The following is a 57,671-nucleotide window of genomic DNA, read 5'->3' on the forward strand; positions in this document are numbered from 1 at the left end:
GGAGTTTGTTCAAAAGGAAGAACCATACCTTGACCCAAGTCTTACCTTGAGATCTCTGGCTGATCAGATACAAATACATCCCAATCAACTTTCCTGGCTGTTAAACGATAATATTGGAAAGAGCTTTAACGAGTTTATAAATGCTTATCGCATTGAGGCCTTTAAAATTAGGGTTCAAGACCCGAAAAATGCCAATTTCACACTCTTGGGAATGGCTTATGATTGTGGGTTTAATTCTAAAACCGTTTTTAACACTTACTTCAAAAAAGAAACAGGTCTTACACCGAAACAGTTTGTAAAGCAACTGTAACAAGGTTCTCATCTAAACATCAAGCTTTAATTTTATTTCATTGTTCAGTGTAATTTGTTCGGATTTATAAATCAGTACACCTACCTGAAAAACCGAACTTTTCTTGGAAGACTTAGCAATACATTTGTCCTGTAAATGAGCTGTAACAGTAGTATTTCTTTGAAAGGGTGCAGCCAAATTAAAAACAAAAAACATGGAAAAGTTAATGGTCATTGCTGGAGTGGTATTTACCACTATCAGTTTAGGAGCGGAGAACCCGAAACTAAAAAATGAAATTACAGACAAGTTAATTCTTGATTTAAGCAAAGTAGAATTGGAGGAAGAGTTCAAAGATTTTGTGGTGGTAAGTTTCCACATCTGTGAGGGTGAAATTGAAATTACGGAAATTACAGGAACTCAAAAGCAATTGGTTGATAAGGTAAAAACCAAGTTATCTCAATTAAGCATTGAGCAAGCCTACGATGAAGAAACACTTTATCGTTACAAATTCACCTTTGAAAAGCAATAGGTATTAATCCAAAAAGAAAATTATGAAAGCAATTAAATGTTTAAAATATGGAGGCCCAGAAAACTTAGTATTAACAGAAGTTGAAAAGCCAACTCCAAAGGAAAATGAAGTTCTTATTAGGATTCACGCTACTTCTGTTACAACCAGTGATGTACTTATTCGAAGAATGCAGGAGTCTCCTATTTCAAAGTTTATTCTTCAATGTGTTTTCGGTTTTGGAAAACCAAGAAAACCGATTTTAGGTATGGTATCATCAGGTATTATTGAGAGCAAGGGAAAACGCGTGTCTTCATTTAACATTGGTGATGAGGTTTTTGCTTATGGTTCGGTTTCACCAACAAAACGTCATTTCGGTTCGTATGCAGAATATATATGTTTACCTGAAGACTGGCACATCGCTCATAAGCCTATAAACATAAGTCATAATGAGGCAGCAGCAATTCCGTATGGTGGATTACTTGCCTCACATTTGTTGAGTAAGACCGACATAAAAAAGGGCGATAAAGTTTTAGTATATGGAGCTTCAGGGAGCATAGGTAGCATGGCAATACAATTAGCAAAGAATGCCGGAGCGATTGTTACCAGTGTTTGCAGCGGAAGGAACTTTGATTTAGTAAAGTCTTTGGGAAGTGATTTAGAGATTGATTATACGGCAAAAGATGCTGATTTAAAATTAGAAAATTATAATTATGTTCTTGATGCAGTTGGAAATTCAAAATCTTCCACACTTAAAGAAAAAAGTAAAAAAGCGCTTTGTCCAAATGGGAAATACATTTCAATTGATCATGGAATTCCGTTAACTCCTAAAGACGCTTTTCTAAATTTGAAAATACTGGTTGAACAAGAGAAAATTAAACCTGTAATAGACAGGATTTACCCTTTAGCCAAAATGGCCGAAGCTCACTCATATGTTGAGAAAGGACATAAAAGAGGAAATGTAATTGTGAGTATGGATCATGCAGGCTAAGAATCAAATCGAAATAAACAATAAAAAAGAGTAATATGGCGAATTACGAGTTTCGCTTCCGTTTGAGTATTATGAGTGCATTAGTCACATAATTGATTCAGATTTTTACCGATTTTTATCTAAACATCAAGCTTTAATCTCATTATTCAATGTAATGGGTTCGGATTTATAATTTAGGACTTCTTTCTGTAAATCAGAACTTTTCTTGGAAGCTCATGCTGTACATTTGTTTTGAAAACGAGCTGCAACAGCAATTTTGATGCTAGGTGTGTTATTTACCACTATCAGTTTAGGTACTGAGAACCCCAAACTAAAAAATGACATATCAGATAATCAAACGCTTGATTTAAATAGGTTGAGCAATGATTAATCTTTTTGTTTGAATTTATCATTTGTTCTTAGAAAGGACTGAGTCTCATTCTAAATTTGTCACGTAATTAATAAACACAATAAAAATACAAAACTATGAAAACAACAATCACTTTTTTATTCTTGAACGCCGCTCTATTTACAATGAGTCAGGTGGGTTTAGTTAATTTGGAACATAACAATGTTCGAACGATGCTGATGTCAAATGGTGCTCTCGGTTATGACCCTTTTACTGGGCAAGCTGCGTATGAAGTGCCTAAAGGTTCAGGAAAAAACGCTCTTTACATGGTGAGTCCGATTTTCACTGCTGAATTAGCATCAGGACAGTTGATAGGGAATCACTCTAATTTCTCCTTAAATTCTGGAGGGTTTAATGGTCCTGTAGTAAATGATTACTCAGATCCGTGGCATACTCAACATAGTGTGTTCTTTCATATGCACGATAGTGTTGTTAATAATCACATTAGCAACTGGGCAAGTAGCGGATATATTCCTTCTCAAAAGGTAGCGAATTGGCCTGCATATGGAAATAGCTCGTTGAATTCTTCTCCATACATGGTTCCTTTTTATGATGTCAATGCTGACAACGTTTATTCACCTATGGACGGCGATTACCCACTTCATTTTGGGGAAGAAAGTTACTCAAGTGTTTATAATTATGATAGTATCGTGACTCCAAACATTCTGAATCCTGAAACACAAGCGATTGAAGTTAATTACTCAGCTTATCAGGTAAATAGTGATGAACTTGAGAACGTTACGTTTATCATGTATCGTGTAACAAATAAATCAAATGAAACACTAATTAATTTCCAATGGGGCTTGTTCTCAGATTTTGACTTAGGGAATCCAAACGATGATTTTATTGGGACGAACGTCAGTAAAAACCTCTATTACGCTTATAATAGCACAAATACCGATCAATCTAGTGGAGGGGCAATTGGTTATGGAGTGAATCCTCCAGCTGTGGGAATAGTATCTTTAAGTGAAGAACTTTACGCAACAAATAAAATTACGGATGGAGGTAGCCATGATGTTGATTTCTTATCGCAACTTAGATTCAATATGACTGGGAGAGGAAGTAACGGTTCAATAAATTTGGACAGTCAAGGTAATCCTACTTTTTTCATGTACTCAGGGGATCCAAATGCTTTAGGTTCTGAATCACAGCATCAACTAGGCGAAACTGGAACAGACCAACAAGGGACGATGAGTGTTCAGCCTATTGATCTTGCTCCAGGAGAGACAAAGTGCTATCATTTTGCAATTGTTTTCGCCGATAGTCAAACGAGTCATTTAGAAAGTGTAACAGAGTTGTTTCAAGTGGCAGACGCTGCTCAAGCCTATTACAACGATTCAATTAGTTATGATTGCAGCATGGTGATGACATCTGGTGTGGCTTCTATAGAAGATCAAGAACCAGCTGACTTGATTCTATTTCCCAATCCAACGAATGGAGATTTCTACATAAGTGCTAATAAAAGAATTAATTCGGTAGCTATATACGCGATGGATGGAAGGAATTATACTCCAGTTCTTAATGAGAAACAAAACAACGAGTACGCGATAGACATGAGTGGCTTATCTAAAGGAGTTTATTCCGTGCAAGTATTGTTTGGTAATGGGGAGATACTGAATAGGAAGCTTGTAAAGCAATAGTAAGAAGATTAATTTTTATCAATTAAATCCCGGCAATTGCTGGGATTTAATTGATAAATAAAGAAGTGAGATTTTGAAAAATAGACAAATCAAAAGCTATGTCAACACCATTTTAGGAGTCATTCTTATATTCACTTTATTAATTGGTTGTTCAAAGGATCTTTTACACAGGTCTCGATCCATTCAGGAGGAAATGGAAGAGGCTGTTGACAGTGGATTTGACGGAATGATTGTATATGTGAATCAATCTGGAAAATCTTCCTTTTACAGTGCTGGATTCAATAATCGAGAGCAGCAAATAGAGGCCGATCCATATGATCTGTTCAAAATTGCCAGTATAAGTAAACTCTATATTGCTGCAGCTATGTCAAAACTTGTTGCTTTGGGAGAATTTGATCTTGAAGAAACATTGGTTGAGCATATTCCAGAAGTGAAAAATCGTATAGCATATGCAGACCAAATAACGCTTAGAATGATGCTGCAACATCGTAGTGGAATAAGAGACTGGTCTCATGAACCTGAAATTGACGGTGAAAATTATGATGAATACATGTCCTTTATGGCTAGGGTTTTTGATAAGGAAGCAGATTTTAAACCCAATAAAAAATACAGTTATTCTAATTCTAACTATCTATTGTTAGCAGAGCTAATGGATAGATCCTTGGGTTATTCACATCATGATTATATCCAAGCAGAAATACTTGATCCATTAAATTTAGTGAACACGTTTAATGACTACCATGATTCCGACACAAGCAAGGTAATGAGTGGTTATTTAATCGGCTGGGATCCCGACTTAAAGTCCTGGGATCACCCTCTGCCTGGTGGAAGCATGGTTGCGACTGCTGAAGATGTTGGAATCTTTTTGCGAGCACTAATCGATGGAACATTATTCAATGAGGAAGAACAAACAATTTATTCCTCTGTATATGCTTATGAACACACAGGTTGGTTACCAGGATACACCAGTATTGCTCGATACCACAGTGACATTGATGCGATAGTTGTTCAATTTGTGAATACAAGCGGTAAGGAAATCTTTTGGCTCAAATTAGAAAAAATATATAGTAGAATTGTTGGCGCTGTAGAAAATGCTCAGTAAAACACCAGTGACTATGAAACAATATATCATCATAACATTACTTGGATTGTTTACTTTTAGTACTCCCGTCCAGTCACAAGATACTCCAAATGGTTTTGGATTTGCAATAAACTCCAGCTTGAATGGAGAACTTGATCCAATTCGAATTGTGCCCAGTATTATTTATTTTAATGGGAAAAGTCAGTTCGAACTCGGAATGGGATTTAATCCATTTGGCAGACAAATCGATAAGCTTCTAAGTGGTGAAATTAACTACAAATATTTTCCCAATGGGCGTGATGAAAAGTTTAATATGTTCTTTATTTCTCGAATTACGTATGTGAATAACGTCAAAAAAACATATTATCCCACTGCTTACAATTACCTCTTTGTTCATGGAGGGTATGGTTTTGAAATTATCCCTTTTAAAAATGCTTCTATTGGAACAAATGTCAGTCTTGGAGCTTTCACTTTTGATAAAAAAAGTGAAGTTCCTTATGACGCCTTTAAAAGTCAAATATTTTTCGATGAAATAGGGGGGAGCCTAGCATTTCAAGTTAGTATTGGTTATAGATTTTGTGAAAATCGATAGTAAAAAACATCACAGAAACAATTACTTCCTAATTATTAAGGCTCCTTTTAAATATTCTTCAAGTATTCTTTCTTTCCTTCAGTTGTAAGATAAGGATATAGCATAGCTAACATGGTATTTCGCTGACTGTCTATAAATTCCTTTGTGTTTTTTAATCGATATATTTCAGAGGAATATATCCAAGTATCGCCAAAGTTCACCATTCTCTGGGCAAGCATTTCATATTCTCTGGGAAATTCTGCTTTTCGCATCAGTCCCATATTAGTTAAGTGATTAAAGAGATACAAGTTTCCTTCAATTCTCTTTTTATTGACTGTAGCGAAATGCTCAAAAATTTTATCATTGAGCATGAGTAAATTATACATGTCGGTCCATATAAACTTGTATTGAACCATCCGCTCCATGCTTGAACCAATATCCGTTTTAATTTGTTGAAAAGAAATATCAGTTTCCGCTAAATCTTTCACCCTTTGATCAAATTCTGTGACCATTTGAAAGTATAATGCCTCTAGTATATCTTCCCTTTTTTTGAAATGATAGTTAAGATTTCCTGAACTCATTTTAAGTTCTAGCGCAATCATTCTTATTGTTACTTGCTGGTAGCCAATCTCATTAAAGAGTTTTAGTGCTGTGTCTAATATTCTTTTTTTTTGTTTTATTCATTAGTAAACTCGTCCTAAATTAAATATTATTAGTAAATTTGTCCTAAATATATGAATAACATGAAAAAAGCAATAATATTATTGTTAATTATTAGCTGTTCGACATCCGGCATAACTCAAAAAAACACAGAAATGAAGTCCTTATTTAAATCAGAAGCAGGTAAAAAGAAAATTATCGATTTGTACGATGAAAAATTAGAAAGTTTAACCATTGACTATCATTATGAAACTGTTGATACAAAATATGGGAAAACTAATGTTATAGTAACTGGGGATGCAACTAAACCTCCTATGATTTTGGTACATGGATCAAATGGATCAGCTCCAATAGCACTTGAAACGTGTCAAAACCTTCATAAAAAGTATAGGTTATATGCAGTTGATGTTCTGGCTCAACCGAATAAGAGTGAGGGCACACGATTAAATATGAAAGATGATTCCTATGGAGAATGGATGACTGAAGTCATTAATCACTTTAGCTTTGACTCTGTTGAAATGGCTGGATTTTCGTTTGGTGGTTTGGTGATTTTGAAAACACTTGAATATGACGAAAGTAAAGTAAAAGAGGTGTATTTGAGTGCGCCTGCATATATTGCTAATGGAAGTCAATTAAAGGCATTGTTTAAGTTCTTTATTCCTATGAAGCGATATATGAAGACAAAAAAGCAAAAATACGTTGAAAAGTTTTTGGATGAAGTTTTTACAAAGAAAGACGAATTTGCCATAAATCAACTCTCTCTTGTATTTTTAGAGTTTGAAATGGACTTCACTCCAGTACCAGTTATTGACGCTAAGAAGGCGAAGGAAATAAAAACCCCAATCACTATTTTTGCCGCAAAAGATGACATTATTTTTCCTGGTAAGAAAATGCTCAAACGCGCGTCGAAAATATTTCCATCATTAAAGCATACTGTGCTAATTGAAGACTCAAAACATGTTCAAAACAGCGCCCAAAATGAGATGATTGAAGAAGTTATTTTGAAATAATTTATTCAAACAGCCATTTCCCACTTTCAATTTTTCTACTTTTCCAAATGAAGTAAATAGAATAGTCGTTTAAAGACATTGAAAAATAAAACAGTTATTACATTTGATTAAGTATATTGTAAGTCAAAGTGAGTGCGTGTAGTTCGTTACCGCGCTTATTCTATCGGTTACCTAGTAAAAACAATGACGCAAAGTATAACATATTACATAACGCTATTAGTCATCAGGCTAAAAGGAATTAAAAGAATTTTTAGTGAGAATCCTATAAACTTTGCAAAATTAAGAAGGGAAGTTATTCATCTACCAGGTGGTCGATTTTTCAAAAAATATTTATTGCGGAGGTTTGAAATTTCCGATTCCACAATTTCAGAAATAGGATTTGACGAAAATTCCGAAAACCTTTTAACATTCATACACGTAGGAGCGTTCGTTTATGGACCTACTAAACCACATTGGGAAACCGCAAAAGAGATTGCAAAAATCTGTTGAATTAAATGATAATGAATACTATAAGAGTAAAATGCTAGAGTTGAAAAAAGGCTAATAGTAGCTAAAAAATGAATGAGACAAATCTTTTGAGGTATGGCTCAAATGATGGACGGTGAATCAAACTTACAAAATCAAAAATGTAAATTGACATGATACATTTAATAGTTGGAAATACAGGATCTGGAAAAACAACCTATTCGGCCAAATTAAAAAATGAAACGAACGGAGTTGTTTTTTCAATTGATAAATGGAATAAGACGCTTTTTCTTGCAGATAAAAAAGAAAGTGATGGTTTAGAATGGTTTTTAGAACGGATAGAAAGAGCAGAAGAAATAATAATAGATTTAATCCATCAATTGGAGTCTGCAAATACTGATACTATTCTCGATTTGGGTTTCTCAAAATTCAAACATCGTGAAAAATTCAGAGCAATAGCTAACTCACATGGATATGATTTAAAACTCCATTATTTGAACATATCTAAAGAAACACGTTTGAAGCGAGTTATGAAAAGGAATAACGAAAAAGGGGCTACTTTCGAATTTGAAGTGACTCAAGAAAATTTTGATTTTATGGAAAGTTGGTTTGAGGAACCGAGTTTAATAGAAATTGAAAAAGGAATAATTATTACCGAGTAATAGCTAAGTTTAATTAAAATAAAAATCGGCCAGCTTAAAGCTGACTGATTCCTAACAAAAGCGAATATTGTCTATTCACAATTTGAGTCTATAGAAAACTCAAAACTTTTGCCTTTTCTTGAATCTAACCTGTCCTCATCGCAGTTAATATCCATGCTCTCTAGCATGCTTACACATGAGGTCATTCCTAGTAATACTGTACCAATAATCATTAATCTTACCTTTTTCATTGTACTTATTTTAAATTAAATAATTGATTTATTTTAGGCGGCCAACCCTAAATAATTAAGCCATCTTTTTTATTTTTTTCTGCCTTAAAAAGCAACCAGAATGTCAGTGATAATTCACCAATAATTCCAGGCAACACAACAACAAGCGCTGAAATATCCGCAATACTTGTATAATCTGAGTACCCAAACTGAAGTGCTGTATCTACAATATAACCAATACCTGCTATCATTAATAGCGCTGGAATAATTTTACCCACTCTACCTGATTTGCATAATAAAACCGACAATAAGATTAAATGAATGCCAAAAAACACCAATCCAATTAACCAAACATCATTAAATCCCTCCAAGGCTAATGTCATTTCTCGTGTTGCTCCAGATTTTGAAACAGGATTTGAAATCAAGTTTAATATTGTAGTAAAGTGTAACAATGCGACTCCAAATGCCAATGCATTTATGAACCTGAACCAAGCCGTAATCTTTGACAGTTTTGGTTCTTGTTTCTTGAATAAGACAAACAATACCCATGTCAATATTACATCAAACACAACCATTCCTATCAAGGCAATAAAAGCCATTACAACGAGTGACTGATTATTTACAAAGTTTAGAAATGTCATTTTTTCATCTCCTACTACTTTTAATTCTTCTAGGACGAAGAAGTTGGCAAAAATACCAGTGACAAAGATCACCAAGTACCCCATCCCTCCTAATAGTGCCATTTTTCTCATTTCTCTGATTTTTCAAAGGTTAAACAATATGTATTAGGCTATTTTTACAATAACATTTCCGCGCTTATGTCCTGTATCAACGTATTTATGTGCCTCTTGAATTTGATCCAAAGCGTATACTTTATCGATCACCGTTTTTAATTTATTGGTGGCGATAAGATTTTTTATTTTCTCAAAATCTCGCATCCTTTGCTCTTGTTTACGCAGTCCTGTAGCAGCGAACTTTAATTTCTTCTTTGAAAATGGGTTCACAAATAACATGTGAAAAAGGGCCGAAAGCGCTAACACCGGCGTGAGAAATACTCCTTGAGTAGAGAGCTTATTTTTCGTTTTTCTATATGATAGTTTTCCAACAGTATCAAAGATTACGTCAAACTGAGTATCACACCTAGCAAGTTCATCTTTCGTGTAATCTAGTACATGATCTGCACCGAGCCCTTTAACCAGTTCGGCATTTTTTCCACTACATAAAGCAGTAACGTTCGCACCAGCAGTTTTTGCCAGTTGAATCGCTGCCGTACCAATACTTCCTGACGCACCATTTATCAATACTTTACTACCCTTATGAATATTCACTTGATCCGTCAAGAAAGCCAAAGCGGTGCTGCCACCATCAATAATCCCCGTAGCTTCTTCTGCTGAAACATTTTCTGGTTGGTGTAAGATCATATCGTCCTCAGACAAGCAAATGTATTCTGCATAAGCACCACATTTTAAATCTGTAGCCGCCATTACTTTATCACCAACTTTAAATTTTTTTGCTTCTTTACCAACAGCGTCGACAATTCCAGCAAGATCAGTACCTGGTGTCTTTATTTTAGGTTTTGAAATACCCGTAAATACACGACCAAAATAGGGGGTCCCAGTCCTCATCATCACACTCGCTCTTGTTACAGCAGTTGCTTTGATCTTAACTAATACTTCATTTGTTTTTGGAGTTGGTTTTTCAATGTTTTTTAATTTGAGTACCTCTGGTCCTCCATACGCATTTACAATGATTGATTTCATCATACTATTCGTGTTTGTTATTCGACTACAAATCTAGCGCAAGCCAAATGATAAAACGTTCGGATATAGAAGTATGCGTTCTGAATTATAAATCGGAACCTGTTTGAGTAAGCAATCAATTAAGTAACACTTGATAATAACTACTTTATGAATAACTATAAAACACTGCTGTCGAGCCGTTTCGAATGATAAATAATCCTAGCCTAATCCTCTCTATTTTAAATTATTGCTTAACTTTGTATTAACGGGCTTTAGGCTGATTAACGTGGTATCCGATTTGTAGGAAAATATCAATTCCAATGTCAGCAAACATAAGTCCAGTTATAGCATCGAAAAAGTGAGCAAACATCAATTCATATCAACGTCTAACAAGTCAATTGTGGTTCTCCCTTTTGTGAATATGAGTACCGATGAAGAGAACGAATACTTCAGCGATGGTATTACAGAAGAAATCATCAATGCACTAACCACTGTTAAGGGGTTGAAAGTTATTGCCCGAACCTCCTCTTTTGCCTTTAAAAATAAAAATATAGATGTACGAACCATAGGGGATCAACTAGGGGTAAGTACAGTTTTGGAAGGGAGTGTTAGGAAAGCGAATAACAAGGTGCGTATTACAGCGCAGTTGATCAGTACTGATGACGGTACTCATTTCTGGTCACAAAATTTCGATCGGGATTTAGAGGACATATTTGCAGTACAAGATGAAATAAGCATACTCATTGCAGACCAAATCCGAGAAAATTTTGGTCATCTCGAAATTCAAGAACATTTAATTGAAGCATCAACTCAAAATATGGAAGCCTACGACCTTTATCTTAAAGGTCGCCATCAGCAATTAAGGTGGGATGGACCAGGAATAGCAAACTCAGTAAAGCTCTATGAACAAAGTGTTACTATAGACCCCTCATTTGCTTGGCCCTACTTTGGTTTGGCGTTTAGTTATGCCTTGTACGGATCCTGGGGAAATGATAAGAGCTTATTGCAATTGTCAGAAGAGAACCTTCGCAAAGGTTTTAAGCTAGACAAGCAATCCTATATGGGGTATTTTAGTAAAGGGGAATTGGCTTTTTGGGGGCATTGGGATTTTATTAATGCACATCAATCTTTTCAAAAAGCAATAGAACTGAATCCATCTTATACAGAATCAGAAGAATGTTTATGCGAATTATACACAGCAGAAGGTTCTTTCGAAAAAGCATTATGGCATGCAAACAATATTTTAAAAATAAACCCGCTGTCTCCAAATCATTATTTCACCAAAGCGAATATTTTTTATTTAAAAGAGGATTATACAAAAGCCTTGGAATGTATTGAGACCTCCTTGAGTATCAATCCCGATTTTACTCATGCTATTGCACTAAAACAGTTGTGCTTAATTCTTACAAAAGAGTACGAAAAACTAAATGACTTTTTAGATAAAACCCCTTTGGCAGAGCGACCAGAAGAGTGCCGTGTATTATACAAGTTAGTGAACCCGGAAGATAAGATAGATGTTGATATCAGCAAGGCAGGCGCACTGATTAAACTAGAGTTTGGTCAAGCACTTTTTCCCTGGCAACTTTTTTTGTTGACTCATTTGGAGAAACACTCAATGGCATTGGATTTTCTGGAAGAAAACATCAAAATGCATAGCGGTCAAGTCATTAACTTTATGAATATTCCGTTGCTTAAACCTTTGCGCCAATATCAGCGATTCCAAGATTTGGTGCAAGCTACTTTCGGAGCAGAGCTATTACCTTCTGAACAAGAAGTACAAATACAAATCCCCGCTAGTAAAGCCTTAATGTCAGCTGATGAAATAGATATGGTTTTAAATAATTTGGAAAAAGGAATGAAGGAAGAAAATTGGTTCCAAAACCCATCTTTATCTTTACGCGAGGTAGCCGAAAACGTGGATATTAGTAGCAATAAGCTTTCCTGGTTGGTAAATGAACAAATTGGGCAAAACTTTAATGAATACATCAACAGCTTACGCTTGAAACACTTCAAAGAGAATGCCTTAAATCCTGCCAATAACCACCTTTCCCTTTTAGGTCTAGCGTATGAAAGCGGCTTCAATTCTAAATCAGTTTTCAATGTCTTCTTTAAAAAATCCGAAGGGATGACACCAAAAGATTGGTTGAAATTGAATAAAAAATAGACAGTTAATACCTAAGAGTAGCATCAAGTTTACCCCTTGTCAATTTCTTTTGTGGGCATTATGTCTTATTAATTACGAAATCTTTAATTCAGTGCCACGTTGAAGGTGACACTGAATAAGGTCTGAATAAATATTAGATATTATTTTAAAAGCTGATCATAGCTGCCAATCTCACCTGATTTTCTAGTTGTCTGATTTCAGCTCCTAGATTGTTGTTAGTCGCTTTAAAGTTGTAGTTCAGACTCAATTCCAAGAAATTGGTAACATTATAACCTACCGATAACGCTATTTCTGGAACTTGATACTTATTGATTGATGTCCATTCTCCATTTGTAAACAATTTAGAGAGGTTTCCACCTGTAATTGTTGTGCTAGGATCATTTGATCGGTAAACGTGTGATACTAATGGCATGTTCAATCCCAATGAAGTTCGCCATTTATTCTTCGTATATTCTAAATGTACAGCTGCATTAAGGTTATGCGAGGTGATCGAGCTGAAATTACCGCTAAATTGACTACTATTTACCCAATTGGCAAATCGCGTACTGAAACCATAGTTACTACCCAGGTGCATTTTGAAACCTCCTTCAGTATTAACTACCGGTGCTAAGAAACCAATACGCGATTCAAATGCTACGTAAGGAACACCTCTTTTTTCACTTTCTGGTTTCAGTAAAGTAGATTCGTTGTTAAGATGAAGCTGAAAACGGAAGTCGTTTTTCAAGTGATACTCATATCCCAATCGTAAACTCAGTGAGTTGTAAGTGATCTCAGCATTGGTAAGTTGACTGTCTTCCAGTTTTCCAATTCCAGTACCTGCTTCTATCGTTATGTGGTTACTTCTGTTCTTGATTTTCGATTCATTACCTCCTCCTATTTGCGCCATTGACGAACTTGCCAACATAAGGAAGGAAAACACTGTTAATACTCCAGTTTTCTTTACGCTACGATTAAACTCTTTTTTGATTTTTAACTTGTTACTTTTTTCAATTGATTTCATTTTTTTGTTTTTATTGATTTATAATTGAATTTTATTTCCGGCACAAAATTATGGAGGTCAAAGTGATCATTAGTTCCGAATCTCATGTTCTTGGTTCGGATATGTAAATTGGTACTCATTGTAGAGCTTTGAAGGCATAAAGCAGAGATTTGCACTCCGTTTCATCAACGAAATATGAAACTACGATTAGAAGAAAAATAGTAAGGGAAAATAAAAAGTTTCAAATCTCACTATTAAGTTCTCAATTATAATTTAGAACGACTCACCTTTTATTACTCTTCATCTTTGCAATGTCAAAACGATAAAGCAGAGTAAATGATCAAAAGTTGATTCACTTCTCCACTAAATAGAAATGGGAGATACTTTGTAAAATAGAAATTTTAAAAACAGAAATTATGAAAAGGATTTTATTAACATTGACTTTATGCGGATTAACTTTATTTGCTAAGTCTCAAAATGCAAGTGTAGAAAAGTCAACATTCGGTATTCAAACTGGAGTGTTAGGATTATGGGTGTATAATGAAGCAAAACTATCAGATGCCTTTGCCTTGAGAACGGAGCTTGGTTTTGATTTTGGTATTTGGGAAACAACTTATTATGATGATTTTGATTCTCCATTTATACAAACCCCAGTTATAGTGCTTGAGCCAAGGTTTTATTACAACCTCAAAAAACGTTCTGAAAATTCAAAAAGAATTGATGGAAATAGTGGTAATTTTATTGCCTTAAAGACAAGTTATCATCCAGAATTTGCCCTTTTCAATACTGACAATGCTCCGGTGGTAAGTGATTTCGCAATCATACCTACTTGGGGAATTAGAAGAAATATTGGGGATCATTTTAATTATGAAGCAGGTATAGGTGTTGGATACAGTTACACATTTGCTGAACGCGCAGGTTATTCTGAAGACGAAAGCGGATTAGAGTTAAATATGCATTTGCGAATAGGGTATAGGTTTTAACAGAAACTGTTCTTGTTTTACAGGCCGCTAGGTTTGAATCAAGAGACAACCGTGTGAATAAAGAACATTTGTTTTTTATTCACACGTTGTAGTGCATTTAAAAATAGAGCAATAAGAATGAGTGAAATACATATAGTTTTTGGTCCACAAGGTGCTGGAAAATCCACCTATTCCAATAAAATATCGAAAGAAACAAATGGTGTTCATTTATCCATTGATGATTGGATGTGGAAATTGTATGGTGATGACTTACCTAAGTCCATGAATTTGAGTTGGATTATGGAAAGAGTTGAAAGGTGCGAAAAACAAATTTGGTCTACTTCAGAAAAAATATCCAAGTCAGGTTCTATAGTAATTCTTGACCTTGGTTTTATGAAATTAGCAAAAAGAGAACTTTTTAAATCTTTAGCTAAAAAACAAAATATCTCAACAAAATTACATTACGTTAAAGCTCATCATTCGATAAGAAGGAAACGTGTTTTAAACAGAAATAAAGAAAAGGGAGATACTTTTTCTTTCGAAGTCACACCAGGAATGTTTGATTTTATGGAAACTGAATTTCAAATTCCAACTGAAAAAGAACTTGTTAATGCTGTTGTAATTGATACGAATCCGGATTTAAGTAAAATTAATAGTTAATGATTTAGGATATTAATATGTGCGACAAAAATCAATCAGAACGAAAAAAAACTGCTTAAATAACTAAGCCTTCCTGTAAGTCAAAGTAAGCTCGCCAAACGCATGAATAAAACGATTGAATACCTTGTTTTTGAAAAATTATTTTGGTGTTTTACGCTTTGATATTGAGCGTGTGTTTTTAAATGTTTGTAGGTTTTTTTATGCCTTTTCTGTTTATTCCTCTTCAATTTTCAATTGACAAAATTCATGCGTAATTATTGCGGAGCCAAATCCCCTGCAAAAAACCTTAGCCGTAGAATTATTCGAATAATATACGCTTACGCGAATAATCTATTTTCATCTTCTTGCGATAAGCTATAGAAAATAGACGGAGTGACATGCCTTTGCATTGAGAATAATGCTATATTTGATGGAGAAGATACAGGCGATATATGCGCAATGCGCATAGCTAATTGTTGAACTAAACCGATTTTCAAATCGGTTTAGTTCAACAATAACTAAATTCAATTTGCATTTACAATTAAGTGGTTTACATATCTGAAAGTGACACCAAAACATGGTTTAGAACAATAAAAATGATTAATTTGGCTAAACAATGCTTTGGCGGTTATCTATTTACATTGTGCAAAGTAATGCAAACAGTAATTTAGTCAAGCGTTGTACTCAATTGCAAAAATGAATAAAAGAATATTCAATATTATCTATATCCTTCTGTTTTCCTTTAGTGTTTGCGGTCAACAAAAACTTACAGGAACAGTAATTGATCAGTCTAACTCTGAAGAAATTCCCTTCGCTAATGTTAGTATTGAATACAATGATACTATACAACAAACTCAAACAGATTTAAACGGGAAATTTCATTTTAAAAATATTCAGTCTGAAAGAATAAAATTAATTATTAAATCGGCCGAATATTACAATTATGATTCAATTCTAATACTTAAACCTAGTACTCCAAATCTAACAATTGAATTAAGTAGTAATGAGGCGATTCTATATGAATTATTAAAATCCAATTTTAACAAAAAAGGTGCTTTAAAGGATATTAAGAATAATGAAATCAAACTACTATTGCCTGGTGGTTTAATAGGTTCATCAGTAACACCAAGTGATACCATATTTGAGAATAAATATAAATTAACATTCATAAGCCAAGGTTGCGTAAGATTAAAGGGTGACAACGAAACCGAATACAACAAAGAAGTTTTCATGTATTTAGACAACAAATTTGGAACTTCTTGGAGGTTTGAAATACGAAAAGATGTAATTGGAATAAATAACTGAGTACAACAGTTTGTATATTTCATAGGGCGTGCAGAGGTTTGTAAAGAGTCTGGGTTTCCTACTAGCACCGCCAAATTTACAATTTGGCTTTACAACAATTAAAATGTAAAAACAAAATTGTAAATTTGGCTTAGAGCAAACCTGAAGCAAAGCGCTTTTCAATGCCCTACAAAACATACAAGAATCGTTGTGTGCAACTAGAGAAGAACCTACTAAGTAATGATATCTAACTTTTTAACATATTTTTGTTTTAGACACTTAGTAATATTCGTTTTTCTCGTGAATGGTTTTTTCTGCATAGCACAAACACCATTTAATAAGGACAATATTGATCCCACAATTCTTAATAATTTTATTCAGAAAGAATTAAATTCATTTAGAAAAAGAGCAAAGGTTGATCCAGTAAAGACAGAGTTTGCTTTGTCTTTTGCCGCGGATGACCATTCTGCTTATATGTTAAAAAAGAAAAAACTGACTCATAATCAGCGGCTCAAAGTAAAGAAGACACCTAAGAACAGAGTTGATTTCTATGGTGCTCAATTTAATAGTGTTGGAGAAAACGTTCAAGTGAATAATTTGAATCTACATTCTTCCGTGGATGACAAAAACTCTCCTCTAATCAATACCTACGAAAAACTAGCCGAAAAACTCGTTCAAGCTTGGAAAAACTCACCACCGCACTATGCGAATATGATTAACCCCAATTTCAAAACAAGTTTCACATCCGTTGCAATCGGTGGAAAGGGTGATATTTACGCTTGTCAGTTGTTCGGAGGTTCAAAATACAAGGATAAGTATGCTAAAGAACGTGATACAATTGAATTTAAGCCAGACCGGTCTTGGAGATGCTGGAGATGTAAAGTACGTGCTCCACAAGGCCAGATTATTATCTTAGAAGATAGCACTATTATTTACAAATTTATTTCTCCAAGAATGCTTTGGGGCTTACTTCCTCGACCATCAATAAACAGAACACGTATGCGTTTCTTCAATCCTTGGAGAGATGGATTAGCCGCTGATATAATCGTAAAGTCACAATATAAATGTGATAGTAATTCTTATCACAACGGATTAAGTAATGTACGAGGACTACTTTTAGAACCTGTATATAAAAAAGATTATATGGGTATTCCGTTTAGTCATACAAAAATCGTTTTGGGTAAGGTGCCTAGTTTCATCAATGAAGATTTTGAAGTAAACTTAGTTGTTATCCAAAATAAACGTCCTTGTTCAAATACAATGTATAATGTTATGCCTTCTGATTTTGAGGTCAAAATTCCTATAAACTTTGCATTTCAACCTTCTGATGCAATTATAAAAGAATATCAAATAGACACGCTTTCCAAACAGTTATATTTTGACAAATCTGATGTTACTCCAAACGACAGCATACTACCAGAAATCATAGGATTGGTAAATAAAAATAAAGAGATATTGACAAAAGTTAAAATAATTGGATTGGCAAGTATTGAGGGGACTGCTGAAAACAACGCCTCACTTTATGAAAAGAGAGCTGAGTATCTTCTTAAAGCAATAATGAATATCGGGATTGATTCTTCTCTCGTAGATGTTATTGCTACAGAAAACTTTAAGGACTTTAGGAAAGATATCATAGGCACCGATTATGAAAACCTTGGCGAATTCAACGACTCTTTATTGAAAGAAAAATTAGCAAAAAAAGAACTGAGTAATGAATTAGAATTCATTTTAAAAAATCATCGTTATGTAAATATTCAGCTTATCACACGACGTGAATACGATTTAAAATATACAGCAGAAAATGTAAACGAAAAATTGAAGCGTTCTATTGCAAGAAAAAACATCAATGAAAGTATTAAACTACAGCGTATACAATATGGATTAGCGTTGGCAGATAAAATGTCTTATGAAGAGATTGAATCTGTAGAAATCGTTTATGATAAAAAGAATTATAAACTTCTTCATAATCGTGCTTTGATGAAGTATTTAACCGATACGATAACCATTGAATCATTGAAAGAATTTCGCACCCATCTTTCAGCATTAGACACCCTGAAAGAAAAGGATCGAGTAATAAACACATCTCTCGCAATTATAGATTATTACCTATATACTTTAGGTGAGTATAAAAATAAAAAAGTAGCCTTTTACGATAAAATACGAAAATGGAAATACATAGACAGGGTTCAACAAGCCAGAATATTATTAAATACAGCTACAAAAAGTGATTGGGGTCATTGGCTGGCTACAGGTTCACGTTCAGAAAGTAGTTATTATTTCAATAAAGTGAAACGTTACATTCGACCAGCTAGACTAGATGTAGATAAAACATTCGAAATTGCTTCCTATTACACCTTCTTTTGGCAATATAAGTATGCATTAAATCTAACAAAAGGAAAAATAAACCAAACTACGAATCCAGAAGATTTAATTAACTTTTTGAAACTTATCCATCTTACAGATTTAAAACTCCCCCGGAATCAATATTTGAACTACTTTGAAAAAATAAGACGCTATTCAGGTAATGAGTTTTGTAATTATTTTAATAATCCAGCTTTAAATTTTCAGATTTTAGATGACGAAGAAATAAAAAAAATATATTGTAAAGAGTGTGGAGATAATTAATTCATCCAGACAAACAAGATACACACAACACAGCCTTTGACGGTCAGCCTGTAAAACTCTTCGATTTTTACATTCATGTAAAACTAAAAGTTTGTATCTTCGATAAAACATTTAGCTAACAGGCCGCCGCAAAGCCTCATCCGTTGTGCATAATTTAAGAAAACTCACGAATTGAATAAAATAATAGGAATAATATTGACAATTACCCTTCTGATTTCTTGTGAAAATTTGGGAAAAACAGAAACGGAAAATAGTTCTGATTCTGAAATTAAATTCACTCAAACGGAATTAATAAAATCGGAATCAAATCAAACCGAATTGATTGCTCAAAAAATACTCGACCTTCCTAAACTTCAATGGATTTATCATCCAGAAGTAAAAGAAAGATTACCCGTAAAAATTTTGGAATCTGAACTGGTTGACAAAAGTTTGAACTTAAATAAATTCGGACAAAAAGTTAGAATATTATCAATATCGGAATTGGAAAACGAAGGAATTAAAGACTATGTAATATTTGATAAAATAAAAATCGGAAAAGATACAACTGATTTTGAACTTCACTATAAAATAGAAGGTGCAGGTTGTAGTGGAAAGTTCTTAAACGAAAATGGGAAATGGAAAATTATCGATTATTCTGTTTGGGAAAATTAAAAAACTATGCACAATAACTAAGTCTTCGGCGTGCCGATAGGCTAACGCTGAAGACCATGTTGACGGATCCGGATTTCCTTATGGGGAAAGCGATTTGATACCTTGTTTATGAAAAATTATTTTGCTGATTTACGCTTTGATATTGAGCGTGTGTTTTTAAATGTTTGTAGGTTTTTTTATGCCTTTTCTGTTTATTCCTCTTCAATTTTCAATTGACAAAATTCATGCGTAATTATTGCGGAGCCAAATCCCCTGCAAAAAACCTTAGACGTAGAATTATACGGATAATATACGCTTACGCGAATAATCTATTTAGATCTTCTTGCGATAAGCTATAGAAAATAGACGGAGTGACATGCCTTTGCATTGAGAATAATGCTATATTTGATGGAGAAGATACAGGCGATATATGCGCAATGCGCATAGCCAATTGTTAAGTGTAACTAGTTGAATCCTGCGTAAAGAAACATGAACATCAATAGAAACATAATTACAGTAATCATTTCGATCATCTTTGTAAGGTGTGTTTTTGGGCAAACTGAACTCCAAAACAAAAATATAGAGATGTATACGACCTTGCTAGAAGATAGTCAAGGATATCCAAATTGTGATTTGAAAGAGAAGGGTTCAAGTTTTATATTTAAAGTAATTAGTTCAACTGACACTACAATTAGCCCCGGAAGCACAATTGCCATAGCAATAATCTGTACGCAAAATTTAATAGACGAACTATCTGTTGGTACATCCTATAATCTCAATTTGTCAAATAATCTTATTTATAACGGCTCTAAAGTAACCGATTTACTCCAAGATGGTGGGGAACTTATTCAACAACATAATGAGTCTAATAAAATATATTGGGTATTAGATTTAGATAAAATAAGACCCGATTTTATCAGAAGAGCAGAGTTAAAACTAGGAATTGAGGATTTTCCAATGAAAAAGCTAAATACAAAAAAGCCTTTAAGCTCAAATTACATTGCTTCTTCTGATAACAGTGATAGAGAAGGTGAAAAAAGTGCTCTTATTAATGTTGCAAACTATCCATTCCCAATAAAAAATGAAACCTATTTACCCGATGGTGAGATAGGCCTTTTCGTAGATACAACAATTCAAGATTATTATGATAGTAAATATCAAGGTTATCGTATGTTTTTATTCAATAATAGCAACAAGACAGCTATCTTCTCTTCCAACGATAATAGAATACACTTAATTGCACAAGCTCAGGATCAGAATGGAGTTTGGCGCGACATCGAAGTTTATGACTTTAGCGATTGCGCCCATAGTTACTATGATGTGATTCTTATACCTAAAAATCAATGGAGTTTTGTCGCCCCTTTACCAAGTGGTAAAAACCTGACCAAAATTCGAATGTCACTTCATTATACCGAAGGAGACTATAAAAAAATGATATATAGCAACGAATACGAAGGATATATTAATTGGGAACAAATAATTATTGAAGAATAATACACATAACACAGCCTTTGACGGTCAGCCTGTAAAACTCTTCGATTTATACATTCATGTATATCTAAATGTTTGTATCTTCGATAAAACATTTAACAAACAGGCCGCCGCAAAGCCCCAAACGTTATACTCAATTAAATAAATGATACTCGATTGCTATAAAATATTGAAACAGATGGAACGCAGACCCGCAATGTGGGTTGGGGAAAATACGTTGAAAGCAATTCACTTGTATATATCAGGATATTACCATGCTCTTTTAGATGAGGGAGTTGTAACTGCTGCTCATACAGACGAACCTTTCTTCGACTGGGTAGCGGACAAATTAGGGTATTTTGAATCAACAGCTGGATGGGTAAATATGATAGTTGCAGAATCAATGGGGTTTGAATCAAAAAACATTAGTTGGGAGGAAGTATTTGAAACTCCAACAACAAAAGAGCAACACTCTATTTCAATTAATCGATTTTATGAGTTACTCGAAGAATTTAAAAAAGAAATGGAAGAACAGAGTATAACAAAACCTAAACTGCATTGAAACGCAGTTTAGCCAAACGTTAAGTGTAATTGTATAGTACCAAATTCGTGAATAAACATGAATAAATTATATATCTAGTTATGAAGATCATTTTTTTAATCACTTTATTTTTATTTTCTTTTTTAGATTTTAGTGTTTGTCAAACAACAGATTTATTCAATATCAATATCAAATTTGTTGACGAATCTAACAGTCCTATACATGGCTTACCAGTTAGTATAAGTTATACAGGTGCGCCTAGTTCTATGTATCATGTTACTAATGAGAAAGGTTTAATAAACGTAAATATCTCAATACTCAACCCTTTTTCACCAGACACACTTTTCGGATGTTATGTTGGGGTAGTCTATAATGATTACGAATTTTTATCTGAGACACTCACAATAGCTAAGGATACTTTGAAAGAAGACTTTACTAAAATTTACAAAATGCAAAAAATGCAGCCAGTGGAATTGGATGAAGAACAATTTAATAATTTAACTGGAATAATTTCGTTAGAAGACTTTGTCAAAAAGGATACACTTTTTTTATATCAATCTTTTATGATGCCTGCACCCATACCTATGGCATTAGGTTTTAACTCTATAGAGTTAATTAAACTATCAAAGAATACATTTAAGTTAGATCTCTATAGCTCAGAATCTTCCTACGCAAAACATCGAGTGGAAAAACTTATCCAAGTAAATCTAAAAAAAAGTAAAGTTATAATAGAGATAGACGGTGTTAAATTCAAGTTTTTATTACAAACACTACAAAGTCAAACACAATATGGTTATACATACAGATATATGCTCATTCGAATGTAATACACTTAACACAGCCTTTGCCGTCAGTATGTAAAACTCTTCGATTTTTACATTCATGCAAATCTAAAAGTTTGTATCTTCGATAAAACATATAGCAAACAGGCCGCCGCAAAGCCTCAACCGTTATGCCCAAGCAAAATAAAGACCTACGATTATGAACAGTAATGCAAAAGAATATTTAAAAGAATTTGCCACCTCTCAACCTGATTGGTTAAAAGCTCTTATTTATGATTCTATTGAATCAAATGGGAATATAACAAATGAGAGAAAAAACGAAATATTCAGCCATTTAACAAATGGTACTAACTTAAATATTACAGAACCAAATCTAAGTAACGAAACTACTGATTCTGAGATTCGACTTACAAAACTAATTCATAAAAGTGGAGTAAATGCTTTAAAAGAAAACCAGACGATAAAGTTCTCTAACGATGTAACAATTTTATACGGTATGAATGGTGCTGGAAAAAGTAGTTATTTCAAAGTATTGAACGAAATAGTTGGAGGAAATCAAAAGAAAGAAATATTACCAAATATTTATACTGAAACCTCAAAGCCAATTGAAATAGAACTAAGCTTTGAATCTCAAAATGGACAAAACCAAACAATAAATTGGAATGGAAGCAACCGCTCCCTCAATTTGCTTAATAAATGTAAAGTTTTTGACACTTCGTATTTAGAAGGTCTTTTGGCAACAAGGAAAGCTGACAGTACGCTTATCCAACCTTTAGGTTTAAATCTGTTTACTTATTTAGTTGGAGTAATTGATGATTTTAAGGACAAGGTAAATAACAAAGCCGATAAAAAAAGGCTTGAAAAACCAACATTAGAATTAAAACATTTAAGTGATGATATAAAAACATCTTTTGAAAGTCATCAGGTTTCCAGTAGTATTAAATCACAAGTTGAAAAACTAGATACTTTTTCTGACGAAGATTCAGTGAAACTTAAAACCAAAAAAGGTGAGCTAAAAAACTTAAAGCAGATTAATATTCAAGATAAAATTCGTCTTAAAAAGAATGATAAAGACGAATTAGAGAGCGTTAAAAGTCATATTGACAATGCTGTTAAAAAGATTTCTGGAGCATTAACAAGAACACAAAATTCCATTAAAACATATACAGAAAGTAAAGAGGCTAATAAGTTAGCGAAAAAGCAATTTGATATTTTATCAAATATCCCTGCCAACAATACGGAAGAATGGAAAGAGTTTATTAAAGCAGGAGAAAAATACACTTCAAAATTAGACTCCGCAGAAAAAGTTTGTGCTTATTGTCGTCAACCTTTGGCAGATGATAATTCCATTAATTTGGTTCAATCATATGGGAATTTCCTTAAAGACGAATCGGAACAAAAATTGAATGGAGCGATTCAAAATTTGGAATCACTTAAACAGGAACTTAATGGAATTTCGGTTAAGCTGAAAATAAAAGAAAACATAGAAGCGATTTTAAAAGAAACTAAAATAGCGGATTCGGACGAAACACTTAATAAACTCATAGGTAATATCATTTCTAATCTTGAAAAAGGAAAAGAAGAATTAATTACTGCTATAGATAGCAAAAGTTCTAAAGATTTTGAAATTGAATTTAAGAACAAGGATATTGTTAATTTAAAACTTTCTGCAATAATTGATAGCTTACAAGCTGAAATCGTAAAATTTGAGAATGATAATAAGGACAAGAAAACTCAAATAGACAAACTTGAAAAAGAAATAAAAGGCTTTTTAGAAAATGAATCAATTAGCCAACAGAAAGAAAATATTGAGAAATGGTTTAGTGTTGATTCTGTTGAGAAAGAGTTAAGACAAAAATCAAAAAAAATAAATACAAAAAAAGTCAGTGATCTTTCAAAAACAGCTCATAATGATTTATTGACAGAAACGTTAAAAACCGGTTTTACCGATGAATTGACAGGTTTAGGTTTTAATAAACTTGAAGTAAAGCTCGAAAATGCAAGAGGACAGAAAGGAACTTCGAATACAAAATTAACTCTTACCAAAAATAAGGATATAAAAGCTGTTTTAAGTGAAGGAGAACAAAAAGCTGTCGCTTTAGCTCTCTTTGTTGCAGAAGCTAAAATTCAAAAAAGTATCAATCCAATAATTTTAGATGACCCAGTTAATAGTCTTGACCATAAAATTGCTGGAAATTTTACCAATAGACTATTACAGTTAGAGAATCAAATTATTCTCTTTAATCACAATAAGTTATTCCTTGAAGCTTTTGAAACATCAAAAGAAAATCATATTTGTAAAACTATTGATTCTGCTTGTAATAATTCGAGAGGTAAACACATTAGAGTTTATCTTGTCAACAACGAAGGTAAAAATTCAAAAGGAGTATTGACAAATTACAAATTGAACAAAGCTTCAAATCATATTCGTGATGCGAAAAGATTACTAAACGGTTCTCCATTTGAAGACGGCTTAAAAGTCGCAAATTTGCTTAGGAAGGCAGTTGAATGTACAATTGATGAAAAGATATTCAATAACCAAGTACCAACTAAGAATAGTACAAAAAACAATCGTATTAATTGGGACGAATTGAAAAAACTAAATAATGATGAACTTACAATAAACTCATTAAAAAACATTCACAGTAGAGTCTCTGGTGGAGAAATGCATAATGGGACTGAAAACGAAGAAAATCCTATTGAGATAGATGAATTCAATACGATGATTTCTGATATTGAACAGTTATTAAATTGAACAATGCCAGGGCATAATAACTAAGTCTTCGGCGTGCCGATAGGCTAACGCTGAAGACCATGTTGACGGATCCGGATTTCCTTATGGGGAAAGCGATTTGATACCTTGTTTTTGAAAAAATATTTTAGTGTGTTACGCTTTGATTATGAGCGTGCATTTCGAATTTAAGTTGGTTGATTACAATTCTTTGTTCTTAAAAAGGAGTATTTACCAGATGTTTCATTGTTTTTATGTTTATTTCACTACTTATAAGCCATAACTTCTCCATTACGTTAATATCGTTGCATTTATTCTGTTGATTTATTGATACTTAAAGTTTTTCTCCAGTTTTCTGGTGGACCTCTTCCATCAAAAAGCAGAACAGTGATTAATTTTCCTTTTTTACACGTTGGACATCTCCTGTTGTGCGTTGGGTTTTCCTTAATAATTTCGGACGTATTTTGTTTATTCAATAACTTTTGAAGTTCGGGAAGCTTTACCTTTTTCCAACTGCTGCTTAATATTCCAAAATGCCTTATTCGAGTAAAAGCTTGTTGGTTTTATAAATGAGATTATTGTTATATTTGGTAGAAATACTACAGTTTGGTAGTAGACTATTGTCGAAAGCCGATTGTTAAGTGCAACAACAACAAAATGAAAATACCTAAGATTAAAGGAATAATTGACCGTAGAATCCTTATCAATTACCAAGTTGACAAGGAAGTTTTGGATAATTATTTACCTGAGCCGTTTAAACCAAAACTAGTTAACGGAAAAGGTATTGCCGGAATTTGTCTGATAAGGCTAAAACAAATAAGACCTAAAGGTTTTCCCAAGCAAATCGGAATATCATCTGAAAATGGAGCCCATAGAATTGCTGTTGAATGGACTGAGAATGGTCAATTAAAGGAAGGTGTTTACATTCCAAGAAGAGATACTTCTTCCAAATTGAACGCTTTGGCAGGTGGAACTATTTTTCCAGGAGTTCATCACTTTGCTAAGTTCACTGTAAAGGAATCTAATGGTAATTATAACGTTGCATTTATTAGCGAGGACGAAACATCCCTTTCAATTATCGCTAAAGAAACTGATGTTTGGAATGACCAAAGTATATTTGATAATTTGGAATGTGTATCCCAGTTTTTTGAAGCTGGATCTGTTGGATATTCACCGCATAAAACCGAATTTGATGGACTTGAACTTAAAGCATATAATTGGAAAGTTTCTATGCTTAAAGTGACAAAAGTTAATTCTAGCTTTTTCGAAGATTTGACAATATTTCCTAAAGGTTCAGTGGTTTTTGATAATGCTTTATTAATGAAAGATATTGAACATGAGTGGATTGGGTTACCTAGGATAAAAGGCATTTAACATTACTTATGTTTCTTTGGAGAAGTTGCGTAGAACTAGAAAATTTGAATTGTATTTGACAGAGCACCAAATAACCGATTTGGCTTTCAAGAAAATAAAAACAAAATGCGGTGAGTTGGCTTGTGGAAATTTGGAAAATCCGTAACTTTCTAATTCGCCTACGAAAACAAACATTTACCGTTAGCATTAGTTATGGAATTATTTTGAAGGTTGAATCTTATGAATATGAAAACAATACACATCTTGATAATCAGTAGCATTTTTGTTTCACTTACAGCTTGTATGAAAAGAAATATTGCAGGAGATTATTCTGCAAAAGTATTTCATTACCCCAAGGGAATGAATCATGAAATACTGGAAGAAAAAAAATCAAGGGTATCTGTTGATCCAAATGGTGTCGCAAGCATAAAAACTGAGACGATTTCTTTTCATTTGATACCTGAAAGAAATGAGAGTATCACAAAATTTTTCATGTACATTGATAAAAATCTGAATATTTATGCCACATATTGTGCAGGAGGTCTAATCCCAAGCACAGAATACCAAGGAAAAGGTAAATTAGATCATGGCATGCTCTATGTCGATTTTTTCAGAAAAGATATTTTCGGTTTTAATCGACAAAAAATGGATTCAATTCTATTCGATAAACCTTTCCAATTGAAATTTTCGGTTGAGAAGGATGAATCATGGAAAAATATGGGTATTGAATATTTTCCAACAAGACAAAAATTGAATATTAAAGACAGTATTTGGAGTGTCCATTATTTATTTAATATACAAGATAATACTCACACCATGTAAAAAGCATTAAAACGACATTTTACACTAAACGTTATTAAAAAACGATGAAAATGAAATTTTGGTTTCCACTTGTACTTACACTATTATGGAACGCTTGCCTTTCTCAGTCAATAGATATTGATTACTTTGGGAGGTTTAATAAATCGAACAATTTTGCATCAGAGGATAGTTTAATTCTTTCTCTTAAAAGTGACTTCTCCTTTACATTGGAGTTCAATGACCCTTATGTTTGTGCTGCTTATACTGACTCTAAACGATTTTGCACTGGAACATATTCAAAGAGAGGTGACACTTTAAGCTTAAAAAGCAAATCGTCTGAAAGTAACTTTTACATAATGCAAGAATCGAACGTTGAGAACGTACATTCAGACTCTATTTTCATTATACTTTCACCATCAAAAAGCGTGCATTTAAAGGGCCCACGACTATACGTCTCTGTTAATTCAGTTCCAATCGGAGAATATCAAATTGGAGATACAATTACCATTGACAAAGCGACCTCAGATATTAGGATATTCAGCAAATGCCTGTACGATATGTATTGGAAAATCACCCTGAATGGAAGCTACAAACCTAGAGTTTACCACCTTCAATTAAATCTCAAAGCCGCAGAGGAAAACCTAAGTTTGGAAAATATCAAATTTCTTTTAAAAGACGGTGAATTGCTTATGATGGAAGACTTCTATTTCATTGATATCTTAGAAAACCGATTAAAGGAAAAACAACCGCCAATAATCAAGCCCTAATAAACACAAATAAACCTTGATTTCATTGTGCTTGGTGTTGAACTCCGCCTTTGGTAGCGGGTTCGAAGCCTAAAAAACCATAGAGATTCAATACCAAAAGGTGTGATTGAATTTCTAAAAATTGGACTTTCTATTTTTAAAAATGGAGTGTCTATATTTTTGTGACTAAGTCCGAAGAGTAAGGGTTTTAAATTTAAAGATTTTTTAGAAATATAATATCAAATATCATAGTCGTAATTATAGTGTTGTTTATTAGATTGTTAAGAGTTTATTTTCTGTGTATAAAACTCAAGTTAAAACTTAATTTTATTTATATTTTACACCCAATTCTCAAATTAAATTAGGATTTTCAACAAAACAATTTTATACTTGTACCCGAAATAGAATAATAACCCATTAAAAACCAAAGCAATGTTTGTACTAACATCATATAAAAAATCTGGAACTTGTGATCAAGTTTTCAATATGCTTTGGAATAAAAAGATTTCATAATCTTACTCAATATTTTTATGAAAGTCCGAAGCACCAAGTGTTTCGGACTTTTTTTTTGTATCAGATCCACAGAACAATTCCCGTTCGCAACACTCCAAGATAATTAACTCTTCAAAAAGAGACATTACAATTTCCTAAGGTTCTTTTTTTCATCTGTCAGCATAAGAAAACTGGCAAACGTGAATAATTCAGCCTGATGAAATTTAATTTAAAACAAAAGCAATGAAACAGATTTACACCACAAGGAAAATCTAGTTAATTCAAATTTTTAGCTAGTAAAATCAAAAATTAGAATACTAAACGCTAAAAAAACAATACAATGAAACCTGTTTCTATAAAAGAAATAAGAGAGAAAGAGGTTCGCAGATTGTACAAGGAATGGAGCGAAATTAATCGTAAAAAACGGAATTTAGGTTACATAAAATTAGAAAAACCTATCCGTCATGGCTGGTTTAAAGAACTAGTTCTTCTCAATAAATTGGAACGATATAAGTGCAAACCCGAAATAGAGGAAATTGCACAAGAATTAAATCATTCGGTTTGGGGAAGAACCAAGGAGGAAGCTCAAAAAAAATGGGATAACGAACAATCAAATTATTTGATTTACAGAGATATTCCAACATTGAGTCCTAAATCTTACAATAAGTTAAGCGATAAAGCGAAGAAACACTGTACTATTTTCGAGTTTAAATACTATAAAAAAATTCGAAAACGATACTATGTTAGAATTCCTAAACACACTTATAAAATAAAATTTATACGTGCTTACAATACTCATTCTAAAATAATTGACCCAGAACTTGAATCTAAAACAGATTTGATTCGACAACAGTTTCATAAAAAAGGATGGTACGGAATTGCGAACCATGGATACTCATGGAAAGACGATTGGGGGATTAATCCTACTAAGATTGATAGGATTCAAACCAAACGAAAATTAAATAAATACAAAAATTACTCCTTAGAGGAGATAGAAAACAACCTATAATGGGAAAGAAACTAAGCGGGAAAGACCTAATAAAATTGGGTTTCCCACAGAATAACAGCATCAATATTACATTAGGAATACTAAGTAATCAGCTGAAAAAGAAAGGAAAACAGAAAATACTAAAAGAAGCGTCTGAAGTCGTTAAAAACCCAGAATATTATTTGGGAGACGGAACTTGGGGCAAAATAGCCGAAAGTTTGGTAGAACCTGTTGATATAAGCAAACAAAAATTGAAAACACAAAGAGTGCCTTTTACCATTTTTGGTGAGAACGAAATTAATGAAGAAGCAAAATTCCAATTGTTTGGAGCTTTAAAACTTCCTGTTTCGGTCGCGGGTGCATTGATGCCTGACGCACACTCAGGTTATGGATTACCGATTGGTGGAGTTTTAGCGACTAAAAACGCAATTATTCCTTACGCAGTTGGAGTTGACATTGGCTGCCGAATGTGTTTGAGTATTTACCCAATAAAATCTTCATACCTCAATGGTAAGAAAGACCAATTGGTGAATATACTAAACGAACATACAAAGTTTGGAATGAAAGAAACTCATCGTAAAAAACACGATAGCGAAGTATTCTACAGAAGTGAATTTAAGGACATTCCGCTTGTAAAAAGTCTTTTAGACAAAGCGTACAAGCAGTTAGGAACTTCCGGAGGAGGAAATCATTTTGTGGAATTTGGTGAAGTGAGAATTACAGATGTTGACAATGAGTTTGGTTTAGGTATCGGAACTTATTTGGGTCTGTTATCACACAGTGGTTCCAGAGGATTAGGGGCGAATATTGCCATGCATTACTCTCGATTAGCCGAAAAACAATGTCCTTTACCTAAACAAGTTCAACATTTGGCTTGGCTAGACACGAATACACATGACGGAATGGAATATTGGTTGGCGATGAATTTAGCTGGTGATTATGCTAAAGCTTGTCATGACGATATTCACGATAGAATATCTAAACAATTGGGGAGTCGTGCTGTGGCAAAAATAGACAACCATCACAATTTTGCATGGAAAGAATTCGTGAATGGCGAAGAGTGTATCGTTCACCGAAAGGGAGCAACTCCAGCTGCGAAAGGAGAGTTGGGAATTATTCCAGGTTCTATGACTGCGCCAGGTTACATTGTGAGAGGAAAAGGAAATAGCCAAAGTTTAAATTCTGCATCACATGGTGCTGGAAGAGCATTTTCTAGAAGTAAATGCAAACAAAATTTTACGCAAACAGAAATGAATAAATTACTGAAAGAAAAAGACGTAACACTCATTGGTGGAGGAATAGACGAAGCTCCGATGGCGTACAAAGACATCGACAAAGTGATGCGAAATCAAGCTGAATTAGTTGATGTGATTGGGAGTTTTACTCCAAAGATCGTCAGAATGAATTATTAAGAAAAATAGAATGAAGAAATACATACAAATAACCTCAGGAAGAGGTCCAGAAGAATGCTGTTTTGTAGTGGCTCAAGTGCTTAAGAAAATAATTAAAGAGTGTAAAGCAAGCAATTGTTACTACGAAATTATTTCACGAGAAAAGAGTAACATAAATGGTAATTTACATTCTGCTTCATTGTGGATAGACACCACTAGAAACAAGGAAATAGGAAAAGATTGGTTGGGAACGATTCAATGGGTTGGAGAAAGTCCGTTTAGAAAATACCACAAGCGTAAAAATTGGTTTGTGGGAGTTTTTGAAATTGAACAGAGCAATTTTAAAGAGTTGAGTCAAAAAGAGATATCCTATGAAGCGATTCGTAGTTCAGGTCCTGGAGGGCAAAATGTAAACAAAGTAAGTTCTGCAGTTAGAGCAACCCATTTACCGACTGGAATTAGTGTAAAAGTGATGGATACCAGATCTCAATTACAAAATAAAAAACTAGCCAAACAAAGAATAGAAAAGGCTTGGGAAGAACATCAACTTGCTACTATTAGAAAAAGGGAAGACGATGCATGGTTTAATCACATGAACTTAGAAAGAGGAAACCCCGTCAAAGTTTTCAAATCAATTGACTTTAAACAAGAAGCTCAACCTAAAAAATTCCGAAATGAAAGAAAAACGAGAAAACAAGAATGGAAGAGAGAGATTGGGTGATAAACGTTAGATAAAAAATCATTAACGTTTGGAGTAAATTCTACCTGATTCGTAAAACACTTAATATTAAGGACTACTAGTTAGATTTTTGAATAGAGGCCTTAATATTTCAAAAATCTCAAAATCGGAGCGCCTGGGATTCCACAGCGAAATATGAGTTTTCAAGTGGAATTGCATTTCTTTGAAAAAGAAATAAAGCATGCAACGATAGAAAATCTCATGGTGCGCAGCATTCGCCTTGGAATTTCATTGATTTTTTTGTTTCGTTTTTTTATCAAGAAAAAAATGAACCGATACGATGTGAGCTCATGAAGACCTTTAAAAGGTTTAAAAAACTGAATAAAAGAAATATATTTTAAAGTGAAAACCTAATTATCGGAGCAGGTGCTTTTTACCTGACGATTGAAATAAATAAATGAAAATGAACCAAAATAATACATATTTAATAAAAGCCTTAGATAATTATCCATATAATTTGGAAGAAACGGTTGAGTCTTTGAATTTTGCACTTTCTTATGATCCTAAAAACACGCATGCACTGTGTTTACAAGGAAGAATTGAGGTTGATGTTTATCAAAATTATGAATTAGCGATTGAATTTTACCAAGAAGCTTTGGGAGAAAATATGAGGGCTACATTTGTGTACCCTCACTTTGTTCTTGCATTAATTTTAAATGAAGATTATGAGAAAGCGCATAAATTAATTGATTTTGCCTTAACCATTAAAGCTTCAGATAAAGGATTGATTTATACCCGACAAGTATATTTATTAGAGTGTCAGAGAGAATACGAAAAAGCACTTGAAGTAATTAAAATAGCTAAGAAACATTGCTATGATGACAGTTTAATGGATGATTTAAATGACTTTAAAAAACGTATCAAATCAAAAATGCCTAAAAAAGAAAAAAATGAAATGAAGAACAGTAAGCCAGATAAAAAAGAATCGGAGCCCGAAAAAAGAAAGTGGTTCTGGAGTAGAAAAAAGTGAAATGTCCAAGCATGCGATTATTTGCGTGCTTGGGTATTTTTAAAAATAGTTGAAACAATTCATCCCTAGCTTCTAGATTGAAGTTATTGAGTATTGGTGAGAATAAACATGGATAATATTGTACTTGTTTTCATCTAAAACCAGTGTATTTATATGTAAATATTCCATTTCCTTTTAAGTTTAGGATGTGGTTTTAAATCCTAACTTTGAAAGAATAAATAGATCAGTATTTCAACTTTATATCAATTGGAAAATCCAATTTGAGTTATTGTTTTCTAATAATTTTCTATTTTTACCCTTAAAGCGAATAGGTTCCTACTTAACTAAACTACTACATAACTTATGAAACGATACGAAAAAATATTACTTATCATTTTTAGTATTGTATTTTTACTTCAATTTTTTGACTTCCCTGGGAAAATTTTATTACTTGTTCTTACCAGTTGGCTTATAGCAGCGTCTTACCTTGTTGGGGGTTATTGGATTTTTCAAACAAAAGAGCGTAAAAATTCAATTCTGGCTATTCTGGCTGGAATAGTGTTTGCTGTCTCGGTTTATAAATTACCTTTCTTAGTTCAATTAAGAAATAATCCAAATAATATTTATTTTCCACTTTCAAATGGCTTACTATTTATTGTTTTAACAGTCTTTCTTTTAATTAAACGAAAATCGGATTCTAAGTATAGAAATACAAAATTAATATGGCTACGTTCTTTAATAATTTTAGTTGTTGTTTCATTTTTCACTTATATACCAACTACATTTAAACCCTATAGAAACCTAATTTACGGTCTTAATAATGGAAATTTTTCTATTCAAGAAAATCTCAAAATGTTTGATTTTAATGAGCTATTTGATGAAGCATATGAAGAAGGGGATTGTGAAAATGCAATTATTTATGCTGAAAAAGCAGTCGAATCTGGGAAAAATTGGTTAGGAGTGCCTTCAGATCAAGAAGCCGAGGATTATTTAAATTCAGTTGAAATAAATGCGATTAGTGGAGCTTTTACCAGTTTGTACAAGGCTTATGCGTGTAAAGCCAATGAGTATTATGATAGAGATCAATTTGACCAAGCATTAAATACCTATCTAAAATCAGAAAAAGCAATTTCTATTTCTAGACCAAGTTCTGAATACTGGAAGATAGAGCATATATTGCTTAAAAATAGAATTGCTTTATGTTACCGGAATATTTTTGACTATGAAAAAGCAGATTCTATTTTTGTAGAAGTAATCCAAGAGTATACTTCATTAAAAGATTCTACAGATGAAAATACGGCTGAATTTTATAGTAACCTGGCTAAATCACTTGCTGAGCAGGGGGGGCTTGAATATTCTAATTCATTCTTTGAAGAAGCTATTTTTATACTCAAAAAAGAAGATTCAGAAGATGAGGATATTAATTATGCTTTGATTTATAACTATCATAATTTAATTACAAACCTTATTGGTTTAGAACAATTGGATAAAGCTAAATTCTATATAGATGAAACATTCCAAATTCTAGATGAGACTGACTATGCTTTTTGTACAACAAGCTATTATGATGGTTACTATTATTACCGATTGAGCGAATACAAAAAAGCCGATGAAGTCCTCTCCAAGAGTTTAGCGCTACTAGAATCTTTTAATGAACCAAAAAATAATGGGATTGCAGAAAACCTTTTCATAAAATCTAAAGTAAAAATTGCACTTGCTGAATATGATGAAGCGAGAACTCACTTGCAAAGAGCAATGCAAATAGTTGCTAAATCTCAAGGGGAAAATCACAGTAGATATGCTAATTTTCTCTTCTTAGATGCCGAATTAGATCAATTGTTAGGGCAATATCAGAGTGCTGAATCAAAATACCACCGGATTATCAATTCAAATAACGAATATGACATTGAATTAGCAGAAGTTTATTCCAGCTTGGCTAATCTTGAATTAATACTTGCGAAATTCAACAAGGCTAAATCACATTCTGAAATTTCAATATCAAGTCTAAATGATTTAATAGGTGAGGAAGATCCTTCAATCACTGGTGTAATAAATAATGGGGCTTATGTGAATTATTACATCGGAAATTATGCGCTTGCAGATTCCTTTTACCGAAAAACGATAAATATTAATGCTGACTTTGAGTTGCAATCAACTGCTTCGACTGCAATAGCTTTAAATGGATTAGGATTGGTTATGGCTGCTAGAAAAGACTACAAAAACGCAGACTCGCTATTTGTTCAATCTTTAGAGTTACACAAACAATTATTCACGGAAAATCATCCTTTAACTGCGATAGTATATTTGAATTATTCTGGTTTATCGATAAGTCAAAAGCAGCTCAAGAAAGCCAATGAAATGCTTGATAAATCAATGCGAATTAACAGAAATTTCTTTGATGAAAAGCATGATGTGTTTGCAGATATTTTCTCGAGCTATGGTGATTTAGCAATAGCAGAAAAGCAAATTGATTTGGCTAAAGAATATTATAGAAAAGCACATAAAATTTATCTTGAGAAGTTTGGAGAGAATCACATTAAAGTAAAATCTTTGAGCAAGAAGCTATAATTAGAAGAGAAAATTTAAAAATAAGTATTGGAGTAACTGGTTGTTAATCAATATGAAAAAGAACTAAAATGAAAAATGTACTTTTCACCCTAATAATTTCATTCCTCTTCCTAGGAACATTACAATCTCAAAGGAATTATATCGAATATTATCAATTAATTGAAAAGGTCAAATTCAATAAAAAAGGTGACAGCGCTATCTTTGATCTAAAGAAGGCTTTTGCATCGGTTGATTATATCCACATTGAAAATTTGAAATTAGGAAAAAAAATAGCAAGGAAAAACAATGATAAAGAATTGCTGCGGTATTGTAAAGCTGAGTTAGCCAAATCGAAAGACAATTTAAATCAAGACTTGAAATCAAAATTAGATAGTATTGGGGAAGAAGATCAAAGAGTTAGGGGAAGAAAGTATTCTAAAGCTAAAAATTATTGTTATCGCCATTTGACAGACTCAACATTTGAATATAGTGGAAAAGAATTATTGAAATCCCAACAACTCATGAGAGAATGGTGGAGTGTTGATAGCTCTAATGTCGAATACATTAAATACATAATTTCAAAATATGGATATCCATCAGAGCAATTAGTGGGGAGAAAAACCAATCGTTCCGTAGGAATTATCCTTCTTCATTATGATAAGGACACTGCAAATCATATTATGGGAGAAGATTTAAAAAGAGCTTTGGTAGCAGGGAAGATTGATCCAAAAACTTATGCATGGATAATTGATCGACATTTGATGTATGCTGGCAAACCACAGAAGTTTTACTCAATACCAAACCCTTGGAACAAAATGAGTGAAGAGAAAAAAATGGAATACAATAAAAACAGGCATGCCATAGGATTAAAGTCTTTAGATGAGATTAAAATAATTGTGAGAGGCAATCGTACGATAGTGAAGTGATAGGAATTTATGAAGAGGATAATTTACATATCGGTCATCTTAATAATAGCATTGTCATGTTCTGAAAGAGATGTAGAAATTAAATCAAAAGACTGGGAAAAAGAATTGATAGGCGTTGGTTTTATTGGAGAAAATCCAGATTCATTGGTTTATCCTTTTAGTTATTATCCTCAAAATCATCAACAACCAGGTAAATTAAAAGAAGTCTTTAGACTAAATAGTAGTATTTCAAGTGATACAATTTCAATACCCAATACTTTTCTTTATAATTTGTTAAGTGAGGTGAAATTGGACAATAGAATTACTGGTGAATCATCAACTTTTAAAATAACAAAATTTGAATCTTTATATCTGTTTTCAAAAATAATAGGGTTTGATTTTATACCAGAGATAATTTATTTCGATAAAGCTCCAAATATATATCCAGAGTTTTTAGATTATACTTTCATCACAGGATTTGATCTCCTAGGTCGTTATGAAATTGAGATATCGAAGCAAGACGATATAAAAGTATGGCTTTCATCGGGTGCGTACAGTAAATACATATTCGAACAATACGAAACAGACCATGTGGATAAATTATTCATTAATTCTGTATTGAATCTTTCAACTGAGAAAAGGTATGATACAATAAGCAATGATCTTTTTACATGCGGTGTTTCCTTTCTTGAAACTAGTGTCTATAATGACTCATTATTCAAGTATAACCTTAATTTTTACAGAAAACCTAGTGCAGGAATATTGGTTGGTTATTTCCGTTCAAAAATAAATGATACTATTCATGGTAAAGATGAAATTAGTACTGATATTGAGTGTCCGTTTGATCCGAAATATTTTCGCAACTTGCCTGTAGCCATCAAACCAAAAATAAATGATTAATCTAGGTCTGCCTTTTGTGAAGAGTAATCATTTTTTTAACGTAATATAGTTGAAAATAAATGGTTGTGAAAATCTATTTAAAGGTATAAAGAGACGTAAATCATAAATTAACTTGAAGACTTTATCTGTATTTATTAAGGTGTGTCCTAACTTCTTGTCTTTTCGTCATTATTCTAATACTATCCAACACAAAATTAATTTCATTATCTTTAACCAAGATTACAACATTGCTAAAACTCATGAAAACCAAAATGAAAAAACAACTTATTTTATTCGGTGCAATTTTATTCGTTCAATCTGGTATAAATGCTCAAAATGAACAAGACAGAAAGACAATTATTGAGCAAACCAATACAAGTGCCCTTAAAGCGATATCTGATAGACACAAAGCTCAATATATTTCAGCGTTAGAAAAAGCACAAAAAGAAGGGATTCCGTTAAAAATCACAAATAGCAAAAATGAAATTGGTCATTTCTCTGGATTCGATTCAATGGGAAAGCCAGTTTATGATTTTGATGACAACGAAAATGCGGCAATCACAAGTAGAATAGATAGAATTAGGGATGGAGGTACAAGCGGTCTTGATTTAGATGGAGATGGTATTGAAATTGGACATTGGGAAGCTGGAGGTTTGGCTTTAACAACTCATCAAGAATTTGATGGAAGAGTAACCCATATGGAAAATTTTGCTGTGAGTAGTCATTCTACACATACCGCAGGGACAATGATTGGGTCAGGAATAGATACAGATGCTCGAGGAATGGCCTCAAGCGCAACCATTGTTTCTCGCCAAAGCGGTAATGATGAATCTGAAATAGCTGATTTTGGAGCTGCTGGGGGACTAGTCTCCAATCATTCTTATAGTTCTGGAAATCCTAACGGTTCAATTCCATCTTATGGTTTATACAACAATAACGCAAGTGAATGGGATGAAATTTTATTCAATGCACCTTATTTGACTGCATGTAAATCGGCTGGAAATACCAGAAATGATGGAGTTAATACTGGAGATAATGGTTATGATATTCTATATACTACGGCAACGAGTAAGAATTTATTATGTATTGGAGCAGTAAATGACATAAGTTTATATGTGAATCCTTCATCTGTAAATCAATCTTCTTTTAGCAGCTGGGGTCCAACCGATGATTGGAGAATTAAACCTGATTTAGTTGCGAACGGTGTATCAATGTATTCAGCAGACAATGGTGGTGATGATGACTATGGCGTTAAAAGTGGAACTTCTATGTCTACACCTACCGTTACAGGGGCGATTGCTTTGTTACAACAACATTATCACAACGAGAATAGTGTTTACATGAAGTCGGCAACTGTAAAAGCTTTATTGTTAGGTACAACAGATGAAGCTGGAGCAAATGATGGTCCCGATTTTGAAAATGGTTGGGGTTTATTGAATGCAGAGCGTGCCAGTGAGGTAATTTCAAATCATGGAACCACATCTAGAATAAATGAACTTTCCTTAACGAATGGAAATACGTACACAACAACTTTTAAATCTGATGGTTCAAAACCTATTGCATTAACCATTGTTTGGACTGATCCTTTTGGAAATCCAGTAACAGGGACAACTGATAATCAAACTCCAATGTTGGTTAATGATTTAGATGTAAGAATATCTGGGAATTCTTTGGTTTACGAACCTTGGGTAATGACCCCAAACGCTACTTCTGATAACTTCACTGATGCCGCAACTAAAGGTGATAATTTTAGAGATAATATTGAAAGAATAGACATAGATACTATTCCAGCGGGTGAATATACTGTTTCTGTTAGTCACAAAGGAAGTTTAGAGAATGGGTTCCAAGATTTTTCTTTGGTGATTAATGGAATATCTGTGAGTACAGTAGATTTAAAAGAAAGCCAAACAGAAGAAATTTCAATTTTGGTTTATCCAAATCCTACAGAAAATGGTTTGCTCAATGTTACAATTCCTGAAGAGTTAAATGGTGGGAATTATGAAATTCAAATGTTGGATTTATTGGGGAAAATCATGATAAAAGAAAGTCACACCAATAAAAATATCAAAATCAATGTTTCAGATTTGAATACGGGTTCGTATATTTTGCGAGTACTGGTAGGAGGAAAGTCATTTAAGAAGATGGTTGTGGTGGAGTAATAAAAACGAGTAAAAAAAAAGCGCGGTAATCATATGACTACCGCGCTTTTTGTATTTTATATATTTTCTTACTTAACTGTAACGACTAAGTATTTTGAAACTTTCCAAAACTTCTCAGCATCCAAAATGATTAATTTATCACCCTTCCATTCATAAGAAGAAATAGGGTGGTCTGTTACTAAATCTGGTTTGTTTCCAACGATTCTGATTTCTTTCACTTTAGTTTTATCCATTTTCTGGAAATATTTTTGGTTTAAGTCTTCAGCAATGTTTGTCTTACGACCAATACCAATAAAACCACCATCTCTTACCAAAACATTATTGGCCGTTAATTCGTCTATTGTTCCGTATGCATAGAATACAGAATTCAATTCTTTGATGACATCTAAAGTCATTTCGACTTGTTCTTGATACTCATCGAAAAGTTCCGAATATTCCATATCTAAGTCAGCCAAAGATTTTTGAAGTGCAGTAATTTGTTCGTCTTTCGCACGAATTTGCATGACCAAACGATCCGTCATACCTTCTAATTCAGCAATTTTCAAATCTTTTTTACTTAGACTCTGTTTTAAGTTCTTTACGTTTTGAGCATTTTGATTTCTCAAAAAATTAATATTTTGAATTTGTTGAAGAATCCACTCTTGATCGTCTTGAGAAATTTCAGGATTATTACTTCTAACACGAATCTCTTCTTCCTTCACATTAATTTTGGCAAGGTTTTCTTGAACCTCATTGAAAAATGAAATCGCTTCATTTAAAGCAGAATCCTTTTGAGCACTTTCAAGCTCCATTTGTGCTACTTTATTTCGCAACTCAATCATTTCAGCTTCTTGCTCAGTTGTCAACTGATTTTCTGTCGTATCACTTTTACAAGCAGCAAAAGCGATTATAAGTGTAAATAAAAAAATGTATTTCATCCGTTTGTTTATTTGATTCTATTCACAAAACTAACGAATTCTTTGGGTTAATCGTATATTTGAGAAAATTCAATGATATATTATGAAAATTTACAATTTACTCGTTGCAGTTTTACTTTTTAGTGGAACTGTCTTAGGTCAAAAAGTGCATCATGAACTCTCTATGCCTGCACCAGAAACACATTACTTCCATGTGGAAACAACATTAACTGATTTCGAAGAAAAAAAATTGGTCATCGTAATGCCAGTTTGGTCTCCAGGATCTTATTTAGTAAGAGAATTTCCTAAAAATGTAAATCTAGTTCGTGCAAAAGATGAAAACGGAAAGGAACTTGCAGTTCAAAAAGTGAGTAAAAACAAATGGGAAATCGATAAAGGAAACGCCAAAAAAGTAACGGTAAACTATGAAGTATACTCTTTCGAATTAACCGTAAGAACTTCTTTTTTAGATAAAACACATGGGTATTTAAATGGAACAACAATCTTCACTTTCCCAGAAGGTCACATGGATTTAGGAGGAAACTTAACAATTGTTCCTCATTCTTCATTTAAAACAATTACTGCCCCTCTAAAAAAGTCAAAAGAAGGATTCAGTACTGACAATAGAGCTGAAACTTTCGAATTTGAAAATTTTGAACAATTGGGTGATACACCAATAGAAATTGGAAACCAAGAAGAATTCAGTTTTCAAGCTGCTGGAATTAAGCACAACGTTGCAATGTATGGTCCAGGAAACTACGATGTTGAAAAATTAAAAGTAGACATGGCGAAGATTGTTGAATCTACAACAGCAGTTTTCGGTCAAAATCCAAATAAGGAATATTGGTTCATCATTCACAATACAGATTCTAGAGGTGGGGGATTAGAGCACATGAATTCTACAACTTTACATGTGAATAGATGGACTTATGGACCGGAGAAATATAATCAGTTTCTTTCTTTAGTTGCGCACGAATATTTTCATGTTTGGAATGTAAAACGTTTACGTCCAGCAAACCTTGTGGAATATGATTACAGCAATGAAAACTACACAGATTTATTGTGGGTAATGGAAGGATTTACTTCGTATTATGACGAATTGATCTTGAGAAGAGCAGGATTCTATACAGAAAAGGAGTACATGAATGTATTTAAAAATACAATCAATTATGTTGAAGGAACACCAGGAAACAAGGTTCAACCTGTTGCACATTCTTCTTATGATGCTTGGATTAAATCTTACCGTCCAAATGAAAACAGCAGAAACACAAATATTTCTTACTACTCGAAAGGTGGGTTGTTGGCACATGCGATAGAGGCAATGATCATCAAGAAAACGAAAGGAAAAAAGTCTTTGGATGAATTTATGCAAGTTCTTTATAGCAAATTCTATGAAGAAAATAACACAGGAATGACACCTGCGCAATTCAAAGCTACTTTAGAGGAGTTTTTGGGTGACAATATGGATGAATTCTTTAAAAAGTACGTTTATGGAACTGAAACAATTCCTTATGCCGAATATTTTAAGGATTTAGGTCTGAAAATCGATATGAATATTGAAAAAAGAGTTTCAATGGGTATTTCAATGTCAAATAACGAAGGGAAATTAATTGTGAACAATGTTCAATCGAACAGTGCTGCAGAACGCGCGGGTATATCACCAAACGATGAAATTATCGCATTTAATGGATTCCGTGTTGATGTTAGTGGTCTACAAGATTTCCTAGGTAAACTATCAGAAAATGATGAATTCAATTTGATCATCGCTAGAGGAGACCAATTAATGAGTATTGATGTGGTAATGGGAACTATTGAAATTCCACGTTATGAATTCTCTTATGAAGAAAATAAATTAGGAACGTATTGGTTGCGTGAAAAGAAATAGATATTGAATGCATACAAAAGGTTGTCCCTGTTCTGAATGGGGGCAACTTTTTTTTTGGTAAAGAATTTGAAATAGGCTGGAAAAAGCGATAAAATATTTAAAGAAAAAGTGACCAGTAACTTACTATAACCACTATATTCGTGGCAATACCACACAAGCAACAAAATTGTAAAATACATGAACTTCGAACAAACTTTCAAAAATATAGACGACCTTCTTTACAAAGATGCAGGTTCAGACAGTGAATTAGATTACATAGGACAAACCTCTTGGGTAATGTTCTTGCGCTACCTCGACGAACTAGAAAAAGACAAAGCAGACGAAGCAGAACTTTCTGGAAAAGAATACAAATTCATTATTGACGAAGAATTCAGATGGGGAAGATGGGCAATGCCTAAAAGACTGAAAGAAGCGTCGACAAATGAATACGAAACAGATATCAATAAAGCATTGACTGGATCGGATTTGGTACAATTCGTTGATTCAAAACTCTTCCCGTATTTGGCTAAATTTAAAGTTACTGCAGAAAACCCAAAAACGATTGATTATAAAATTGGAGAAATTTTCTCTGAACTAAAAAATAAAATTCAAAGTGGATATATTTTAAGAGAGATTCTAGAATATGCCGACGAACTTCCATTCCGTTCTTCAACCGACAAGCATGAGTTGAGTCACTTGTATGAAACGAAGATCAAGAACATGGGGAACGCTGGACGAAATGGTGGACAATATTATACGCCTAGACCGCTAATTCGTGCAATGATTAATGTCGTTGACCCACAAATTGGTGAAAAAGTCTATGATGGTGCAGCAGGTTCATGTGGTTTCTTGGTGGAAGCCTTCGACCACATGTATGAACGCATGGAAAAAACAACCGCTAACTTAAAAACTTTACAAGAAGATTCTTTCTATGGAAAAGAGAAAAAGAACTTGGCCTATGTGATTGGTACAATGAACATGATTCTCCACGGAATTGAAGCACCAAACCTTATTCATACCAACACTTTAGGTGAAAACATTCGTGACATACAAGAGAAAGACCGTTACCATGTGATTCTCGCTAATCCACCATTTGGAGGAAAGGAAAGACCAGAAGTTCAGCAAAATTTCGATATTAAAACTGGAGAAACAGCTTCTCTTTTCTTACAACACTTCATTAAAAGTCTTAAAACAGGTGGAAAAGCAGCAATTGTTATAAAAAACACCTTTTTAAGTAATACTGACAATTCTTCTATTGCATTGCGTAAACATTTATTGGAAAGCTGTAACCTACACACCGTTTTAGACATGCCAGCAGGAACTTTCACTGGTGCAGGGGTGAAAACAGTAGTTTTGTTTTTCCAAAAAGGAGAACCAACGAAAAAGATTTGGTATTATCAATTAGCCCCAGGAAGAAACATGGGAAAAACCAATCCTTTAAATGACAAGGATATGGAAGTGTTTCTGAAGGATTATAAAAAGCAATCTAACACAGAACAATCTTGGGTTTTCAAGATGAATAACATTGATCAAGAAACCTACGATTTATCTCCAAAAAACCCAAACACTCCCGAGGAATCTCCGTTGAGAAGTCCAGAAGTTATTTTGGAAGAAATGGTGAGTTTGGATGAAGAAACAAGTTCTATTTTGGAATCAATAAAAGGGTTGATATGAGCATGAAAGAGAGACCAAAATTACCGAAAGGCTGGAAAATACGTAAAATAAATAAGATTGGTAATTTATTCAGCGGAAACAGTATTAATGCAAAAATAAAGGAGGAGAAATATATGAACATTCAAGGTGGCATACCATATATTGCTACAAAAGATGTTGGATTTGATAGAAGCATTGACTATGAAAATGGAGTTAGAATACCTGAATCGGACTTAAGTAAATTCAGAGTTGCAACAAAAAACACTATACTTATTTGCGCTGAAGGAGGAAGTGCTGGGCGAAAGATAGGAATAACTAATCAAGATGTTTGCTTAGTAAACAAACTATTTACCTTATCAGTAAACATTGATGTACAACCTTATTATGTATTTTATTATTATCAATCTGAAAGGTTTCAAACAGAATTTAAATCAAATTTAACAGGGTTAATAGGTGGAGTCTCTAAAAGTAAATTTAAGAACATTCAAATCCCAATCCCTCCTCTCCCAGAACAAAAACAAATCGTTGAAATTCTAGATAAAGCTTTTGAAGCCATAGACAAAGCAAAAGCCAATATTGAAAGGAATATTGTTAATGCGAATGAATTGTTTCAATCAAAATTGAATGAGATTTTTAGTCAGAAAGGTGAAGGATGGGAAGAGACTACACTTAAAAAAGTTTGTGAAATAACAAGTAAATTAGTAAACCCTGAAGAGAGTAAATATATTGATTTAATACATGTTGGAGGAGGTAATATAGAAGCAGAAACTGGGAAGTTGATAAATTTAAAAACTGCAAGAGAAGAAGAACTAAAATCAGGTAAATTCAAATTTAACTCTACAATGGTTTTGTATAATAAAATCCGACCATATTTGGTGAAGGTGACAAGACCAGAGTTTAATGGTTTGTGCAGTGCAGATATGTATCCACTAGTTCCAATTAAAGATGAAATAACAAGAGATTTTTTGTACTATTTATTAATTTCTAAAAACTTTACTGATTATGCTATTAGTGGTTCTTCTAGAGCTGGAATGCCTAAAGTAAATAGGAAACATTTATTTGATTATCAATTCTCTATCGCCTCGCTCGAAAAGCAAAAAAAACTAACTAAAGAATTGGAACTTTTAAGAACAGAATATATGTCCATAACTAGTTTTTATAACCAAAAACTCGCCTCTCTCGAAGAACTCAAAAAATCCATACTGGAAAAAGCATTTTCTGGGGAGTTAACAAGTTAATCTAACACCACATGACCACACTAAATCCATTTGAAGACTTAACAAACATCACATTTGCAGATTGCAAGTTAGAAAGAGAAAAATATGCAGATGTACTCACTGATATTGTAAGAACAAATCCAAATGGTTTTGTTTTGGCAATAGACAACAAATGGGGAACGGGTAAAACCACCTTTGTTAACATGTGGAGAAACAAGTTAAAGAAGGATGAAGAGTTTAAAACGCTATATTTCAACGCCTGGGAAAATGATTTTGAAAACAATCCTTTTGTAGCTATTACAGCAGAATTGAAGGAGCTGTTGGGAAAGGAATCATCAGCAACTTTTAAAGCTGTTTTAGAAAAAGGGAGTATGATAGCTAAATCAGCTCTTCCTTCAATTTTAAAGAATCTAGCCAAACGATATGGAGGAGAAGATGTATCGGATATTTTAGAAAAGACAAGTGAAGGAATTTTAGCATCTTTTGACGATGATATTCAAGATTATTTAGAGCGTAAAAAGAACATCAAGGATTTCCATAAAAAACTAGAAGAATACATTGATGAAAATTCTAATGGCAACCCTATAGTGTTTATAATTGACGAATTAGATCGTTGTCGTCCAGATTATGCCGTTTCGGTTTTAGAAAATATCAAACACCTATTTTCTGTAAAAGGAATTGTATTCGTTCTATCCATTGACAAAGAGCAGTTAGGTCATGCCGTTTGTGGAGTTTATGGAAGTGAGAAAATGGACTCAAATGAATACTTGAGAAGATTCATTGATGTGGAGTATTCTCTTCCAACGCCTGAGTTGAAGAATTATGTTTTTTATTTAATGGAAGCTCATAAATTGAATGAGTTTTTCAATCATAACATAAGGAAAGGTGATGTGTACACCAACGAGAAGTCTAGTTTTATTACGTTCACTATGTTTATATTTAGACTAAAAGGTCTATCTCTAAGACAGCAAGATAAAATAATTAGACACGCTGGAATTACATTAAAAAGTTTTAAAGGAGATTCATTTATTATTCCTGAGTTGTTGGTTTATCTTATTTATTTAAGATCATATTATGGTGCCATATATTCTCAAATTAAAAATAAAGAATTCAAGCACCAGCAATTAATAGATAGTATCCAAGTTACTTTAAATGGTGTATTAGATATTGTGCATGATAATTACCTTCGTTCAAATATTGAAGCGTTTATGGTATTGTTCTATAATGAATATTTAGAATTTGATTATAAATTAAAATCTTTGACCAATTTTGATAGAAGAAAAGAAATAGACTTAAGATCAAAATTTGATCAAAATCAATTTTTACATTTTTTAGATAAAGAAAAAAACAACTACGATAGAAGTAGAACCTCAATAGAATATCTACTCAATAAGATTGATTTAATGGAACCATTTCAAGATATGTAATTTCTTATTTGATAATAGTTGCGTTATCGCAACTGAAACCATTGAATATATAGATGTTGTTATTTTATGGTTATTTGATTTAAGATTTCAAAATCCTATTTATCATATAATTAAGATTCAAACCTACTATATAATTATTTTTTCATAACTTGTTATAACAATCAAGAATAACCAGGTCAATCTGAAAGGCATTTTTTTTACCAAACCTTAAGGATGACATAAAACCTAAATGATATGGCAGGAACCTATTCACAAATCTATATTCAATTCGTCATTGTAGTAAAAGGTCGAGAAAACCTATTGCAAAAAGAGTGGCGCGCAGAAGTTTTTAAATATATTTCAGGAGTTATTAAAGCAAAAAATCAAAAATCTATCATTGTAAATGGAGTAGCTAATCACGTTCATATTTTTGTTGGGTTAAAACCATCAATGAGAATTTCAGATTTAGCCAGAGATATAAAAAACAATACCTCAAAATTCATCAATGAGCAAAATTGGCTCAAAAGTAAATTTTCTTGGCAAGAAGGATATGGCGCTTTCTCTTATGCTCAATCTCAAATAGATAATGTATATAAATACATTTTAAACCAACAAGAGCATCATCGCAAGAAGACTTTTAGAGAAGAGTATTTAGAATTTCTAGAAAAATTTGAAGTAGATTATGACGAACGATATCTTTTCGATTGGCTCGAGTAATATCACCTCTTCGAGGTTTTTGCTCCTCGTTCATGTACTATTTTAGAATTATTTCAGCCTTTCAGGCTTAATATTCGTAAAACATAAGTTTTTGCTTTACTCTTAATGATGAAAAGAAAAAGAAATAACACTTCTTCAAATCCAGAGGGATGGCATATTTCTAAGCCCTAGAGCACATGAACTGTAAATCACGAAGTGATGAAATTATTATAACCTAAAACTAATGATACTTCAACAAATCCCGAAGGGATGACATAATTATAAAGAGTTGAACCACTTGGTGTACCAATCCCGAAGGGATGACATATTAAAAATATAGATTCAAGAAATATCACCTCTTCGAGGTTTTTGCTCCTCGTTCAAGTACTATTTTAGAATTATTTCAGCCTTTCAGGCTTAATATTCGTAAAACATAAGTTTTTGCTTTACTCTTAATGATGAAAAGAAAAAGAAATAACACTTCTTCAAATCCAGAGGGATGGCATATTTCTAAGCCCTAGAGCACATGAACTGTAAATCACGAAGTGATGAAATTATTATAACCTAAAACTAATGATACTTCAACAAATCCCGAAGGGATGACATAATTATAAAGAGTTGAACCACTTGGTGTACCAATCCCGAAGGGATGACATATTAAAAATATAGATTCAAGAAATATCACCTCTTCGAGGTTTTTGCTCCTCGTTCAAGTACTATTTTAGAATTATTTCAGCCTTTCAGGCTTAATATTCGTAAAACATAAGTTTTTGCTTTACTCTTAATGATGAAAAGAAAAAGAAATAACACTTCTTCAAATCCAGAGGGATGGCATATTTCTAAGCCCTAGAGCATATGAACTGTAAGTCACAAAGTGATGAAATTATTATAACCTAAAACTAATGAAACTTCAACAAATCCCGAAGGGATGACATAATTCTAAGCCCCAAACCACACGAACTACCAATCCCGAAGGGATGAAATATTAAAGAAATTTGTATATTGCAGGAGGTAATAAAACCACCAATTAATGAACGAATCCCAAACTAGACATGACTTAATTGACCCAGCGTTGAGAAATGCGGGTTGGAACGATGTTCTGGGCAGTCGAATTAAAGTAGAAGTAATTACTGCCGGCCGAATTATCGGTAAAGATAGTAAAGGAAATTTGATTCAGAAAAAACCACTTTCTTGCGACTATGTATTAGAATATAATGGTAGAAGATTGGCGGTTATTGAGGCTAAAGCACGTGATAAATATTATACAGATGGACTAGCACAAGCTAAAGATTATGCAAATCGATTAAACACTCGTTTTGCTTATTGCACAAATGGTATTGAAATCTACGGTGTTGATATGGATGAAGGAACAGAAGGCGATGTTTCCAAATTCCCTTCTCCTGATGAATTGTGGGAAATGTGTTTCCCCACCCCAAAAGAAGACTATAAAATAGAAATCGAAAATTGGAAAGACCGTTTTAAAGAAGTGCCTTTTCCTTTATTTAAAGGTCAATATTTACCAAGATATTATCAACGTACCGCAGTAGAAAAGTGTTTGGAAGCAATTTCTAACAAACAAGATAGATTGTTATTGACAATGGCTACTGGTACTGGAAAAACAGCAACAGCTTTTCATTTGTGCTGGAAACTCTTTCAATCAAAATGGAATTTACAAAGAGATGCCGCAAGAAGTCCACGTATATTGTTTTTAGCAGATAGAAACATTTTGGCTGACCAAGCTTTTAATGCTTTCGAAGTTTTTGACAATATTGATACTAACATTAGAAAACGCATTAGTCCAGCAGAAATTAGAAAAACAGGACATGTTCCTAAAAATGGAGGTTTATTCTTCACGATTTTTCAATCCTTGGTTACAACAGCTTCCACAGGAGAAGAAGATAGTGAAGTGGAAGAGGAGTACACTCCTTTAGCGGCAGAGCCCCTTGAAATATTATATTCTTCTGATGAAAGAATAGAAATTAGAGAACGTTATTTAGAATATCCAGAAGATTTTTTCGATTTAATTATTATTGATGAGTGTCATAGAGGTGGAGCAAATGACGAAAGTTCATGGCGTGAAATTATGGAGTATTTCTCTCCTGCAGTTCAGCTGGGATTAACCGCTACACCTAAACGTGATGTCAACGCAGATACTTATGATTATTTTGGAGAACCAATATACACTTACGCTTTAAAAGACGGAATTAATGATGGTTTCTTGACTCCGTTTAGGGTAAAGCAAATTCAAACCAATTATGATGAATACACCGTAACTTCCGACGATACTATAATTGCGGGAGAAGCGGAAGTCGGTGATACGTTTACATACAAAGACTATGGAAGAACCGTAATTATTGACCAGATTGAACGATTTAGAGTACGAAAGTTCTTAAGTCAAATCAATCAAAATCATAAAACGCTAGTCTTTTGTGCAACACAAGTTCATGCGGCTGCAATTAGAGACATTATTAATCAAGAAAGCGATAGTAAAAGTATTGATTATTGTAAACGAGTAACCGCTGAGGATGGAAAGATGGGTGAACAAGCCTTAGCAGATTTTCAGAATAACGAAAAGCTAATTCCAACAATTCTTACAACATCTCAAAAGTTAAGCACAGGTGTAGATGCTCCTGAAATTAGAAATATTGTTCTTCTTCGACCTGTAAACTCAATGGTTGAATTCAAACAGATTGTAGGAAGAGGAACTCGACTATATGATGGAAAAGATTATTTCACGGTTTATGACTTTGTAAAAGCGCACAAGCATTTCCAAGATCCTGCATGGGATGGAGAACCAGAATCTCCTGAAACTCCAATTGGAGGAAAACCTGGGGCTGGGATTTGTATAGTATGCAACATTAAACCATGTGAATGTTCTACTGCTCATCCAGAACCATGTCCAATATGTGGTAACCTGCCTTGTAATTGTGAAAAAACTCCTACTGGAATCATCAAAATCAAACTTTCAGATGGTAAAGAGAGAGAAATAGACGCAACCATTAAAACAACATTTTGGAGTCCATCAGGAAAACCAATCTCATCAGCAGAATTCATGGATCAACTGTATGGTGAATTGCCAAAATTATTCGAAAATGAAGACGAATTACGTAAAATTTGGAGTATTCCAAGCACACGTAAAAAACTACTCACAGAACTCGAAGAAAAAGGATATTCAAACTCACAACTTGAAGATCTTCGTGACTTAATTCATGGTCAGGATAGTGATTTATATGATGTATTGAGTTATATCGCTTATAAAAGTCAACTTGTCGCACGACTTGAACGAGCAGGTCGCGCCAAAATCCAACTTGGAGAATACAACCCAAAGCAACAAGAATTCCTCAACTTCGTTTTAGATCAATATGTTAAAGAAGGGTTTGAAGAATTAGATACTGATAAGCTATCTCCTTTGTTGCATCTAAAATACAACAGCATTACCGATGCTAAAAACGAATTAGGAGATATAAACTCCATTAAAAGTACATTTATTGGTTTTCAAGAGCATTTGTATAAGAAACAAGTGAGTTAGGCTTGGAATAATATTATCAACAAAAACGGCGCACCGCATGATTCGCCGTTTAGGCTAAAATCCTATTTTGTGTGATCTTTGGTGAAATTTCCAATATGAGTTTCCAAACCAAGGAAGATTACCACATCAGGTTTAAATTTTTCAATTATTTCTTCGTTGAGTTTATACTCCCATGCATCAAAAATCAATAATGTTTCTGAAAAAACTTCTCTAACCAAAGGAATTATTGCTTCACCAAAAGAATCTCGAATAATGAGTACACGCAATCCATTTTTCAAATTAGTGTTCGTGTATCTATTTTCATAGGACCAAGGATAAGCAAAATCTTCAATGATAGGGAAACCATACTTTTCTGCTTCCACAGATTTTGGATTGTCAATCACAATTAGTTCGTTTTCCTCAGTTAATTCATCAATTCCCATCACATTGTAGTGATAACCTTTCTGGATTTTTTCCTTTTCCCAATGCAGTTTTGGTATGTCAATAATGTTTTTATTTGGAAATTGAACTCTTAATTTTTCCAAGATCAATTCTGTAAGTAAGTGTGCTGCACGATGATTCCAATGGTTGTCTAATTTTAGATATAGTTTTAGACTATCTTTTTTGGAGAGGAAATATGGAATAGGATCGAGAATTAAATTTGGAAATTCTTTTTCCATGTGTTTTTTTAGCATTTCAGTTCTATTACTTTTAGAAACATGAATATTATAAGGTAGTTTATCCGTATAGATCATATGTTTCATAGGTGCAATAATCCAAAAAAATGGGATATTCCTTTCATCTAAGTAAACTTTTCTCTCTCTCCATTCAGCACTAAAATCGTTTAATTGATCTTTGCTAAAATTATGTTTACCACTAATTAATTCTAATTCTTCACCTGATTTAAACATCCAGCCATCCCTTCCAATAATAGCTTTTTCAGGATGTGGCGAAATATTAAAAGTGTAAAATTTCATATAATGAAACATTTTCAATAATGGAGATCTAAAAAAGAAATTGTCTGCGGCAAATTCATCGAAATCTGATGGGAAATTATCTAATTTATTGATGTTTATAGAAATAGAATCTTTAAAAGAACGATTTTCATCTTTTCTACTGAATCCTTCAATTCCGGAAAAAGAAAGTAAGGCAGGAGCAATAATGATGATAATAAATAGAAATGGTAAAAGATATTTAATGAATTTACTCTCTTTCATAATTTAGAATCTAAAGTAAATAAATGGACTATATGAACCTGAATTAATATAAAAAATACAAAGCAAAAGCATAAGAACAATCCCAATATCCAACATTATTTGGGTTCCAATTGATTGAGTTATGTTTCTCCTGTCGAAGAATTCTTTAATTTTCACAAAAAATAATGAGCTGGATAATAGAGCTAAAACCAAAACAGCTAATCTTTCATTGTTTAAATGAGATATAACTTTACTACTTCCAATGTTTTCAAATGAAAAAAGTTTGACAATGTATATAATTGCTTCAGAAAAAATTTCAATTCTAAATAAAACCCAGCCAATCATAACCACAATAATGGCATAAAACCATTGTATTCCTTTTGGAAGTTTATCTAATATTTTTTTTAATCCAATGCGCTCCATTATTAGGAAAAAGCCATGAAATAATCCCCAAATTACAAAGCTCCAAGTGGCTCCGTGCCAAATTCCAGTTAATAAGAAAACTAAGGTTAAATTGAAGTAGGTTTTATAAGTCCCATTTCTATTTCCGCCCAAAGGAATGTAAACGTAATCACGAAACCAAGTTGATAAGGAAATGTGCCATCTTCTCCAAAATTCCTGAATGCTTTTAGAAATATATGGGAAATTAAAGTTTTCAAGAATTTTAAACCCAAACATTCTTCCTAATCCAATGGCCATGTCAGAATACCCGGAAAAATCAAAATATATTTGTAGAGAATAGGCAATAATTCCTAACCAAGCTGTTGGTGTATCAAGAAGTTCAAATGAATGATTAAATATTGAATCGGCTAATTCACCACATGTATTAGCAATAACTACTTTTTTAAATAAACCGAGGACAAATCGCTGTACTCCCGATCGAAATAGGGAAATTGATGATACCCGCACTTGAATCTGTTCCACAATATCATTGTACCTTACAATTGGTCCAGCGATCAATTGTGGGAATAGACTAATGTATAATGCTACATTAGAAAGTGACGTCTTTTGAGTATTTTCATTTCTGTAAACATCCCAAATCAACGACATTTGCTGGAAAGTAAAGAATGAAATCCCTAAAGGTAAAATTATATTTTGGTATGGAATAGCATCAAAACCAGTGCTAAAAGTAGAACCAATTACATTTATATTATTAATCAGAAAATCCAAGTATTTAAAAAATACTATAATTAGGATGTTCACAATAAGTCCAATAATGAGCCAATTTTTCTTTAACGAATTGTTTTTTTCAATTTGTTTTACAAATAGGTAATTAATTAAAATAGAACCTATTAAGATCAATGAATAAGATACACCTCCCCAAGCATAAAAAATTAAACTAAAGACAAGTAAAGTATAATTTCTATATTTATTAGGTGTCAAATAATAGAGCAGAAGAAGTACTGGAAGAAATGCAAAAAGAAAAACTATACTATTGAATAACATGGTAAATCAATTTAAGCCACCATGTCCTTCTCAAACGCTTCTTTTAAAACACCCACTGCGAAATCTATTTCTTCTTTTGTTGTATATCTCGAGAACGAGAACCTAACGTTTGGTCGAGTAGTATCTGCTTTGATTCCAGCCAATACGTGAGAGCCAATTGCACTTCCGGAAGTACAAGCAGAACCTCCAGAGCAAGCTACACCTTTTAAGTCAAGTGTGAACAATAGCATGGCTGATTTATCTGTTTTCGGTAAACACATGTTTACAACAGTGTATAAGCTTTTTTCTGGCGTTGTATCTCCATGTACATGAACATCTTCAATTTGTGATTGTACTTGCTCAATCATGTAAGATTTTAAACCTTGAACATGTTTTTGGTGACCTTCTAAATCTTCGTAAGCGATTTCCATTGCTTTCGCTAGACCAACAATTCCGTATAAGTTTTCTGTTCCACCTCTTAAACCACGTTCTTGTGAACCTCCTTGGATGAAAGGCAAACCTTTTATACTGTTCTTGATGTACAAGAAACCAATTCCTTTTGGTCCGTGAAATTTATGTGCTGCACCAGTAATGAAATCAATGTCTAATTCGTTTAAATCAAAAGCATAATGTGCCATTGTTTGAACGGTATCAGAATGGAAATATGCATTGTGCTTGCGACACATTTGACTTACTTTTTCTAAAGGAAGTAAATTCCCAATCTCATTGTTTCCATGCATTAATGAAACCAAAGTAGTTTTATCAGTCTTTGCTAACAATTCTTCTAAATGATCTAAATCTACGTGACCATTTGGTAAAATTCTAACTAAATCTAATTCTATTTTATTCTTTTGACAAATATTTTCAGCGGTATGAATTACAGCGTGGTGTTCAATTTCTGAAGTAATTACACGCGTTACGCCTAATTCGTTGATTGAAATACTGAAAGCCATGTTATCAGCTTCCGTTCCTCCAGAAGTAAAAACTATTTCAGAAGGTTTTGAGTTAATTAGCTTTGCAATTGTTCTTCTAGAAGTCTCAATAGTTCCTTTGGCTTGACGACCAAATGAGTGAGTAGAGGATGGGTTACCAAACTCATTTTTTAAAAATGGCACCATAGTTTCAAAAACTTCTGGAGCGACTGGTGTTGTTGCAGCGTTATCTAAATAAACTCTCATAACTGTATATTGTTCTTTGTGTTCAAAAACTTTAAACTCGTAAAAGTTCAAAATTAGCTTAAAACTATAATTCTGTAATTGAAAAATGAGGTTAAAAATTCTCTATTCTTGAATTCTTAAAATTGATTTACATCAAACCCTCAATCTCCACCATAATATCTTTGGCCAATTGATCAGCTTTTTCATTGTTTTCACTTTCAGCATATATTCTGATGATAGGTTCGGTATTACTTTTACGTAAATGCACCCATTCCTTTTCAAAATAAATTTTTACCCCATCCGTTGAATCAACTTCTTGCTTGCTGTATTTCTCAGCCATTTTTACAAGTACTTGGTCAACATCCGTTGCTGGAGTTAATTGAATCTTGTTTTTTGAAATCGTATACTTTGGATAACTGTCTCTTAATTCTGAAGCAGTAACTTTTGCTTTGGCTAATTGTGTCAAGAATATTGCTATTCCAACTAAGGCATCACGACCATAATGAAGCTCTGGAAGTATAACACCACCGTTTCCTTCACCACCGATAACAGCGTTAACTTCCTTCATTTTCGCAACAACATTCACTTCGCCAACTGCTGATGCAAAGTATTGATGTCCATGTTTTTCTGTTACATCACGTAAAGCACGAGTTGAAGACAGATTTGAAACAGTTGAACCACCTTTATGTGCTAAAACAAAATCTGCAACAGCAACCAAAGTGTATTCTTCACCGAACATTGTACCGTCTTCACAAACCATTGCCAAACGATCAACATCTGGGTCAACAGTAATTCCTAAGTCAGCTTTATGTTGTAAAATAGCTTCTGATAAATCTACCAAGTGAGCCGGTAACGGCTCAGGGTTATGAGCGAAAATTCCATTAGGTTCACAGTGGATACCTGTTACTTTTTTGACACCTAAAGCATCTAATAGTAATGGAACTGCAATTCCACCAGTAGAATTCACTGCATCAACAACGATTGAAAAATCTGCATTTTTAATTGCTTCAATATCGATATATGGAAGATCAAGGACAGCTTCGATGTGTTTTTGAATGTATTCGTTATTTTCCGTAAGTTTTCCTAATGAATCAACATCAGCAAAGTCAAATAATTCTTTTTCAGCAATTTCAAGGACTTTTTCACCTTCTTCACCAGAAATAAATTCTCCAGCTCCGTTTAATAATTTAAGTGCATTCCATTCCTTAGGATTGTGACTTGCAGTGATAATGATACCTCCGTGTGCTTTTTCCATTGTTACTGCCATTTCAACAGTTGGAGTAGTGGAGAGGCCTAAATCAACAACGTTAATTCCAAGACTTCTTAAAGAAGCAATTACTAAATTGTTTACAACTGGACCAGAAATTCTAGCGTCGCGACCGATAACTATAGTTAGTTTCTTCGCATTATTTTCTTGCTGCAACCATGTTCCGTATGCAGATGAAAATTTTACAATATCTAAAGGAGAAAGTCCTTCACCGACTTTTCCACCAATTGTTCCTCGAATTCCTGAAATAGATTTAATTAAGGTCACGCTTCTAGTTTTTAAATTGATTTTTTCAAATGAACCATTTTTATACAAGCAATGGCAGCTTCAATTCCTTTGTTTCCATGTATACCACCCGAACGATCTATGGCTTGTTGCATAGTATTGTCAGTTAAAACACAAAAGATAGCAGGTTTATTGTATTTTAATCCTACATCTTTTACACCTTGAGCCGTTGCATCACATACAAAATCGAAATGTTTAGTATCACCTTGAATCACAGATCCTATTGCTACAACGCCATCAATGTCTTCTTTTTCTAAAAGCCATTGAGATGCCAAAGGCAATTCGAATGATCCAGGAGCGTAATGCACATGAATGTTTTCTTCTTTTACACCATTTTCAAGCAATGCTTCCTTTGCACCTTTAAGCAAATTGAATGTTATGCTTTCGTTCCATTCAGAAACAACAATGCCGATGTTGAAATCGGCACCGTTTGGTATACTGTCTTTATCGTAATGAGATAAGTTTTTATTTACTGTAGCCACAATTATTCGATTACTGAATTTTCTGCTCTAGTAATGTATTTATCAATTCCTTTTTGACTAGCAAATGATAAATAATCACTTTTAATAATAGTATAGTACTCTGCGGCTTTAGCGAAATCTCCTGCTTCTTCAGCATTTAATCCTGCTTTGTAATAAAACATTGGCGTTGTAACGTCGTTTGTTTTACGTTCAGCTGCTTTTACATACATTTTTACTGCGTTTTTGTAGTCACCTAATTCTGAATAACAATCTCCTTGTGTTCCAATTGCTAAAGTCATTAAGTATGTGTCTTCAATTTTAACACCTTTCAATTCGTTCAGTGCTGCTTCGTAATTTCCTTGCTCGAAATATAAATTTCCAAGTGCATATTGAGCTACTTCACCACCTTTGTAACCATCATATTCTGATGTTAAGTATTCAAACTCTTCAGTCGCTAATTGCGTTGAATCATTTTCTAAGTACATTATAGCATTTGCTATCTCTGCTTCAGAAGCCTTTTCATTTGGCCCCGAAATAAAGTAGTTATATGCAAGTACGGCTAGTACCACAACTGCGATTACACCTACAACTATTGTAGAGTACTTAAGGATCTTGTTGCCCTTAAATTGTTCGATAATTTCTTCTTTTGTAATGTTTTCACTCATAATTAGCTATTTTAAAGCAAGTGCAAAAATAAGTTTTTTTTTCATCCAAAACGAAGATTTTATAAAAAGTCACGTGTTAGTAACTTATTTAAATTAAAAAGTGCTTGCAAAAGCTTGTGAATATTGGTTTTAGCTTTTATATGGTCTTTAATAATTCTCTTATTATTTAATGATAAATTCACAGTAAATGCTATCAATCCAATAAAGTTGTTTGATTTTAAATGAATCTAGTGCGGTTTTTCTTAAATATTTATTGAATTATGAAGAATGGTGGATTACAGAAAGAGTTGTATGAAATTCTGGTTTTTGCAACTAAGGAAAATCCTTGAATGCTTTCGTTTAGTGTGAATCTTAGCACAAAAACCTTTAATTTATCTGGAGAAAGACTCATATAAATATGAGTCAAATACTAACCAAAAAAAAACTCTATAAATTGTAATGTTATCCAATCCATAAGAAATAAAATTCTTAATTCTAATCTAGGAGAATCACCTTTTTCAGAAAACTCATTAATTATCATGAAATATCGAGCAATTCACAAAAAAGTGTGTCTATCTTTGTTGAAAAAAATAGAATGTCCAAACTTTTATCCGAATTAGGAATTAATCCTCAGATCCAGCAAGCTTTAAACGAATTAAAAATAACTGTAGCGACAGATATTCAAGCACAAGTTATTCCCATTATTCTCAATGAAAATCAGGATGTTGTAGCGCTTGCTAAAACTGGAACGGGTAAAACAGCTGCTTTTGGATTGCCTTTGATTCAGTCGGTTGAAGTTGAAAATGAAAGTATTCAGACCTTAGTTTTGTCTCCAACTAGAGAATTGAGTCAGCAGATATTTAATAATTTGGTGGCTTATGCAAAGCACTCACCAGAAGTGAAGATCACTTTGCTTACAGGAGGAACAGCTTTAAAAACTCAAATTGAGGAGTTAAAATCTCCAACTCATATTGTTGTAGCTACTCCAGGTAGATTTTTGGATTTAGCAGAGAAGAATGCATTAGATGTG

The 57,671-nt window shown here is 33.2% G+C and carries 50 protein-coding genes (2 of these 50 cut by a window edge); 37 read left to right on the plus strand and 13 right to left on the minus strand.

Features of this window, described 5'->3' with window-relative positions; translation table 11 throughout:
* From C6368_RS04945 to C6368_RS04975, 6 genes are all read left to right on the plus strand, one after another.
* Positions 1-310, plus strand: partial view of a helix-turn-helix domain-containing protein gene (locus C6368_RS04945; protein WP_234369089.1) — the final stretch only. 1,469 nt of this gene lie to the left of the window's left edge; the window shows 310 of its 1,779 coding nt (coding positions 1,470-1,779); its start codon lies off the left edge, out of view; its stop codon occupies positions 308-310.
* Between the two features lie 193 nt (positions 311-503).
* The gene (locus C6368_RS04955; RefSeq protein WP_107038084.1) at positions 504-818 is read left to right on the plus strand and encodes a hypothetical protein; all 315 of its coding nucleotides are present in this window, start codon (positions 504-506) and stop codon (positions 816-818) included.
* A gap of 22 nt (positions 819-840) precedes the next feature.
* The gene (locus tag C6368_RS04960; RefSeq protein WP_107038085.1) at positions 841-1,785 is read left to right on the plus strand and encodes an NAD(P)-dependent alcohol dehydrogenase; all 945 of its coding nucleotides are present in this window, start codon (positions 841-843) and stop codon (positions 1,783-1,785) included.
* A 465-nt stretch (positions 1,786-2,250) separates the two neighbouring features.
* The gene (locus C6368_RS04965) at positions 2,251-3,813 is read left to right on the plus strand and encodes a T9SS type A sorting domain-containing protein (protein ID WP_107038086.1); all 1,563 of its coding nucleotides are present in this window, start codon (positions 2,251-2,253) and stop codon (positions 3,811-3,813) included.
* 73 nt (positions 3,814-3,886) lie between these two features.
* Positions 3,887-4,915 (plus strand): serine hydrolase domain-containing protein, encoded by a 1,029-nt coding sequence (locus tag C6368_RS04970; RefSeq protein ID WP_234369090.1) that lies wholly within the window; start codon positions 3,887-3,889, stop codon positions 4,913-4,915.
* 13 nt (positions 4,916-4,928) lie between these two features.
* The gene (locus C6368_RS04975) at positions 4,929-5,486 is read left to right on the plus strand and encodes a hypothetical protein (RefSeq protein ID WP_159038440.1); all 558 of its coding nucleotides are present in this window, start codon (positions 4,929-4,931) and stop codon (positions 5,484-5,486) included.
* 47 nt (positions 5,487-5,533) lie between these two features.
* Here the strand turns inward: C6368_RS04975 and C6368_RS04980 are convergent, their stop codons facing one another.
* Positions 5,534-6,145 carry a TetR/AcrR family transcriptional regulator gene (locus C6368_RS04980; RefSeq protein ID WP_317045968.1) on the minus strand — a complete coding sequence of 204 codons (612 nt, stop codon included), beginning with the start codon at positions 6,143-6,145 and terminating at the stop codon, positions 5,534-5,536.
* A gap of 135 nt (positions 6,146-6,280) precedes the next feature.
* Between C6368_RS04980 and C6368_RS04985 the strand changes: the two genes are divergently transcribed.
* The 3 genes from C6368_RS04985 to C6368_RS04995 all read left to right on the plus strand — a co-directional run bounded on the left by C6368_RS04985 (position 6,281) and on the right by C6368_RS04995 (position 8,262).
* Positions 6,281-7,135, plus strand: a complete 855-nt coding sequence (locus tag C6368_RS04985) for an alpha/beta fold hydrolase (protein ID WP_107038273.1) — start codon at positions 6,281-6,283, stop codon at positions 7,133-7,135.
* Between the two features lie 183 nt (positions 7,136-7,318).
* Complete coding sequence (locus tag C6368_RS04990; protein WP_159038442.1) at positions 7,319-7,624, plus strand: hypothetical protein; 306 nt, start codon at positions 7,319-7,321, stop codon at positions 7,622-7,624.
* 149 nt (positions 7,625-7,773) lie between these two features.
* The gene (locus C6368_RS04995; RefSeq protein WP_107038091.1) at positions 7,774-8,262 is read left to right on the plus strand and encodes an AAA family ATPase; all 489 of its coding nucleotides are present in this window, start codon (positions 7,774-7,776) and stop codon (positions 8,260-8,262) included.
* 71 nt (positions 8,263-8,333) lie between these two features.
* On the opposite strand, the gene C6368_RS17250 is transcribed toward C6368_RS04995, so the two are convergent.
* From C6368_RS17250 to C6368_RS05005, 3 genes are read right to left on the minus strand one after another with little or no spacing between them, the layout of a single operon-like run.
* Complete coding sequence (locus C6368_RS17250) at positions 8,334-8,492, minus strand: hypothetical protein (RefSeq protein WP_159038443.1); 159 nt, start codon at positions 8,490-8,492, stop codon at positions 8,334-8,336.
* A gap of 47 nt (positions 8,493-8,539) precedes the next feature.
* On the minus strand, positions 8,540-9,214 hold the full coding sequence (locus tag C6368_RS05000; RefSeq protein ID WP_159038444.1) for a DUF4386 domain-containing protein: 675 nt from the start codon (positions 9,212-9,214) through the stop codon (positions 8,540-8,542).
* A gap of 42 nt (positions 9,215-9,256) precedes the next feature.
* Complete coding sequence (locus C6368_RS05005) at positions 9,257-10,234, minus strand: NAD(P)-dependent alcohol dehydrogenase (protein ID WP_107038093.1); 978 nt, start codon at positions 10,232-10,234, stop codon at positions 9,257-9,259.
* A gap of 397 nt (positions 10,235-10,631) precedes the next feature.
* On the opposite strand from C6368_RS05005, the gene C6368_RS05010 reads away from it, so the two are divergent.
* Positions 10,632-12,374: a helix-turn-helix domain-containing protein gene (locus C6368_RS05010; RefSeq protein WP_107038094.1), complete on the plus strand. Its 1,743-nt coding sequence runs from the start codon at positions 10,632-10,634 to the stop codon at positions 12,372-12,374.
* A gap of 145 nt (positions 12,375-12,519) precedes the next feature.
* Here C6368_RS05010 and C6368_RS05015 read toward each other — a convergent pair whose 3' ends face one another.
* Positions 12,520-13,374, minus strand: a complete 855-nt coding sequence (locus C6368_RS05015) for a hypothetical protein (protein ID WP_107038095.1) — start codon at positions 13,372-13,374, stop codon at positions 12,520-12,522.
* Between the two features lie 395 nt (positions 13,375-13,769).
* Here C6368_RS05015 and C6368_RS05020 point away from each other — a divergent pair, with 395 nt between their 5' ends.
* The 9 genes from C6368_RS05020 (at position 13,770) to C6368_RS05060 (ending at position 25,041) form a co-directional block, all read left to right on the plus strand.
* A complete protein-coding gene (locus tag C6368_RS05020; protein WP_107038096.1) occupies positions 13,770-14,336 on the plus strand; it encodes a hypothetical protein in 567 nt (188 codons plus the stop codon).
* A gap of 117 nt (positions 14,337-14,453) precedes the next feature.
* The gene (locus C6368_RS05025) at positions 14,454-14,975 is read left to right on the plus strand and encodes an AAA family ATPase (protein WP_107038097.1); all 522 of its coding nucleotides are present in this window, start codon (positions 14,454-14,456) and stop codon (positions 14,973-14,975) included.
* Between the two features lie 675 nt (positions 14,976-15,650).
* The gene (locus tag C6368_RS05030) at positions 15,651-16,259 is read left to right on the plus strand and encodes an FEKKY domain-containing protein (RefSeq protein WP_107038098.1); all 609 of its coding nucleotides are present in this window, start codon (positions 15,651-15,653) and stop codon (positions 16,257-16,259) included.
* A 219-nt stretch (positions 16,260-16,478) separates the two neighbouring features.
* Positions 16,479-18,863 carry a CAP domain-containing protein gene (locus C6368_RS05035; RefSeq protein WP_107038099.1) on the plus strand — a complete coding sequence of 795 codons (2,385 nt, stop codon included), beginning with the start codon at positions 16,479-16,481 and terminating at the stop codon, positions 18,861-18,863.
* 171 nt (positions 18,864-19,034) lie between these two features.
* Positions 19,035-19,514 (plus strand): hypothetical protein, encoded by a 480-nt coding sequence (locus C6368_RS05040; RefSeq protein ID WP_159038445.1) that lies wholly within the window; start codon positions 19,035-19,037, stop codon positions 19,512-19,514.
* A 468-nt stretch (positions 19,515-19,982) separates the two neighbouring features.
* On the plus strand, positions 19,983-20,987 hold the full coding sequence (locus C6368_RS05045; protein WP_159038446.1) for a hypothetical protein: 1,005 nt from the start codon (positions 19,983-19,985) through the stop codon (positions 20,985-20,987).
* Positions 20,988-21,162: 175 nt separating this feature from the next.
* The gene (locus C6368_RS05050; RefSeq protein WP_159038447.1) at positions 21,163-21,525 is read left to right on the plus strand and encodes a hypothetical protein; all 363 of its coding nucleotides are present in this window, start codon (positions 21,163-21,165) and stop codon (positions 21,523-21,525) included.
* Positions 21,526-21,605: 80 nt separating this feature from the next.
* Positions 21,606-22,331 (plus strand): hypothetical protein, encoded by a 726-nt coding sequence (locus C6368_RS05055; RefSeq protein ID WP_107038103.1) that lies wholly within the window; start codon positions 21,606-21,608, stop codon positions 22,329-22,331.
* A gap of 154 nt (positions 22,332-22,485) precedes the next feature.
* On the plus strand, positions 22,486-25,041 hold the full coding sequence (locus C6368_RS05060) for an AAA family ATPase (RefSeq protein WP_107038104.1): 2,556 nt from the start codon (positions 22,486-22,488) through the stop codon (positions 25,039-25,041).
* A 287-nt stretch (positions 25,042-25,328) separates the two neighbouring features.
* On the opposite strand, the gene C6368_RS17255 is transcribed toward C6368_RS05060, so the two are convergent.
* The gene (locus C6368_RS17255) at positions 25,329-25,493 is read right to left on the minus strand and encodes a hypothetical protein (RefSeq protein WP_159038448.1); all 165 of its coding nucleotides are present in this window, start codon (positions 25,491-25,493) and stop codon (positions 25,329-25,331) included.
* Positions 25,494-25,674: 181 nt separating this feature from the next.
* Here C6368_RS17255 and C6368_RS05065 point away from each other — a divergent pair, with 181 nt between their 5' ends.
* From C6368_RS05065 to C6368_RS05115, 11 genes are all read left to right on the plus strand, one after another.
* Positions 25,675-26,391, plus strand: coding sequence for a DUF2071 domain-containing protein (locus tag C6368_RS05065; RefSeq protein WP_107038105.1), 717 nt, complete (start codon positions 25,675-25,677; stop codon positions 26,389-26,391).
* A 225-nt stretch (positions 26,392-26,616) separates the two neighbouring features.
* Entirely contained in the window at positions 26,617-27,192 is a 576-nt protein-coding gene (locus C6368_RS05070) for a hypothetical protein (protein ID WP_107038106.1), read from the plus strand.
* 50 nt (positions 27,193-27,242) lie between these two features.
* Complete coding sequence (locus C6368_RS05075) at positions 27,243-27,938, plus strand: hypothetical protein (RefSeq protein WP_159038449.1); 696 nt, start codon at positions 27,243-27,245, stop codon at positions 27,936-27,938.
* A gap of 811 nt (positions 27,939-28,749) precedes the next feature.
* The gene (locus tag C6368_RS05080) at positions 28,750-29,418 is read left to right on the plus strand and encodes a hypothetical protein (RefSeq protein WP_107038108.1); all 669 of its coding nucleotides are present in this window, start codon (positions 28,750-28,752) and stop codon (positions 29,416-29,418) included.
* The gene (locus C6368_RS05085; RefSeq protein WP_107038109.1) at positions 29,418-30,809 is read left to right on the plus strand and encodes an RtcB family protein; all 1,392 of its coding nucleotides are present in this window, start codon (positions 29,418-29,420) and stop codon (positions 30,807-30,809) included. Before C6368_RS05080 ends, C6368_RS05085 begins: the two co-directional genes overlap by 1 nt.
* Positions 30,810-30,819: 10 nt before the next feature.
* Positions 30,820-31,509, plus strand: a complete 690-nt coding sequence (gene prfH / locus C6368_RS05090) for a peptide chain release factor H (protein ID WP_107038110.1) — start codon at positions 30,820-30,822, stop codon at positions 31,507-31,509.
* A gap of 421 nt (positions 31,510-31,930) precedes the next feature.
* The gene (locus C6368_RS05095; RefSeq protein WP_159038450.1) at positions 31,931-32,497 is read left to right on the plus strand and encodes a tetratricopeptide repeat protein; all 567 of its coding nucleotides are present in this window, start codon (positions 31,931-31,933) and stop codon (positions 32,495-32,497) included.
* 342 nt (positions 32,498-32,839) lie between these two features.
* A complete protein-coding gene (locus C6368_RS05100; protein WP_107038112.1) occupies positions 32,840-35,044 on the plus strand; it encodes a tetratricopeptide repeat protein in 2,205 nt (734 codons plus the stop codon).
* 68 nt (positions 35,045-35,112) lie between these two features.
* Positions 35,113-35,949: a DUF6624 domain-containing protein gene (locus tag C6368_RS05105; protein ID WP_107038113.1), complete on the plus strand. Its 837-nt coding sequence runs from the start codon at positions 35,113-35,115 to the stop codon at positions 35,947-35,949.
* 9 nt (positions 35,950-35,958) lie between these two features.
* Positions 35,959-36,828, plus strand: a complete 870-nt coding sequence (locus tag C6368_RS05110; RefSeq protein WP_159038451.1) for a hypothetical protein — start codon at positions 35,959-35,961, stop codon at positions 36,826-36,828.
* Between the two features lie 251 nt (positions 36,829-37,079).
* Positions 37,080-38,966 (plus strand): S8 family serine peptidase, encoded by a 1,887-nt coding sequence (locus C6368_RS05115; protein ID WP_159038452.1) that lies wholly within the window; start codon positions 37,080-37,082, stop codon positions 38,964-38,966.
* Between the two features lie 68 nt (positions 38,967-39,034).
* Here C6368_RS05115 and C6368_RS05120 read toward each other — a convergent pair whose 3' ends face one another.
* Positions 39,035-39,883 carry a Cbp1 family collagen-binding glycoprotein adhesin gene (locus tag C6368_RS05120; protein WP_107038116.1) on the minus strand — a complete coding sequence of 283 codons (849 nt, stop codon included), beginning with the start codon at positions 39,881-39,883 and terminating at the stop codon, positions 39,035-39,037.
* 82 nt (positions 39,884-39,965) lie between these two features.
* On the opposite strand from C6368_RS05120, the gene C6368_RS05125 reads away from it, so the two are divergent.
* From C6368_RS05125 to hsdR, 6 genes are all read left to right on the plus strand, one after another.
* On the plus strand, positions 39,966-41,747 hold the full coding sequence (locus C6368_RS05125; protein WP_107038117.1) for a M61 family metallopeptidase: 1,782 nt from the start codon (positions 39,966-39,968) through the stop codon (positions 41,745-41,747).
* 177 nt (positions 41,748-41,924) lie between these two features.
* The gene (locus tag C6368_RS05130) at positions 41,925-43,400 is read left to right on the plus strand and encodes a class I SAM-dependent DNA methyltransferase (protein WP_107038118.1); all 1,476 of its coding nucleotides are present in this window, start codon (positions 41,925-41,927) and stop codon (positions 43,398-43,400) included.
* A 2-nt stretch (positions 43,401-43,402) separates the two neighbouring features.
* Complete coding sequence (locus tag C6368_RS05135; protein ID WP_159038453.1) at positions 43,403-44,617, plus strand: restriction endonuclease subunit S; 1,215 nt, start codon at positions 43,403-43,405, stop codon at positions 44,615-44,617.
* 11 nt (positions 44,618-44,628) lie between these two features.
* Positions 44,629-46,023: a KAP family P-loop NTPase fold protein gene (locus C6368_RS05140; RefSeq protein WP_107038120.1), complete on the plus strand. Its 1,395-nt coding sequence runs from the start codon at positions 44,629-44,631 to the stop codon at positions 46,021-46,023.
* Between the two features lie 234 nt (positions 46,024-46,257).
* Entirely contained in the window at positions 46,258-46,719 is a 462-nt protein-coding gene (gene tnpA, locus C6368_RS05145) for an IS200/IS605 family transposase (protein WP_107038121.1), read from the plus strand.
* Positions 46,720-47,728: 1,009 nt separating this feature from the next.
* Positions 47,729-50,227, plus strand: a complete 2,499-nt coding sequence (hsdR, locus tag C6368_RS05150; RefSeq protein ID WP_107038122.1) for an EcoAI/FtnUII family type I restriction enzme subunit R — start codon at positions 47,729-47,731, stop codon at positions 50,225-50,227.
* A 62-nt stretch (positions 50,228-50,289) separates the two neighbouring features.
* Here the strand turns inward: hsdR and C6368_RS05155 are convergent, their stop codons facing one another.
* The 6 genes from C6368_RS05155 to C6368_RS05180 all read right to left on the minus strand — a co-directional run bounded on the left by C6368_RS05155 (position 50,290) and on the right by C6368_RS05180 (position 56,662).
* Positions 50,290-51,423, minus strand: a complete 1,134-nt coding sequence (locus C6368_RS05155) for an alginate O-acetyltransferase AlgX-related protein (protein WP_107038123.1) — start codon at positions 51,421-51,423, stop codon at positions 50,290-50,292.
* Between the two features lie 3 nt (positions 51,424-51,426).
* Positions 51,427-52,848 carry an MBOAT family O-acyltransferase gene (locus C6368_RS05160; RefSeq protein ID WP_107038124.1) on the minus strand — a complete coding sequence of 474 codons (1,422 nt, stop codon included), beginning with the start codon at positions 52,846-52,848 and terminating at the stop codon, positions 51,427-51,429.
* Between the two features lie 11 nt (positions 52,849-52,859).
* Positions 52,860-54,005 (minus strand): cysteine desulfurase family protein, encoded by a 1,146-nt coding sequence (locus C6368_RS05165; protein WP_107038125.1) that lies wholly within the window; start codon positions 54,003-54,005, stop codon positions 52,860-52,862.
* A gap of 127 nt (positions 54,006-54,132) precedes the next feature.
* Positions 54,133-55,518: a phosphoglucosamine mutase gene (glmM, locus tag C6368_RS05170; RefSeq protein WP_107038274.1), complete on the minus strand. Its 1,386-nt coding sequence runs from the start codon at positions 55,516-55,518 to the stop codon at positions 54,133-54,135.
* A gap of 11 nt (positions 55,519-55,529) precedes the next feature.
* Positions 55,530-56,018, minus strand: coding sequence for a 6,7-dimethyl-8-ribityllumazine synthase (gene ribH, locus C6368_RS05175; RefSeq protein ID WP_107038126.1), 489 nt, complete (start codon positions 56,016-56,018; stop codon positions 55,530-55,532).
* 2 nt (positions 56,019-56,020) lie between these two features.
* Positions 56,021-56,662: a tetratricopeptide repeat protein gene (locus C6368_RS05180; RefSeq protein WP_107038127.1), complete on the minus strand. Its 642-nt coding sequence runs from the start codon at positions 56,660-56,662 to the stop codon at positions 56,021-56,023.
* 574 nt (positions 56,663-57,236) lie between these two features.
* Between C6368_RS05180 and C6368_RS05185 the strand changes: the two genes are divergently transcribed.
* Positions 57,237-57,671: the 5' end (the start) of a DEAD/DEAH box helicase gene (locus C6368_RS05185; RefSeq protein WP_107038128.1), read on the plus strand. 861 nt of this gene lie beyond the right edge of the window; the window shows 435 of its 1,296 coding nt (coding positions 1-435); it begins with the start codon at positions 57,237-57,239; its stop codon lies off the right edge, out of view.

Source organism: Brumimicrobium mesophilum (assembly GCF_003025005.1).
Classification (GTDB): Bacteria; Bacteroidota; Bacteroidia; order Flavobacteriales_D; family Crocinitomicaceae; genus Brumimicrobium; species Brumimicrobium mesophilum.

Bases quoted from the DNA above. Each gene is read 5' to 3' on its own strand.
- C6368_RS04955 (WP_107038084.1), top strand. From the start codon at position 504: ATGGAAAAGTTAATGGTCATTGCTGGAGTGGTATTTACCACTATCAGT.
- C6368_RS04960 (WP_107038085.1), top strand. From the start codon at position 841: ATGAAAGCAATTAAATGTTTAAAATATGGAGGCCCAGAAAACTTAGTA.
- C6368_RS04965 (WP_107038086.1), top strand. From the start codon at position 2,251: ATGAAAACAACAATCACTTTTTTATTCTTGAACGCCGCTCTATTTACA.
- C6368_RS04975 (WP_159038440.1), top strand. From the start codon at position 4,929: ATGAAACAATATATCATCATAACATTACTTGGATTGTTTACTTTTAGT.
- C6368_RS04985 (WP_107038273.1), top strand. From the start codon at position 6,281: ATGAAGTCCTTATTTAAATCAGAAGCAGGTAAAAAGAAAATTATCGAT.
- C6368_RS04990 (WP_159038442.1), top strand. From the start codon at position 7,319: ATGACGCAAAGTATAACATATTACATAACGCTATTAGTCATCAGGCTA.
- C6368_RS04995 (WP_107038091.1), top strand. From the start codon at position 7,774: ATGATACATTTAATAGTTGGAAATACAGGATCTGGAAAAACAACCTAT.
- C6368_RS17250 (WP_159038443.1), bottom strand. From the start codon at position 8,492: ATGAAAAAGGTAAGATTAATGATTATTGGTACAGTATTACTAGGAATG.
- C6368_RS05000 (WP_159038444.1), bottom strand. From the start codon at position 9,214: ATGGCACTATTAGGAGGGATGGGGTACTTGGTGATCTTTGTCACTGGT.
- C6368_RS05005 (WP_107038093.1), bottom strand. From the start codon at position 10,234: ATGATGAAATCAATCATTGTAAATGCGTATGGAGGACCAGAGGTACTC.
- C6368_RS05010 (WP_107038094.1), top strand. From the start codon at position 10,632: ATGAGTACCGATGAAGAGAACGAATACTTCAGCGATGGTATTACAGAA.
- C6368_RS05015 (WP_107038095.1), bottom strand. From the start codon at position 13,374: ATGAAATCAATTGAAAAAAGTAACAAGTTAAAAATCAAAAAAGAGTTT.
- C6368_RS05020 (WP_107038096.1), top strand. From the start codon at position 13,770: ATGAAAAGGATTTTATTAACATTGACTTTATGCGGATTAACTTTATTT.
- C6368_RS05025 (WP_107038097.1), top strand. From the start codon at position 14,454: ATGAGTGAAATACATATAGTTTTTGGTCCACAAGGTGCTGGAAAATCC.
- C6368_RS05030 (WP_107038098.1), top strand. From the start codon at position 15,651: ATGAATAAAAGAATATTCAATATTATCTATATCCTTCTGTTTTCCTTT.
- C6368_RS05035 (WP_107038099.1), top strand. From the start codon at position 16,479: ATGATATCTAACTTTTTAACATATTTTTGTTTTAGACACTTAGTAATA.
- C6368_RS05045 (WP_159038446.1), top strand. From the start codon at position 19,983: ATGAACATCAATAGAAACATAATTACAGTAATCATTTCGATCATCTTT.
- C6368_RS05050 (WP_159038447.1), top strand. From the start codon at position 21,163: ATGGAACGCAGACCCGCAATGTGGGTTGGGGAAAATACGTTGAAAGCA.
- C6368_RS05055 (WP_107038103.1), top strand. From the start codon at position 21,606: ATGAAGATCATTTTTTTAATCACTTTATTTTTATTTTCTTTTTTAGAT.
- C6368_RS05060 (WP_107038104.1), top strand. From the start codon at position 22,486: ATGAACAGTAATGCAAAAGAATATTTAAAAGAATTTGCCACCTCTCAA.
- C6368_RS05065 (WP_107038105.1), top strand. From the start codon at position 25,675: ATGAAAATACCTAAGATTAAAGGAATAATTGACCGTAGAATCCTTATC.
- C6368_RS05070 (WP_107038106.1), top strand. From the start codon at position 26,617: ATGAAAACAATACACATCTTGATAATCAGTAGCATTTTTGTTTCACTT.
- C6368_RS05075 (WP_159038449.1), top strand. From the start codon at position 27,243: ATGAAATTTTGGTTTCCACTTGTACTTACACTATTATGGAACGCTTGC.
- C6368_RS05080 (WP_107038108.1), top strand. From the start codon at position 28,750: ATGAAACCTGTTTCTATAAAAGAAATAAGAGAGAAAGAGGTTCGCAGA.
- C6368_RS05085 (WP_107038109.1), top strand. From the start codon at position 29,418: ATGGGAAAGAAACTAAGCGGGAAAGACCTAATAAAATTGGGTTTCCCA.
- prfH (WP_107038110.1), top strand. From the start codon at position 30,820: ATGAAGAAATACATACAAATAACCTCAGGAAGAGGTCCAGAAGAATGC.
- C6368_RS05095 (WP_159038450.1), top strand. From the start codon at position 31,931: ATGAACCAAAATAATACATATTTAATAAAAGCCTTAGATAATTATCCA.
- C6368_RS05100 (WP_107038112.1), top strand. From the start codon at position 32,840: ATGAAACGATACGAAAAAATATTACTTATCATTTTTAGTATTGTATTT.
- C6368_RS05105 (WP_107038113.1), top strand. From the start codon at position 35,113: ATGAAAAATGTACTTTTCACCCTAATAATTTCATTCCTCTTCCTAGGA.
- C6368_RS05110 (WP_159038451.1), top strand. From the start codon at position 35,959: ATGAAGAGGATAATTTACATATCGGTCATCTTAATAATAGCATTGTCA.
- C6368_RS05115 (WP_159038452.1), top strand. From the start codon at position 37,080: ATGAAAAAACAACTTATTTTATTCGGTGCAATTTTATTCGTTCAATCT.
- C6368_RS05120 (WP_107038116.1), bottom strand. From the start codon at position 39,883: ATGAAATACATTTTTTTATTTACACTTATAATCGCTTTTGCTGCTTGT.
- C6368_RS05125 (WP_107038117.1), top strand. From the start codon at position 39,966: ATGAAAATTTACAATTTACTCGTTGCAGTTTTACTTTTTAGTGGAACT.
- C6368_RS05130 (WP_107038118.1), top strand. From the start codon at position 41,925: ATGAACTTCGAACAAACTTTCAAAAATATAGACGACCTTCTTTACAAA.
- C6368_RS05135 (WP_159038453.1), top strand. From the start codon at position 43,403: ATGAAAGAGAGACCAAAATTACCGAAAGGCTGGAAAATACGTAAAATA.
- C6368_RS05140 (WP_107038120.1), top strand. From the start codon at position 44,629: ATGACCACACTAAATCCATTTGAAGACTTAACAAACATCACATTTGCA.
- tnpA (WP_107038121.1), top strand. From the start codon at position 46,258: ATGGCAGGAACCTATTCACAAATCTATATTCAATTCGTCATTGTAGTA.
- hsdR (WP_107038122.1), top strand. From the start codon at position 47,729: ATGAACGAATCCCAAACTAGACATGACTTAATTGACCCAGCGTTGAGA.
- C6368_RS05155 (WP_107038123.1), bottom strand. From the start codon at position 51,423: ATGAAAGAGAGTAAATTCATTAAATATCTTTTACCATTTCTATTTATT.
- C6368_RS05160 (WP_107038124.1), bottom strand. From the start codon at position 52,848: ATGTTATTCAATAGTATAGTTTTTCTTTTTGCATTTCTTCCAGTACTT.
- C6368_RS05165 (WP_107038125.1), bottom strand. From the start codon at position 54,005: ATGAGAGTTTATTTAGATAACGCTGCAACAACACCAGTCGCTCCAGAA.
- C6368_RS05180 (WP_107038127.1), bottom strand. From the start codon at position 56,662: ATGAGTGAAAACATTACAAAAGAAGAAATTATCGAACAATTTAAGGGC.